Annotated in this window: 59 protein-coding genes (2 of these 59 cut by a window edge); 28 read left to right on the top strand and 31 right to left on the bottom strand. The window is 73.4% G+C overall.

Going from position 1 to position 55,279, the window contains the following annotated elements; translation table 11 throughout:
• Positions 1–977: the 5' portion of a protoporphyrinogen oxidase gene (hemG, locus tag ABD091_RS13850; RefSeq protein ID WP_343919400.1), read on the bottom strand. The gene continues 397 nt to the left of window position 1, outside the view; only the first 977 of its 1,374 coding nucleotides appear in the window; it begins with the start codon at positions 975–977; the stop codon falls past the left edge of the window.
• Between the two features lie 47 nt (positions 978–1,024).
• On the opposite strand from hemG, the gene ABD091_RS13845 reads away from it, so the two are divergent.
• Entirely contained in the window at positions 1,025–1,990 is a 966-nt protein-coding gene (locus ABD091_RS13845; protein ID WP_343919398.1) for a DUF4349 domain-containing protein, read from the top strand.
• A gap of 4 nt (positions 1,991–1,994) precedes the next feature.
• On the opposite strand, the gene ABD091_RS13840 is transcribed toward ABD091_RS13845, so the two are convergent.
• Genes ABD091_RS13840 through ABD091_RS13825 form a run of 4 tightly spaced genes read right to left on the bottom strand, consistent with a single transcriptional unit; the run spans position 1,995 to position 5,657 of the window.
• Positions 1,995–3,350: an MFS transporter gene (locus ABD091_RS13840; RefSeq protein WP_343919396.1), complete on the bottom strand. Its 1,356-nt coding sequence runs from the start codon at positions 3,348–3,350 to the stop codon at positions 1,995–1,997.
• A complete protein-coding gene (locus tag ABD091_RS13835; protein ID WP_343919394.1) occupies positions 3,347–3,973 on the bottom strand; it encodes a flavin reductase family protein in 627 nt (208 codons plus the stop codon). The genes ABD091_RS13840 and ABD091_RS13835 overlap by 4 nt, the downstream gene beginning before the upstream one ends.
• Positions 3,970–4,494 (bottom strand): NAD(P)H-dependent oxidoreductase, encoded by a 525-nt coding sequence (locus ABD091_RS13830; protein WP_343919392.1) that lies wholly within the window; start codon positions 4,492–4,494, stop codon positions 3,970–3,972. Before ABD091_RS13830 ends, ABD091_RS13835 begins: the two co-directional genes overlap by 4 nt.
• Complete coding sequence (locus ABD091_RS13825) at positions 4,491–5,657, bottom strand: LLM class flavin-dependent oxidoreductase (protein WP_343919390.1); 1,167 nt, start codon at positions 5,655–5,657, stop codon at positions 4,491–4,493. Before ABD091_RS13825 ends, ABD091_RS13830 begins: the two co-directional genes overlap by 4 nt.
• A gap of 117 nt (positions 5,658–5,774) precedes the next feature.
• On the opposite strand from ABD091_RS13825, the gene ABD091_RS13820 reads away from it, so the two are divergent.
• Positions 5,775–6,548: an NYN domain-containing protein gene (locus ABD091_RS13820; RefSeq protein WP_343919388.1), complete on the top strand. Its 774-nt coding sequence runs from the start codon at positions 5,775–5,777 to the stop codon at positions 6,546–6,548.
• 9 nt (positions 6,549–6,557) lie between these two features.
• On the opposite strand, the gene hemE is transcribed toward ABD091_RS13820, so the two are convergent.
• A complete protein-coding gene (gene hemE, locus ABD091_RS13815; RefSeq protein WP_343919386.1) occupies positions 6,558–7,604 on the bottom strand; it encodes a uroporphyrinogen decarboxylase in 1,047 nt (348 codons plus the stop codon).
• A 69-nt stretch (positions 7,605–7,673) separates the two neighbouring features.
• On the opposite strand from hemE, the gene ABD091_RS13810 reads away from it, so the two are divergent.
• Together ABD091_RS13810 and ABD091_RS13805 are read left to right on the top strand one after the other, a co-directional pair.
• Complete coding sequence (locus ABD091_RS13810; protein ID WP_343919384.1) at positions 7,674–8,291, top strand: DUF3000 domain-containing protein; 618 nt, start codon at positions 7,674–7,676, stop codon at positions 8,289–8,291.
• Between the two features lie 6 nt (positions 8,292–8,297).
• Complete coding sequence (locus ABD091_RS13805) at positions 8,298–9,584, top strand: HRDC domain-containing protein (protein ID WP_343919382.1); 1,287 nt, start codon at positions 8,298–8,300, stop codon at positions 9,582–9,584.
• Between the two features lie 24 nt (positions 9,585–9,608).
• Here ABD091_RS13805 and ABD091_RS13800 read toward each other — a convergent pair whose 3' ends face one another.
• Complete coding sequence (locus ABD091_RS13800) at positions 9,609–10,994, bottom strand: extracellular solute-binding protein (protein ID WP_343919380.1); 1,386 nt, start codon at positions 10,992–10,994, stop codon at positions 9,609–9,611.
• Positions 10,995–11,112: 118 nt separating this feature from the next.
• Between ABD091_RS13800 and ABD091_RS13795 the strand changes: the two genes are divergently transcribed.
• Both ABD091_RS13795 and ABD091_RS13790 read left to right on the top strand, forming a co-directional pair.
• A complete protein-coding gene (locus ABD091_RS13795; RefSeq protein WP_343919378.1) occupies positions 11,113–11,787 on the top strand; it encodes a hypothetical protein in 675 nt (224 codons plus the stop codon).
• Positions 11,788–11,812: 25 nt separating this feature from the next.
• Positions 11,813–12,415: a hypothetical protein gene (locus tag ABD091_RS13790; RefSeq protein ID WP_343919376.1), complete on the top strand. Its 603-nt coding sequence runs from the start codon at positions 11,813–11,815 to the stop codon at positions 12,413–12,415.
• A 211-nt stretch (positions 12,416–12,626) separates the two neighbouring features.
• Here ABD091_RS13790 and hrpA read toward each other — a convergent pair whose 3' ends face one another.
• From hrpA to ABD091_RS13765, 5 genes are all read right to left on the bottom strand, one after another.
• Positions 12,627–16,361: an ATP-dependent RNA helicase HrpA gene (gene hrpA / locus ABD091_RS13785; RefSeq protein ID WP_343919374.1), complete on the bottom strand. Its 3,735-nt coding sequence runs from the start codon at positions 16,359–16,361 to the stop codon at positions 12,627–12,629.
• Positions 16,362–16,399: 38 nt separating this feature from the next.
• Positions 16,400–17,350: a peptidoglycan-binding domain-containing protein gene (locus ABD091_RS13780; protein ID WP_343919372.1), complete on the bottom strand. Its 951-nt coding sequence runs from the start codon at positions 17,348–17,350 to the stop codon at positions 16,400–16,402.
• Between the two features lie 63 nt (positions 17,351–17,413).
• Positions 17,414–18,589 carry a hypothetical protein gene (locus ABD091_RS13775; RefSeq protein ID WP_343919370.1) on the bottom strand — a complete coding sequence of 392 codons (1,176 nt, stop codon included), beginning with the start codon at positions 18,587–18,589 and terminating at the stop codon, positions 17,414–17,416.
• The gene (locus ABD091_RS13770) at positions 18,586–19,089 is read right to left on the bottom strand and encodes a SigE family RNA polymerase sigma factor (protein WP_343919367.1); all 504 of its coding nucleotides are present in this window, start codon (positions 19,087–19,089) and stop codon (positions 18,586–18,588) included. Before ABD091_RS13770 ends, ABD091_RS13775 begins: the two co-directional genes overlap by 4 nt.
• A gap of 84 nt (positions 19,090–19,173) precedes the next feature.
• Complete coding sequence (locus ABD091_RS13765; RefSeq protein WP_343919365.1) at positions 19,174–19,590, bottom strand: hypothetical protein; 417 nt, start codon at positions 19,588–19,590, stop codon at positions 19,174–19,176.
• A gap of 110 nt (positions 19,591–19,700) precedes the next feature.
• Here ABD091_RS13765 and ABD091_RS13760 point away from each other — a divergent pair, with 110 nt between their 5' ends.
• Both ABD091_RS13760 and ABD091_RS13755 read left to right on the top strand, forming a co-directional pair.
• Entirely contained in the window at positions 19,701–20,423 is a 723-nt protein-coding gene (locus ABD091_RS13760; RefSeq protein WP_343919363.1) for a response regulator transcription factor, read from the top strand.
• On the top strand, positions 20,420–21,865 hold the full coding sequence (locus tag ABD091_RS13755) for a sensor histidine kinase (protein WP_343919361.1): 1,446 nt from the start codon (positions 20,420–20,422) through the stop codon (positions 21,863–21,865). The genes ABD091_RS13760 and ABD091_RS13755 overlap by 4 nt, the downstream gene beginning before the upstream one ends.
• Here ABD091_RS13755 and ABD091_RS13750 read toward each other — a convergent pair.
• A complete protein-coding gene (locus ABD091_RS13750; RefSeq protein ID WP_343919359.1) occupies positions 21,852–22,448 on the bottom strand; it encodes a TetR/AcrR family transcriptional regulator in 597 nt (198 codons plus the stop codon). The genes ABD091_RS13755 and ABD091_RS13750 overlap by 14 nt on opposite strands.
• A 49-nt stretch (positions 22,449–22,497) precedes the next feature.
• Here ABD091_RS13750 and ABD091_RS13745 point away from each other — a divergent pair, with 49 nt between their 5' ends.
• Both ABD091_RS13745 and ABD091_RS13740 read left to right on the top strand, forming a co-directional pair.
• The gene (locus ABD091_RS13745; RefSeq protein WP_343919356.1) at positions 22,498–23,991 is read left to right on the top strand and encodes a flavin-containing monooxygenase; all 1,494 of its coding nucleotides are present in this window, start codon (positions 22,498–22,500) and stop codon (positions 23,989–23,991) included.
• A complete protein-coding gene (locus ABD091_RS13740) occupies positions 23,988–24,824 on the top strand; it encodes an SDR family NAD(P)-dependent oxidoreductase (RefSeq protein WP_343919354.1) in 837 nt (278 codons plus the stop codon). The genes ABD091_RS13745 and ABD091_RS13740 overlap by 4 nt, the downstream gene beginning before the upstream one ends.
• A 3-nt stretch (positions 24,825–24,827) precedes the next feature.
• Here ABD091_RS13740 and ABD091_RS13735 read toward each other — a convergent pair whose 3' ends face one another.
• Entirely contained in the window at positions 24,828–25,934 is a 1,107-nt protein-coding gene (locus ABD091_RS13735; protein WP_343919352.1) for an FUSC family protein, read from the bottom strand.
• Between the two features lie 14 nt (positions 25,935–25,948).
• Here ABD091_RS13735 and ABD091_RS13730 point away from each other — a divergent pair, with 14 nt between their 5' ends.
• Positions 25,949–26,479, top strand: coding sequence for a DUF402 domain-containing protein (locus ABD091_RS13730; RefSeq protein WP_343919350.1), 531 nt, complete (start codon positions 25,949–25,951; stop codon positions 26,477–26,479).
• 4 nt (positions 26,480–26,483) lie between these two features.
• A complete protein-coding gene (locus ABD091_RS13725; RefSeq protein WP_343919348.1) occupies positions 26,484–27,623 on the top strand; it encodes a glutamate--cysteine ligase in 1,140 nt (379 codons plus the stop codon).
• On the opposite strand, the gene ABD091_RS13720 is transcribed toward ABD091_RS13725, so the two are convergent.
• The 5 genes from ABD091_RS13720 to ABD091_RS13700 form a co-directional block, all read right to left on the bottom strand.
• Positions 27,611–28,705: a DNA polymerase IV gene (locus ABD091_RS13720; RefSeq protein WP_343919346.1), complete on the bottom strand. Its 1,095-nt coding sequence runs from the start codon at positions 28,703–28,705 to the stop codon at positions 27,611–27,613. The two genes, ABD091_RS13725 and ABD091_RS13720, sit on opposite strands and share 13 nt — an antisense overlap.
• A gap of 31 nt (positions 28,706–28,736) precedes the next feature.
• Positions 28,737–29,063, bottom strand: a complete 327-nt coding sequence (locus ABD091_RS13715) for a hypothetical protein (protein WP_343919344.1) — start codon at positions 29,061–29,063, stop codon at positions 28,737–28,739.
• A 165-nt stretch (positions 29,064–29,228) separates the two neighbouring features.
• Entirely contained in the window at positions 29,229–29,576 is a 348-nt protein-coding gene (locus ABD091_RS13710; RefSeq protein ID WP_343919342.1) for an HNH endonuclease family protein, read from the bottom strand.
• 432 nt (positions 29,577–30,008) lie between these two features.
• Complete coding sequence (locus ABD091_RS13705; protein ID WP_343919340.1) at positions 30,009–30,473, bottom strand: hypothetical protein; 465 nt, start codon at positions 30,471–30,473, stop codon at positions 30,009–30,011.
• Positions 30,470–31,648 carry a serine/threonine-protein kinase gene (locus tag ABD091_RS13700; protein WP_343919338.1) on the bottom strand — a complete coding sequence of 393 codons (1,179 nt, stop codon included), beginning with the start codon at positions 31,646–31,648 and terminating at the stop codon, positions 30,470–30,472. The genes ABD091_RS13705 and ABD091_RS13700 overlap by 4 nt, the downstream gene beginning before the upstream one ends.
• Before the next feature lie 193 nt (positions 31,649–31,841).
• Between ABD091_RS13700 and ABD091_RS13695 the strand changes: the two genes are divergently transcribed.
• A complete protein-coding gene (locus tag ABD091_RS13695) occupies positions 31,842–33,248 on the top strand; it encodes a WS/DGAT/MGAT family O-acyltransferase (RefSeq protein WP_343919336.1) in 1,407 nt (468 codons plus the stop codon).
• Positions 33,249–33,287: 39 nt separating this feature from the next.
• Here the strand turns inward: ABD091_RS13695 and ABD091_RS13690 are convergent, their stop codons facing one another.
• Both ABD091_RS13690 and ABD091_RS13685 read right to left on the bottom strand, forming a co-directional pair.
• Complete coding sequence (locus ABD091_RS13690) at positions 33,288–34,181, bottom strand: oxidoreductase (protein WP_343919334.1); 894 nt, start codon at positions 34,179–34,181, stop codon at positions 33,288–33,290.
• Positions 34,178–35,368: a site-specific DNA-methyltransferase gene (locus tag ABD091_RS13685; protein ID WP_343919332.1), complete on the bottom strand. Its 1,191-nt coding sequence runs from the start codon at positions 35,366–35,368 to the stop codon at positions 34,178–34,180. Before ABD091_RS13685 ends, ABD091_RS13690 begins: the two co-directional genes overlap by 4 nt.
• Positions 35,369–35,414: 46 nt before the next feature.
• On the opposite strand from ABD091_RS13685, the gene ABD091_RS13680 reads away from it, so the two are divergent.
• The 4 genes from ABD091_RS13680 to ABD091_RS13665 all read left to right on the top strand — a co-directional run bounded on the left by ABD091_RS13680 (position 35,415) and on the right by ABD091_RS13665 (position 40,065).
• Positions 35,415–36,974, top strand: a complete 1,560-nt coding sequence (locus ABD091_RS13680) for an alpha/beta hydrolase family protein (RefSeq protein ID WP_343919330.1) — start codon at positions 35,415–35,417, stop codon at positions 36,972–36,974.
• Between the two features lie 253 nt (positions 36,975–37,227).
• Positions 37,228–38,484 (top strand): phosphodiester glycosidase family protein, encoded by a 1,257-nt coding sequence (locus tag ABD091_RS13675; protein WP_343919328.1) that lies wholly within the window; start codon positions 37,228–37,230, stop codon positions 38,482–38,484.
• Entirely contained in the window at positions 38,484–39,071 is a 588-nt protein-coding gene (locus ABD091_RS13670; RefSeq protein WP_343919326.1) for a mismatch-specific DNA-glycosylase, read from the top strand. Before ABD091_RS13675 ends, ABD091_RS13670 begins: the two co-directional genes overlap by 1 nt.
• 184 nt (positions 39,072–39,255) lie before the next feature.
• Complete coding sequence (locus ABD091_RS13665) at positions 39,256–40,065, top strand: helix-turn-helix domain-containing protein (protein ID WP_343919324.1); 810 nt, start codon at positions 39,256–39,258, stop codon at positions 40,063–40,065.
• Here the strand turns inward: ABD091_RS13665 and glgC are convergent.
• Entirely contained in the window at positions 40,047–41,294 is a 1,248-nt protein-coding gene (glgC, locus tag ABD091_RS13660; protein WP_343919322.1) for a glucose-1-phosphate adenylyltransferase, read from the bottom strand. The genes ABD091_RS13665 and glgC overlap by 19 nt on opposite strands.
• Before the next feature lie 41 nt (positions 41,295–41,335).
• Between glgC and glgA the strand changes: the two genes are divergently transcribed.
• The gene (glgA, locus tag ABD091_RS13655; protein WP_343919320.1) at positions 41,336–42,535 is read left to right on the top strand and encodes a glycogen synthase; all 1,200 of its coding nucleotides are present in this window, start codon (positions 41,336–41,338) and stop codon (positions 42,533–42,535) included.
• A 2-nt stretch (positions 42,536–42,537) separates the two neighbouring features.
• Positions 42,538–42,927 carry a DUF2237 family protein gene (locus tag ABD091_RS13650; protein ID WP_379189761.1) on the top strand — a complete coding sequence of 130 codons (390 nt, stop codon included), beginning with the start codon at positions 42,538–42,540 and terminating at the stop codon, positions 42,925–42,927.
• Between the two features lies 1 nt (position 42,928).
• Here the strand turns inward: ABD091_RS13650 and ABD091_RS13645 are convergent, their stop codons facing one another.
• The 5 genes from ABD091_RS13645 to ABD091_RS13625 form a co-directional block, all read right to left on the bottom strand.
• Positions 42,929–43,279, bottom strand: a complete 351-nt coding sequence (locus ABD091_RS13645; protein ID WP_343919316.1) for a hypothetical protein — start codon at positions 43,277–43,279, stop codon at positions 42,929–42,931.
• 76 nt (positions 43,280–43,355) lie between these two features.
• On the bottom strand, positions 43,356–44,585 hold the full coding sequence (locus ABD091_RS13640) for an RNA polymerase sigma factor (RefSeq protein WP_343919314.1): 1,230 nt from the start codon (positions 44,583–44,585) through the stop codon (positions 43,356–43,358).
• Complete coding sequence (locus tag ABD091_RS13635; protein WP_343919312.1) at positions 44,582–44,941, bottom strand: YciI family protein; 360 nt, start codon at positions 44,939–44,941, stop codon at positions 44,582–44,584. Before ABD091_RS13635 ends, ABD091_RS13640 begins: the two co-directional genes overlap by 4 nt.
• A 7-nt stretch (positions 44,942–44,948) precedes the next feature.
• A complete protein-coding gene (locus ABD091_RS13630; RefSeq protein WP_343919310.1) occupies positions 44,949–45,311 on the bottom strand; it encodes a YciI family protein in 363 nt (120 codons plus the stop codon).
• Between the two features lie 12 nt (positions 45,312–45,323).
• Complete coding sequence (locus tag ABD091_RS13625; protein WP_343919308.1) at positions 45,324–45,674, bottom strand: YciI family protein; 351 nt, start codon at positions 45,672–45,674, stop codon at positions 45,324–45,326.
• A 153-nt stretch (positions 45,675–45,827) separates the two neighbouring features.
• On the opposite strand from ABD091_RS13625, the gene ABD091_RS13620 reads away from it, so the two are divergent.
• Genes ABD091_RS13620 through ABD091_RS13595 form a run of 6 tightly spaced genes read left to right on the top strand, consistent with a single transcriptional unit; the run spans position 45,828 to position 49,611 of the window.
• Positions 45,828–46,136: a WXG100 family type VII secretion target gene (locus ABD091_RS13620; RefSeq protein WP_343919306.1), complete on the top strand. Its 309-nt coding sequence runs from the start codon at positions 45,828–45,830 to the stop codon at positions 46,134–46,136.
• A complete protein-coding gene (locus ABD091_RS13615) occupies positions 46,133–46,426 on the top strand; it encodes a WXG100 family type VII secretion target (RefSeq protein ID WP_343919304.1) in 294 nt (97 codons plus the stop codon). The genes ABD091_RS13620 and ABD091_RS13615 overlap by 4 nt, the downstream gene beginning before the upstream one ends.
• On the top strand, positions 46,423–47,805 hold the full coding sequence (locus ABD091_RS13610) for an RNase A-like domain-containing protein (protein ID WP_343919302.1): 1,383 nt from the start codon (positions 46,423–46,425) through the stop codon (positions 47,803–47,805). The genes ABD091_RS13615 and ABD091_RS13610 overlap by 4 nt, the downstream gene beginning before the upstream one ends.
• A gap of 12 nt (positions 47,806–47,817) precedes the next feature.
• Positions 47,818–48,120 (top strand): contact-dependent growth inhibition system immunity protein, encoded by a 303-nt coding sequence (locus ABD091_RS13605; RefSeq protein WP_343919300.1) that lies wholly within the window; start codon positions 47,818–47,820, stop codon positions 48,118–48,120.
• A 59-nt stretch (positions 48,121–48,179) separates the two neighbouring features.
• On the top strand, positions 48,180–48,923 hold the full coding sequence (locus ABD091_RS13600) for a matrixin family metalloprotease (RefSeq protein WP_343919298.1): 744 nt from the start codon (positions 48,180–48,182) through the stop codon (positions 48,921–48,923).
• 28 nt (positions 48,924–48,951) lie between these two features.
• On the top strand, positions 48,952–49,611 hold the full coding sequence (locus ABD091_RS13595; RefSeq protein ID WP_343919296.1) for a nitroreductase family protein: 660 nt from the start codon (positions 48,952–48,954) through the stop codon (positions 49,609–49,611).
• An 88-nt stretch (positions 49,612–49,699) separates the two neighbouring features.
• Here ABD091_RS13595 and ABD091_RS13590 read toward each other — a convergent pair whose 3' ends face one another.
• Together ABD091_RS13590 and ABD091_RS13585 are read right to left on the bottom strand one after the other, a co-directional pair.
• Positions 49,700–51,202, bottom strand: coding sequence for a cryptochrome/photolyase family protein (locus ABD091_RS13590; protein WP_343919294.1), 1,503 nt, complete (start codon positions 51,200–51,202; stop codon positions 49,700–49,702).
• Positions 51,202–51,633 (bottom strand): SRPBCC family protein, encoded by a 432-nt coding sequence (locus ABD091_RS13585; protein WP_343919292.1) that lies wholly within the window; start codon positions 51,631–51,633, stop codon positions 51,202–51,204. The genes ABD091_RS13590 and ABD091_RS13585 overlap by 1 nt, the downstream gene beginning before the upstream one ends.
• 38 nt (positions 51,634–51,671) lie before the next feature.
• On the opposite strand from ABD091_RS13585, the gene ABD091_RS13580 reads away from it, so the two are divergent.
• Together ABD091_RS13580 and ABD091_RS13575 are read left to right on the top strand one after the other, a co-directional pair.
• Positions 51,672–52,151 carry a TspO/MBR family protein gene (locus ABD091_RS13580; protein WP_343919290.1) on the top strand — a complete coding sequence of 160 codons (480 nt, stop codon included), beginning with the start codon at positions 51,672–51,674 and terminating at the stop codon, positions 52,149–52,151.
• Positions 52,151–52,528 (top strand): SRPBCC family protein, encoded by a 378-nt coding sequence (locus ABD091_RS13575; protein WP_343919288.1) that lies wholly within the window; start codon positions 52,151–52,153, stop codon positions 52,526–52,528. The genes ABD091_RS13580 and ABD091_RS13575 overlap by 1 nt, the downstream gene beginning before the upstream one ends.
• Before the next feature lie 157 nt (positions 52,529–52,685).
• Here ABD091_RS13575 and ABD091_RS13570 read toward each other — a convergent pair whose 3' ends face one another.
• Both ABD091_RS13570 and ABD091_RS13565 read right to left on the bottom strand, forming a co-directional pair.
• Entirely contained in the window at positions 52,686–53,924 is a 1,239-nt protein-coding gene (locus tag ABD091_RS13570; protein ID WP_343919286.1) for an FAD-dependent oxidoreductase, read from the bottom strand.
• A 52-nt stretch (positions 53,925–53,976) separates the two neighbouring features.
• Positions 53,977–54,333: a winged helix-turn-helix transcriptional regulator gene (locus ABD091_RS13565; RefSeq protein ID WP_343919284.1), complete on the bottom strand. Its 357-nt coding sequence runs from the start codon at positions 54,331–54,333 to the stop codon at positions 53,977–53,979.
• 121 nt (positions 54,334–54,454) lie between these two features.
• On the opposite strand from ABD091_RS13565, the gene ABD091_RS13560 reads away from it, so the two are divergent.
• On the top strand, positions 54,455–55,279 hold the 5' portion of the coding sequence (locus tag ABD091_RS13560; protein ID WP_343919282.1) for an SDR family oxidoreductase. It continues 24 nt past the right edge of the window; 825 of the gene's 849 nt are visible here — the first part of the coding sequence; its start codon is at positions 54,455–54,457; its stop codon lies off the right edge, out of view.

The raw sequence follows: 55,279 nt of genomic DNA, 5'->3' as shown, positions 1-55,279 counted from the left end.
TCGACCGGCGGCACCAGGAAACCGGAGCTCCCCCCGGCGTCGGCGGCGCCCGCGTCCTCGGCGCGGAACGCGTGGGTGACCACGGCCATCGACGCGCTCTCGACGGCGGCGAGCTCGGTCGCGGCGTCCGGAGCGAGGTCGGCGAGGAGTCGGGCCGTCGGCGCCGCCGGGCAGGCGAGCACGACGGCGCCGGCGAGCAGCCGTTGCGGGTCGTGGGTGGAGCCGACGGTGAGGGCGAGCCCGTGGTCGGTGCGCTCGAGGCCGCGGACCGGCCGGTCGACGCGCACCTCGAAGCCGCCCGCGGCGACCAGGGCCGCCGGCAGTCCGCCCATGCCGCCGGGGAGGCCGGCGAAGACCGGTGCGTCGCTGCGCGGCAGCCGGGCGGCGGCGTCGAGCAGCGAGCCCTGCCGGGCCAACGCGACCAGCTGCGGGGTCGTCGCCTGCGCCGAGAGCAGGCCGGCGTGGCCGGCGTAGACCCCGCCCAGGAGCGGCTCGACGAGCTGGTCGACGACCTCGGGCCCGAACCGCTCGGCCACCAGCCCGGCGACGCTGCGGTCGACGGTGAGGTCGGAGTCGGGCAGCGTCGGCTCGAGCCGGACCCGCGCGAGCGCGCTCTCGCCCAGGACCCCGGAGTCGGCGAGCTCGTCGACGTCGAGCGGGACGCCCATCAGCGTGCGCGGCAGCGGTCGGACCGACCCGTGGGTCCACAGCCCCGACCGCGTCGTCGCGGGATGGACGACCGTCAGTCCCAGCTCGGCCGCCAGGTCGATGCCCTCGGGTCGGCGCGCCAGCATCGCCTCGGCTCCGACGTCGACCCGCACCCCGCCAACCTCGCGGGTGCGGAGCTTGCCGCCGACCTCCGGCGACCCCTCGAGCACGAGCACCTCGTCGAAGCCGCCGCTCCGCGCCAGGTCGTACGCCGCCACGAGGCCGGCCACGCCGGCGCCGACGACCACCACCCGACCCGTGCTGCTCACCCTCCCAGCGTAGGGAACCGGTGGTGCCACCACGACGTCAGAGGCCCATGACCCGACGCACCCGCATCGCCGCCCTGCTCCTCACCGTGGGCCTGGCCCTGATGGCCTGCTCGTCCGGCGCGGAGGAGTCCGCGACCGGCGAGCCCGCCGCCGACGCACCCGCCGGGGCGGCCGGCGGCCGCGACGCCGTCGAGACCGAGGTCGAGGCGGCCGACGAGATGGCCTACGACGCCGACGGCGCGAACCTGTCAGTCGCGAGGGTCGCGGGCAAGGCCGTGCCCGCGGAGGACGTCGGCATGGCTCCCGCCGTCATCCAGATCGGGACGATGACTGTCCGCAGCGACGACGTCGCCGGTGCGCGGGTCGGGGTCGAGAAGGTCGTCGACGCCTACGGCGGGTCGATCGCCGACGAGAAGACGATGGCCAGCACCGAGGGCGAGGTCCGGACCTCCAAGGTGGTGCTCCGCATCCCGGCTGCCGACTTCGACGCCGCGATGCTCGACCTCGCGAAGCTGGGCGAGGTCACCGGGTCGACCCGCAAGGCCGAGGACGTCACCGGCGATGTCATCGACACCCGCGCCCGGATCCGCGCCCAGGAGCAGAGCCTCGAGCGGGTCGAGGTCCTGTTCGCGCGGGCCCAGAACATCCGCGACATCGTCGCGATCGAGGCCCAGCTCAGCCGGCGCCAGGCCGAGCTCGACTCGCTGAAGGGCCAGCTGGCCTGGCTGGAGGACCAGACGTCGATGTCGACGATCACGGTCTACCTCGAGAAGGCACCCGAGCCCGCACCCGTCCCGAAGCAGACGGACGACGACAACGCGTTCGTCGGCGGAGTGAAGGCCGGGTGGGACGCGTTGAGCGAGGTCGGCGCCGGGCTCGCCACCGTCACCGGCGCGGTGCTGCCCTTCGCCCTCGTCGCCCTGCTCCTCGGCCTCCCGGCCGCGCTGGTGCTGCGGCGCTGGCTCGCCGCCCACCCGCTGCGGCGGCCGGCCGCCGAGGTCGACGTGTCCTGACCGGTCAGGCCGGAACCTCCTCCCGGTCGGGGACGGCCGCGTCGGACCGGCCCACGGTGTCGAGGTCGATGCCCCGGGTCTCGGGCAGGAACCGCGCCGAGAGCAGCGAGATCGCGGCGACCGCGACGTTGTAGCCCGCGACCCACCACAGCGTGCCGTCGCCGAGGGTCACCAGCCAGGCCGCGATCAGCGGCGTGAGGCCGGAGGCGACCACCCCGGAGACCTGGTAGAGCGTGCTGAGGGCGGTGTAGCGGTAGCGGGTCTCGAAGAGCTCGGACCAGAAGGCCGCGAGCGGGCCGTAGACGAGGCCGTAGACGAGACCGAGGCCGAGAACGAGCGCGGCGGAGATCAGCGCCCGGCTCTCGCTCTGCGCCATGGCGGCGACCGGGAAGGCCAGCAGCAGGCCGAGCCACGCGCCGGCGCGATAGACGGGCTTGCGCCCCACCCGGTCGGACAGGGCTCCCGACAGGGGGACCAGCACCGTGCCGACCGTGGCGCCGACCATGATCCCCGTGAGCGCCCAGCTGCGCGGCAGCTCGAGGTTGGTGACGACGTAGGCGAGCAGGTAGACGGAGAACAGGTTGAAGGTGAAGCCCTCGATGAAGCGGGTGCCCATGCCGAGCAGCAGCGGCTTCGGCTGGCGACGGACGAGGTCCTTCAGCGGCAGTCGCGAGACCTCGCGCTGCTCCTGCACCTTCGCGAACGCCGGGGTCTCCATCACCGACAGCCGGATGTAGGCGCCGATGCCGAGGAGCACGATGCTGACCAGGAAGCAGGCGCGCCAGCCCCAGGCGAGGAAGGCCTCGTCGGGCAGCAGGCCGGCGACCGAGAAGGCGATCGCGGCCAGCAGCAGCCCGCCGGGGACGCCGATGTGGGCGAAGCTGCCGAGGAAGCCCCGCTGCTTCGCCGGTGCGTACTCGACGGCGAGCAGCACGGCGCCGCCGTACTCGCCACCGACGCCGATGCCCTGCAGCACCCGCAGCACCACCAGCGCGATCGGCGCCCAGACCCCGATCTGGTCGTAGGTCGGCAGCAGCCCGATCAGCGCGGTGCCGATGCCCATGATGAGCAGGGTGAGCAGCAGCATCTGCTTGCGCCCGATCCGGTCGCCGAAGTGGCCGAAGATGATGCCACCGACGGGCCGGGCGAAGAACCCGACCGCGAACGTCACGAAGGCGGCGAACTGGGCGGCCGGTCCGTCGAGGCCGTTGAAGTAGAGCTTGTCGAAGACGACGGCCGCGGCGGTGCCGTAGAGGAAGAAGTCGTACCACTCGATGGTGGCTCCGACCGACGCCGCGACCGCGACCCGGCGCGGGGAGGGCGGCGCGTCGTCGGCGGACTTCACGCGGTGGCGGCTCACGCGGCGTCCACCTCGCGGCCCTCACGGTCCTCGCGGCTGTCGGCGCCGCTCCCGTCGTCGTCGGAGGAGGGGACCGGCTCGCCGTTGATCCGGCCGCCGAGGCGGGTGGGGTCGAGGTCGTCGCGGTGGAGCCGCTGGAAGCCGCTGCGGTGGAAGACCAGCGGTTGCCGGTGGCCCTCGACGTGGAGGTCCTCGATCGCGAGCAGCACGACTAGGTGGTCGCCGGCCTCGATCTCGTCGTGGACGGTGCAGGTGAACTGGGCGACCGCCTCGTCGAGCAGCACCGCACCGCCGCAGGTGGTGTGGACCGCGAGGTCGTCGAACCGCTCGTCGGCCGGCCCCGCGAGCTGACGGCACAGCGCGTCGTGGTGGTCGGCCAGGACGCTGACGCCGATCTGGCCGGCCTCGCGGAGCGCGGGCCAGGTGTTGCTGCTCGTCGCGACCGAGACCGACAGCAGCGGCGGGTCGATCGAGACGGAGGTGAACGAGCTGGCGGCGATGCCGACCAGCCGGCCCTGCACGCGGCCGGCGACGGCGACCACCCCGCTGGGGTAGGTGCCGAATGCGTCGCGCAGGGCGCGGGCGTCCAGGTCGTGGGGACGGTCGTGGGTCGGGGTGGTCATGCGGGGACTCCTGTCGGTCGGGGGAGGTGGTCGAGGAGGGTGCGGACGACGGGCACGGCCTCGTCGAGCCACGCGTCGTACGCCGCCGGGTCGTCGTGCTGGCGGTCGAGGACGTAGAGCCCCCGGACCGGGACCAGCGCGCGCAGCTCGGCGAGCACGGGCCGCAGCGCGAGCTCGGGCGCCAGCGCGTGGCCGGGGCCGCCGCCGAGCATCAGCGGGACGACGACGCCGGTGAGGTCGCCCGGGGCGAACCGGTCGAGGAACAGCTTGAGCAGGCCGGTGATGCTGCCCTTGTAGGTCGGGCTCGCGACCACGACCAGGTCGGCCGCGGCCACCTCCTCGACCACGCGGCCCACCTCGGGGTCGGACCAGTCGAGCAGCCCGGCCCCGAGCGTCGCGAGGTCGACGACGAGCGCGTCGACGTCACCGGTCAGCCGCCGCGCGACGTAGGACGCCGCCTCGAGCGTGCGGCTCGCCGGCTTCGGGTTGCCGACGACGACCGCGGTCCGGAGGGCACTCACGAGGCCGCCGTGCCGACGGCGCCGAAGGGCACCGCGCTGGTCGTGCGCCGCTCGGGGCGCGGGTCCTTCCAGAGGCCGCGGTCGGCCAGGATCGGCAGCACGCCCTCGCCGAAGGTGTAGGCGCCCTCGAGGTGCGGGTAGGCGGAGAGCACGAACTCCTCGATCCCGACGGCGGCGTACTGCTCGACGAGGTCGGCGACCTCCTCGTGGCTGCCGACCATCGCGGTGCCGGCGCCGCCCCGGACCAGGCCGACACCGGCCCACAGGTGGGGGTGGATCACGAGGGAGTCCTTCGAGCCGCCGTTGAGGTCGAGCATCCGGCGCTGGCCCTCCGACTCGCTCTTGCGCAGGCCCGCCTGGACCTGGGCGATCGTCTCCTCGTCGACGCCGGCGAGCAGCCGGTCGGCCTCGGCCCACGCCTCCTCGGCGGTGTCGCGGGTGATGGTGTGGAGCCGGATGCCGAAGCGCATCGGCCGGCCGTCGCGGGTGGGCTCCTCGGCGACGAGGCCGCGGATCCACTCGACCTTCTCGGCGACCGCGGCCGGCGGCTCGCCCCAGGTCAGGTAGACGTCGGCGTGCTTCGCCGCGACGGCGCCCGCGGCGGGCGAGGAGCCGCCGAAGTAGAGGTCGGGGACCGGGTCGGGGACCTGGTCGAGCCGGGCCGCCTCGACCTGCAGGTGCTCGCCCTCGAAGTCGACGGTCTCGCCCGACCAGAGCCGGCGCACGATGGTCAGGAACTCGTCGCAGCGGGCGTAGCGGGCCTCCTTGTCGAGGAAGTCGCCGAACATCCGCTGCTCGTGCGACTCGCCGCCGGTGACGACGTTGAGCAGCAGCCGGCCGCCGCTGAGGTTCTGGAAGGTGCCGGCCATCTGGGCGGCGAGGTAGGGCGAGACCAGCCCGGGCCGGAAGGCGACGAGGAACTTCAGCCGGTCGCTGACCTGGCTGAGCATCGCGGTCGTCAGCCAGGCGTCCTCGCACCAGGCGCCGGCCGGCGTCAGCGCGGCCTCGAACCCGGACTGCGCGGCGGCGCGCGCGACCTGTCCGAGGTAGGGAACGTCGGCGGGGCGCGACGAGGCGCCGGGGTTGACGCCGTGGCCGCCGCCGACGACGTGGCGGCCGTCGCCGCCGTTGCTCGGCAGGAACCAGTGGAAGGTGAGGGTCATGGCGGTGCTCCTGGGGGTGGTCGGGTCAGGGGCTCGGTCCATTCGACATTAACTCAACTTGTTTACTACAGATTAGTCGGGGTCGGGTCCGGCGCGTCGTCTCCTAGGGTGGGCGCCGTGGAGACCGATTCCAGTGCCGTCCGGATCGCCGTGCTCATCGACGCCGACAACACCAGCCCGAAGTACGCCGAGGCGATCCTCGACGAGCTGGCGAAGTACGGCACGCCCACGATCAAGCGGGCATACGGTGACTTCTCGTCGTCACGACTCGGCGGCTGGACCCGCGAGCTCAACGCCCGGGCGATCCGGGCGATGCACCAGAACGCCTACACCACCGGCAAGAACTCGACGGACTCCGCGCTCATCATCGACGCGATGGACCTGCTCTACGCCGGCAACGTCGAGGCCTTCGCGATCGTCAGCAGCGACAGCGACTTCACCAGCCTGGCCCTCCGCCTGCGCGAGTCCGGGAAGGTCGTCTACGGCCTGGGCCGGCAGAAGACGCCAGTGTCGCTGCAGAACGCCTGCGACCGCTTCATCCAGCTCGAGGTCCTCGGCACCGACGCCAGCCGCGAGGAGGAGCCGGAGGCGGAGGACGAGTCGGAGGCCACCGAGTCCGCGCCGCAGCTCAACCTGCAGAGCGTGCTGACCAAGGCCGTCAACGCGACGGCGGAGGACGACGGCTGGGCCGCCCTCTCGGCGATCGGCAGCCACCTCGCACGCAGCCACCCCTCCTTCGACCCGCGGACCTTCGGCCACGGCAAGCTCAGCTCGCTCGTCTCCGACCAGCCCTGGCTCGAGACCCGTACCGTCGGCACCCACCTCGAGGTCGGCCTCAAGGGCGCCGCGAAGAAGGCTCCCGCCAAGAAGGCGGCCCGCAAGAAGGGCTGAGCCGGCGGCTCAGCCTCGACCGGAGTGCTCGTGGACGAAGTCGGTGAGGCGGGCGAGCTGGTCGGGGTCGGTGGCGGGGATGACGCCGTGGCCGAGGTTGAAGACGTGGCCCTTCGCGGCGCGGCCGGCGTCGAGCACCTCGGCGGCGCGGGCGAGCATCACGTCGGTGGGGGCGAAGACCAGCGTCGGGTCGAGGTTGCCCTGGACGACGCGGTCGCCGACCAGCGGCAGCGCGTCGGCCAGCGGCGTACGCCAGTCGACGCCGACGACGTCGGCGCCGGCCTCGCCCATCATCGCCAGCAGGTTGGTGGTGCCGACCCCGAAGTGGATGCGGGGCACGCCGAGCCCGCCGGCGCGCGCCAGCACCCGCGCGGAGTGGGGCATGACCAGGTCGCGGTAGTCGGCCGGCGTCAGCGCGCCGGCCCAGGAGTCGAACAGCTGCACGGCCGAGGCGCCGGCGGCGACCTGCACCTCGAGATAGGCGGCAGAGATGTCGGCGATCTTGCGCATCAGCGCGTCCCACACGTCGGGAGCGCCGAACATCATCGCCTTGGTCAGCGCGTGGTCCTTCGACGGCCCGCCCTCGACGAGGTAGGACGCCACCGTGAACGGCGCCCCCGCGAAGCCGATCAGCGGGGTCGCCCCGAGCTCGGAGACCAGGGAGCCGACCGCCTCGGTGATGAACGGGACGTGGCCCGGCTCGAGGTCGGGGATCGCCGCGACGTCCTCGAGGGTCCTCACCGGCTGCGCGACGACCGGCCCGACGCCGGGCTTGATGTCGAGGTCGACCCCGACGGCCTTCAGCGGCAGCACGATGTCGGAGAAGAAGATCGCGGCGTCGACGCCGTAGCGCCGGACCGGCTGGAGGGTGATCTCGGTGACCAGCGCGGGGTCCATGCAGGCGTCGAGCATCGCGACGCCCTCGCGGATCGCGCGGTACTCCGGCAGCGAACGGCCTGCCTGGCGCATGAACCAGACCGGGGTGTGGGGCACGGGCTCGCCGCGCGCCGCCAGCAGGAACGGGCTCTCGGACAGCCCGGGCGCAGGGTGGTGCATGGTCCAAGCCTCGCAGGTCACCCGGCGTGTTCCCACATCGTCACCGGGGAGGCGACCTACGCTGGCCCCATGGTCGTCCGGCAGGAGGCGCACCCGGGATCAGGTGCGGGCGGAGCGCCGCCCGAGTTCGGCGCGGCGGTCACCGCCATGCGCGCCGCGCCCCTGCGCCCCGAGGTCTTCTGCGAGGAGATGCCGGCGCCCCAGCGGATCGCCCCCCACTCCTTCGCGCTCAGTGCCGACGTCACGGTCGACGGCACCGACGTGGCGACCGGTCGGCTGATCCTGCTCCACGACCCGGCTGGCAACGACGCCTGGGACGGCACCTTCCGCTGCGTCGCCTACGCCCGGGCGGAGATCGAGCTCGACATGATCACCGACCCGATGCTCGCCGAGGTCGGTTGGTCGTGGCTGCTCGAGGCCCTCGGCACCCACGGCGCCGACCACGCCGCCGCCTCCGGCACGGTGACCCGGGTCGCCACCGACAGCTTCGGCGGGATGGCCGAGGACGACGGCACCGCCCAGATCGAGGTGCGGGCCTCCTGGACCCCCACGGGCGAGCCCGCCGACCTGGGACGCCACGTCGAGGCGTGGGGCGAGCTGATGTGCACCGCCGCCGGTCTTCCTCCCGTTCCCGCCGGCGTGACGGCCATGCCGAGTCGGCGCGGCCAACGGGGTCAGGGACACTGACCCTCGATGACCGACCCGAACACCCCTGACCCCGACACCCCCGAGGGCACCGAGCCCACCGAACCGCCACCGCCGCCCGCTCCGCTGCTGCGGTTGAGCGAGCCGCTGCCCGCCGTCGTCGACTCCGACGCCGCGCTCGCCGAGACCTGCGCGGCGATCGCCGCCGGCACCGGGCCCGTCGCGATCGACGCCGAGCGCGCCTCCGGCTATCGCTACTCCTCGCGGGCCTACCTGATCCAGCTGCGCCGCGAGGGCTCCGGCACCCACCTCGTCGACCCGATCGCGTTCGCGTCGATGGACCCGCTCCAGGAGGCGATCGGCGACGCGGAGTGGCTCCTCCACGCCGCCACCCAGGACCTGCCCTGCCTCCGCGAGGTCGGGCTCTCCCCCACCGCCCTCTTCGACACCGAGCTCGCGGGCCGGCTGCTCGGCCACCCCCGGGTCGGCCTCGCCGCCCTCGTCGAGTCGCAGCTCGGCCAGCGGATGGCCAAGGAGCACTCCGCCGTCGACTGGTCGACCCGTCCGCTGCCCACCCCCTGGCTGGAGTACGCCGCGCTCGACGTCGAGCCGCTGGTCGAGCTCCGCACCCTGCTCGGCGAGCAGCTCGAGGAGAGCGGCAAGGCGGGCTGGGCGGACGAGGAGTTCGACGCGCTGCGCAGCTTCGAGCCCACCCCGCGGATCGACGCGTGGCGGCGTACGTCGGGCGTCCACCGGGTGCGCGGCCGTCGGGGCCTCGGCGCCGTGCGAGCCCTCTGGGAGACCCGTGACGCGATCGCGCAGGAGCGCGACGTGACCCCGGGCCGGATCCTGCCCGACTCCGCCATCGTCGCGGCCGCCTCGGCGATGCCGACGACTCGACGCGACCTGCTCTCGACCGCCGGGTTCCACGGCCGCGGCGCGGAGCGCTACGCCTCCCGCTGGGTGGCCGCCCTCACCGAGGTGGCCGAGATGGCCGAGGAGGAGCTGCCGACACGGGCCCCCCGGGGCGACGGTCCCCCGCTGCCGCGCACGTGGGCCGACCGCGACCCGGTCGCCGCCCGCCGGCTGGAGATCGCCAAGCCGGCGCTGTCCGCGCTGGCGGAGCAGCACACCCTCCCGACCGAGAACCTGCTGACGCCCGACTACGCCCGCCGGATCCTCTGGGCACCACCGGCGACGCGCGACCCGCAGGCGCTCGAGGTCGGCATCGACGAGCGGCTCGCCGAGCTCGGCGCCCGCTCGTGGCAGCGCCGGCTCACCGTGCCGGTGCTGGTCGAGGCGGTCGTGTCCGCGGAGGCCGAGGCCCGCGACTGACCCGGGACGGGCCGCTCGGGCCCGTCAGGGACTCTCGGTCCCCGTCGGCGACTCGCTCTGCTCCTCGGCCAGCCCCTCGGGGTCCAAGATGGTGCGCGACTCCTCGTCGATCTCGGTCGCCAGCGCCTCGAGGTCGGTCAGGACCGGCGCGAGGAGCAGCTCCTCGAGCTCGTCGGCGACGGTCAGCTCGAGCTCGGGCTCGTCGTCGAGCAACGGCGGGAGCACGATCGTGCGGATCGCGTTGGTGAAGACCTGGCCGTGGTCGGGAGCCCGGCCCGGCTGGATGAAGTCGGAGGAGTAGGCGACCTCGAGGTTGGCCGGGACCAGGTAGCCCTCGCTGGCGACCCGGCGCACGGACACCGCGGAGGCCATGTGGACCAGGAAGTCGGCGGCGGCTGCCGTGTTGCGGGTCTCCGCCGAGACGCACATGCCGGTCAGCTCCCCGACCGTGGCGTTGCGCTCGACCGACGGCATCTGGATCACGTCGAACTGGAGGCCGGGCACGTCGCGCAACCGGGGCACCAGCGAGCGGTAGCCCGGCATCATCGCGAGCTTTCCGCGCTCGAACCACTCGACGGCGCTGCGACGCTCGAGCTGGGCCGGGGTCAGGGTCAGGCGCGGGTCGCGCAGCACCGGCAGCACCGTCTCGAGGGCCGCCAGGGTGCTGTCGTCGGAGAAGGTCAGCCGGGTCGGCTCGGTGGAGCTGTCGAAGAGCTGGCCGTCGGCTGAGTAGATCCACGGCGCCAGACCCTCGAGCGAGGGGTCGACGTAGAGCCCCTTGGTGTTGCGCCCGGGACGGCTCGCGAACTCGGCCGCCGCGGAGAACTGGGCGAAGTTCCACGACAGCCCCTCCTCCGCCGGCGCCGAGAGCCCGCGGCGCACCATCGCGTCGAAGTCGACGAGCTCGGTGTTGTAGAACATCACCATCGGCGAGATCCCGACCGGCATGCACTGCAGCCGGCTCTCGGAGCTGAAGGCGAGCACCGAGTCTCGGGAGTAGAGGTCGCCGAAGTCGACGCCGCGCTCGAGCAGCAGCTGGTCGACCGGCTGGAGCACCTGCCGGTCCTCGAGCCACTTCAGGTCGCGCCCGGAGGCGAGGAAGACGTCGGGGACCTCACCGCTCTCCCGCATCGTGCCCATGAACTCCTGGCGCGAGGAGTAGGACACGACCTCCATCTCGGCGTCGTCGTAGAGCGAGTTGTAGACCGACACCAGCGACCGGTAGGCGTCGACCTCGGGTGCCGGGCCGAAGGCGGCAAAGGTCAGCGTGCGGTCGACCGCCGTCCGGGGTGGCTCGTCGCGGGGCGGGACCGCGCCCTCGTCGGCCTCGCAGCCGGCGACCAGGCTCGCAGCGAGCACCAGGGCGAGCACCCCGGCACCCGTCGAGCCGAACCTGTGACGTGCGCGCACGCTCTCGTTTCCCTCCACCCGTGTGACGACCGACCCAGAGGATACCGATCGGTACCCACCGGCCGACGCGCCGTTTCGCCACCACGGCAGCGAACGTGATCCTCCCTACGCTGGTCGCATGACCCCCCGGACGCTGCGCCGCGCCGTCAGCCTCGTGCTGGCGGGCGCCCTCGCCCTGACCGTGACCGCGTGCGGCAGCGGTGACGACGGTGCCCCGGCCTCGGCCCGCGACCGAGGTGGCGACGTACGCCGCTCGCCGGACGCCTCGCCGAGCCCGACCCCCCGACCGGAGGAGCCCGGGGAGCTCGGGGCCCCGGCGAAGCAGCGCCCCTCCGGCGACCGCACCAAGGTCGCGCAGGCCCCCGTGCGGCCGCGCGGCAACGCCCTGACGGTCCGGGCGACCGGTGCCGACGCCCACCTCGTGACTCCCTCCGCCCTCGGCCGCCGTTGGCGGGAGCGCTCGACCGCCGACGAGGGCAGCCGGGTGATGAGCCCCTGCCACGCGGCCACGTTCCACGACGTCGGTGCCGACCGGGTCCGGTTGCGCGACTTCGGCGGACCGGGCGAGGCGGTCCAGGCCGCCGCCCGCTTCGTCGACCACCGCTCGGCGCTGCGGATCGAGCGCGTCGTCCGGGCGTGGGAGCGCGGTTGCGCCGCCGACCTCGACGACCGCGACGCCGCTCTCGGCGTCGTGCGCCACGGACGCTGGCTGGCCGTCGTGGAGGTCGCCGACGTCGCGCGCCCCGATCGTCAGGTGCGGCGCGCCCTCGACGCCGCGGCTGCGACGTTCTGACCCGCCCGCGCGTAGCCTCGGGCGGGTGAGCGAAGGCAACCGGCGTCACCACCGCCCGATGCTCCCGGGCGACCGCACCATCGAGGCGGCCAGCGGCAGCGTCGACCCCGCGGAGCTCGCCGAGGCGGCCGACCGGGCAGCGACCCTGTTGGTGCGCGGGGCTCGCGACAGCCACGACGGCGCAATCGCCGACCGGCTGCTCCACCTCGCCGACACCGAGGGCATCGAGACCATCGCCGAGGTCTGGTCGAGCGCGCCGGGCGACTCGCTGGCCGGCTGCCTGTGGCGGCTCTACCTGCTCCGCTCGTGGGTCTACGCCGACCCGTCGGGGGTGGCCCGCCAGTTCGAGGCCGGCCGCGCGCAGGCTCCGGTGGCGCGGGTCGTCGCCGGGGTGGCCGACCCGCCGGGACCGGAGGAGCTCAAGGCGATGATCGACCAGGTGCTGCGCGGCATCGCCGAGGGCGAGTTCGCCGACGTGCTGCTGCGGGCCGCCGCCTTCGCCCGGGTCGTCGCGACCGGCCGCGCCGCGGACCCGGCCGTCGGACAGGACCAGGTCACCCGGATGCTCACCCTGGCCGAGCAGCTCGAGACCTCCGGACACGCCGAACTCCGCCACGGACTGGCTTGATCGGGTCCTACAATGGTCGTCGTGTGCCGGGCCGCGGCAGCCCCGGGTCCCAACATCAGCCGCTACGAGCGGCCACGCGCCGTGAGGCGCTCCCGGTCCGGCACACACCTACTCCGGCCCCTGGGCTCGTCGTACCCGACCTGAGCGTCGAGGATCCGCCGATCGACGACGCTCAGGTCGGGTACGACGCCCATCCGGGGCTGCACGAGCCTCACGACGAGGCGGCGGCGAGGGCCTTCCGGATCCGCTGGTCGCTGACCGGCCGCGGGGTGCCGAGCTGCTGGGCCCAGAGCGAGACCCGATACTCCTCCAGCAGCCACCGCACCTCCCGCAGCGCCGCCGACGGCGGCCGTCCGGCGGGCAGCGCCTCGACGGCGTGGAGGTAGCCGGCCTGGAGCTCGGCGATCCGGGCCAGCTGCTCGCGGTCGCGGCCGGGCTGCTCGTCGAGGCGGGCGCGACGCTGGGAGATCGCGGAGAGCCACGTCGGATAGCGCTGCAGCTGGGCCGCACCGGCCTCGGAGACGAAGCCGCGGTGGACCAGACGCGCGAGCTGGTCGCGCATGTCGGTCATCGACGGCAGCGTCGCGAGCTCGGCCCGCCCGGAGAGGGTCCGGTCGACCTCGCGCCAGCGACCCAGCACGGTCGTGACCCGGGCCAGCAGGTCGCGCATCCGGGGCTCGAGGTCACGGCGCAGGTCGACCAGGAGCGCGTCGTACGCCGCTTCGTCGCGGGCGGGCTTCGCGGCGTCGACGGCGTCGAGGACGACGGCCCGGCGGCAGTCCTCGACCAGCTCGGCGACGGTCGGGTAGGGCGAGCCGGCGAGCGCGAGCTTGCCGGCGTTGTCGAGACCGGCGAGCAGGTCGGGCTCCGGCAGGGCGATGAGCAGCAGCCGGGCGACCCCCAGCCGGTGGCGGGCGTCCGCCTCGGCCGCCGAGCCGCAGACGGTCAGGCCCACCGAGGAGCCCTCGTCGTCGAGCGCCGGGAACCCGCGGACGTCATGACCGGCCCGGGTCCAGGTCTGCTCGACCGGCAGCTCGCCGAAGGTCCACGACGTCTGCCCGGTCGTCGTGGTGTCGGCCGCGACCTCGGCGACCGCGGCCGCGAACTGCGGGCGCAGCGGCTCCTTGAGCGCCTCGAGGTCCTTGCCCCGCGCCTGCTCACCGCCGTCCTCGCCGACGACGCGGAAGGTCGGGCGGAGGTGGTCGGCGACCTTCGACCAGTCCCACGCATCGCGCGGGACGTGGACGCCGGTCGTCGCCCGGAGGTAGCGCTCCAGCGCCTCGAGCAGCGGCTCCTCCCCCGGCGGGACGGCGGCCAGGAACTCGCGCGCCGTGTTCGGCGCCGGGACGAAGGAGACCCGCAGGTTCTTGGGCAGGCTGCGGATCAGCGAGGCCACCAGCTCCTCGCGCAGCCCCGGGACGTGCCAGGAGAAGTCGTCGGCGGTGACCCGGTTGAGGGTGGCGACCGGGACGTCGACGGTCACTCCGTCGTCGGCCGCGCCCGGCTCGAAGTGATAGCTCAGGTTGAACGAGAGCCCCGCGTCCCCCGACTCGGCGAGCCACTGCTGCGGGTAGTCCGACGCCACGACCTCGTCGGCGGTGTCGTGGGTCAGCATCGCGGGATCGAAGGTGAGGAGGTCGGGCCGCCGCCGTCGCTCGGTCTTCCACCACTGGTCGAAGTGGGCGCCGCTGACGACGTCCTCGGGGATCCGGGCGTCGTAGAAGTCGAAGAGCGTGTGCTCGTCGACGACGAGGTCGCGCCGGCGCGCGCGGTGCTCGAGCTCCTCGGCCTCCTCGAGCAGCCGCCGGTTCTCGGCCATGAAGCGCTGACGGGTGTGCCACTCGCCGTAGACGAGCGCATGCCGGATGAAGAGCTCGCGGGAGAGCGCCGGGTCGATCCGGCCGTACTGCACGGTGCGGTCGGCGACCAGCGGCACGCCGTAGAGCGTGACCCGTTCCTGCGCCATGACGGCGGCCCGCTTCTTCGACCAGTGGGGCTCGGAGTGGGTGCGCTTCACGAGGTGGGCGCCGATCCGCTCGGCCCACTCCGGCCGGATCGCCGCGTTCTGGCGGGCCCAGAGCCGACCGGTCTCGACGAGCTCGCCGGCAACGAGGAACTGGGGGTTCTTCCCCTTCAGCCCGCTGCCGGGGAAGATCGCGAACCGCGTGCCCCGGGCCCCGAGGTACTCCCGCGGCCCTCTTTCCTTCCGGTCGCGCTCCTCGAGCAGGCCGACGTGGGACAGCAGGCCGGAGAGCAGCGCCTGGTGGATCGCATCAGAGTCGGGAGTGTCCGCGGGGTGGCCGACCTCGATCCGCATCTCCTTGCAGACGCGCCGCAGCTGGGACTCGAAGTCCTGCCACTCGCGCACCCGCAGGTAGTTGAGGAACTCGCGCTTGCACATCCGCCGGAAGGCCGACCCGGACAGCTCGCGCTGCTGCTGGCGGAGGTGACGCCAGAGGTTGAGCCAGGTCAGGAAGTCCGACGACTCGTCCCTGAAGCGCGCGTGGAGCTGGTCGGCCTGCGCCCGCTGCTCGACCGGTCGCTCCCGCGGGTCCTGCAGCGACAGCGCCGCCGCGATCACCAGCACCTCGCGCAGGCAGCCGAGCCGCTCGGCCTCGAGGATCATCCGGCCCAGCCGGGGGTCGATCGGGAGCCGGGCGAGCCGCCGGCCGACCTTGGTCAGCCGGTCCTGGCCATCCCCGGGTCGCAGCGCGTTGAGCTCCTCCAGCAGCTGGGTGCCGGCTGTGACGTTGCGGCGGTCCGGCGGCTCGACGAACGGGAAGCGAGCGATGTCGCCCAGGCCGAGCGAGGTCATCTGGAGGATGACGCTGGCGAGGTTGGTCCGCAGGATCTCCGGGTCGGTGAACTCCGGCCGCTTGTCGAAGTCCTCCTCGCTGTAGAGCCGGATCGCGATGCCGGCCTCGACGCGGCCGCAGCGGCCGGAGCGCTGGTTGGCCGAGGCCTGGCTGATCGCCTCGATCGGGAGCCGCTGGACCTTGGTGCGCGAGGAGTAGCGGCTGATCCGGGCGACACCGGTGTCGACGACGTAGCGGATGCCGGGCACGGTCAGCGAGGTCTCGGCGACGTTGGTGGCGAGCACGACGCGGCGTACGGACTGGGGGTGGGAGCTGAAGACCCGGTGCTGCTCCGCGGCCGAGAGCCTCGAGTAGAGCGGCACGATCTCGGTGCGCGGCAGGTCGGCGAGCTCGTCGGCGGTGTCGCGGATCTCGCGCTCGCCGGGGAGGAAGACGAGGACGTCGCCGGGGCCTTCGGCGGCGAGCTCCCTGACCGCGTCCTTGATCGCCTCGGTCTGGTCGCGCTGGATCGCCTCGCCCTCCTCGTCGTCCTCGGGGAGCTCCAGCAGCGGCCGGTAGCGCACCTCGACGGGGTAGGTGCGGCCCGAGACCTCGACGACCGGGGCGTCGAAGTGGGCGGCGAAGCGGTCGACGTCGATGGTCGCCGAGGTGATGACGACCTTGAGGTCGGGCCGGCGCGGCAGCAGCCGCTTGAGGTAGCCGAGCAGGAAGTCGATGTTGAGGCTGCGCTCGTGGGCCTCGTCGATGATGATCGTGTCGTACTTCCGCAGCTGGCGGTCGCGCTGGAGCTCGGCGAGCAGGATGCCGTCGGTCATCAGCTTGACCCGGCCGGCCCGTGAGGTCTGGTCGGTGAAGCGGACCTGGTAGCCCACCAGCTCGCCGAGCTCGGTCCTCAGCTCGCTGGCGATCCGCTCGGCGACGGAGCGCGCCGCGATCCGGCGCGGCTGGGTGTGGCCGATCAGCTTGCCGTCACTGCCCCGGCCGAGCTCGAGGCAGATCTTCGGCAGCTGGGTCGTCTTCCCCGAACCGGTCTCGCCGGCGACGATGACGACCTGGTGGTCACGGATCGCCGCGGCGATGTCGTCGCGACGCTGGCTGACCGGGAGCTCGGGCGGGTAGGTGATGTCCACAACGCGCCCGATTCTCCCCCACGGGGGGAAGCGGTTTTCTAGCCCCCGTAGGTGTTCACCAGGGACGTCGCCATCGGCTCCCACTGGGCGTAGGCGTTGGGGCAGCACGAGCGCTGGACCCGGTCGGCGGCCAGCGTCTTCTCCATCGACTCCCAGCCGCTGATGTCGAAGAGGCCCGGGTTGCTGGTCGCGCTCGAGACGCCGAGGAAGCCCTGGGTCGACTGCGTCGGGTTGACGCAGGCGACGGAGCCGGGGCACCAGCCCTGGCTGGGGCGCTGCTGGAAGAGGCCGAGCGAGTCGCGGTCGCCGAACTGGATGTTGCAGTACTTCGACTCCTGCATCGCGGTCATCAGCGCGATGATCTGGACGTTGCGGTTGCCGCCGGCGGCCTGGGTCGCGTCGGTGATCGTGTTCACGTTGGCGAGCTGGGCCGTGGTCAGGCTCGAGGTCGAGCTGCCGCCGGTGGAGTAGCACAGCGACTGGTCGTAGGTCTGGCTCCAGCCGAGCAGCTCCTGCCAGGTCGCGAGGTCGACGGTGCCGGTCTGGGACAGGCCCCGGTTGGCCTGGAAGGAGACGACGGAGGCGCGGGTGCCCGAGCCGAAGATGCCGTCGACGACGAGGTTGGCGCCGTACTTGTTGAGCTGGGTCTGCGCCGCCTTCACTGCGTTGGTGTTGGCGGAGCCCTGGCTGACCTGGACGACCAGCCGCGGCCACGTGCCCGACCCGGCGATGCCGTCGGCGGTGAGCCCCTGGGAGGACTGGAAGGCCTGGAGGTTCGACTTCGTGCCGGCGCCGAAGACGCCGTCAGCAGTCGTCGACCAGCCGCGTGCGGTCAGCAGGTGTTGCAGCGACATCGCGTTGTTGTTGCGCGGCTGGCCCGACTGCGTGACCGGCCACGCGCTGGCCGCCTGGGCCGGGGCGGTGGTCACCGCGGGGACGAGCAGGGCGAGGACGAGGCCCGCGATCGCGAGCAGGACGGTACGACGCATGCGGTGTGACTCCCGAGAGACAGCGCCCCGCTCCCGAGATGACCGGGGCTACCGCACGCGAGGCTACGTCTGCCAGCGCGGGTCTGTCACCAGCGCGACCAGCTCGTCGAGATCGGGGTCGGCGCCCCCGTCGCCCGAGCGCATCCACTGGACGCGCACCACGTTCTCCGTGCCGGCGAAGACGACCTCGGTGCCGGGGAAGTAGGGCTGGCGGTCCCGGGCGACGAAGACCTGGACGCCGTCGACCTCGCGCCGCCCGCACGAGCGGTAGACCTTCTCCGGGCAGGCCGACGGCAAGCCGTATCCGGCGCTGACGGGGAAGGCGTCCGCGTTCACCGAGGCCACCTGACGGCGCTTCTCGAAGACACCGCCCTCGAACAGGGAGGCCCCGCCGGCCGGGAAGCCCATCAGCTCCCGACCTCCTCCCGCGACGGTGGCCAGGGCGTCCTGGAACTCGGCCGGGTCGATCGAGCTGACCGGCGGTGGCTCCGGCAGGTCGAGGCGCTCGTCGGCGGCCGCCTCCAGCAGCTGCTCGACGGTGATGTCGGTCCCGGAGATCGGCACCAGCGAGTTGTTGCCGAAGAGCAGGTCGAGCGTGAGGGTCACGACGTCGCCGTCGGCCTGCTCGACCTCGACCGTCGTCACCGAGTCGGAGGTCCCGACCCGTGCCGGCTCACCGTCCGGCCCGCGCGCGTCGCGGCACGTGACGTCGTACGCCCCGGTCTTGCAGGGCGAGTCCCACGCTGCTCGGTGGCTCCGGGCGACCCCGACCACCAGCATCCCCATCCCGTCCTCACCGGGGTTGGTCCACGTGAACCTCGAGCCGAGATAACCGTCGCCCGTCTGGGAGTTGGCGGTGCCTCGCGTGTAGGGCTGGAGGTGCTCGCGACGCGGGTCGAGGTGCTCGGCGAGCAGGTCGTTCCAGCGTGAGAGGGGTGTGGCGTTGTCGTTGCGCGGGTCGAGGTCCGGGAGCGCCCGTACCGGGTCGGTGGCCGCGGTGGTCCGATCGGGGTCAGGCGTCCGGTCGACCGGCTGCGGGTCGGACCGCGGGGTGCCCTGGCCGAGCAGGGTCGCGCTCGCCAGCACGGCGGCGGTGGCGGCCGCCGCACCGACGACCGTCGCCCGGGTGCGCAGCAGCCGGCGCCGGCCGCGCGCGAGGTCGGCGGAGACGGGGACGACCGGCGGGTCGAAGGTGTCGGCCAGGCGGGCGAGCTCGCGCTCGAGGTCGGTGGCGGTCATCGCGGCTCTCCTCCGTTGTCGACCAGCGTCAGCGTCGACCGCAGCCGGGCGAGCGCGTCACTGGTCTGGCTCTTCACGGTGCCGGTGCTGATCCCGAGGTCGGCGGCGGTCTCCTCGACGGACAGGCCCCAGTAGTGACGGAGCACGACGACCCGTCGTTGCCCGGCCGGGAGGGCCCGCAACGCGGTCCAGAGGGCGTCGGTCTCCTCCACCCCCAGGCCGGCGGGTGCCCGGCGGTCGAGGTCGCCGGTCGCGAACGACCGCTCGCGCCGCCAGGGTCGCCGGGTCTCGTCGAGGTGGGTGTTGACGACCGCCCGCCGCGCGTAGGCGTCCACCGAGTCGGCGCGCCGTACGCGCGGCCAGGCGGCGTAGAGCTTGGCGAGCGCGGTCTGCACGACGTCCTCGGCCCGGTGGGCGTCACCGCACAGCAGCACCGCCGTCCGGTAGAGCTGCGGCCGCCGCTGTGCGACGTAGGCGCTGAACTCCTCGTCCCGGTCCACCCCGTGTCCCCTCGTCTCGCCACTGTTCTACCCCCCTGACGGGGCGGGCGCGGGATCGGTTGGGTCCAGGGTCGATCGGCGGGGTCAGCTGTTGGACAGGTCGCTCTCCTCCTCGGGCGCCGTCGTCGGCGGCAGCTGGCCGGGAGCACCGTCGGGGCGGAAGCCGTGGTCGTCGCCGTCGCCGTCGTGGTCGAAGGGGCGCCCCATCATCTCCGGGCCCCGGTCGCCGGGACCGTGGTGGTCGGTCGTCGGGGCGCCCACTGCGAAGCCACCGGCGCCGCCGACGATCACGCCGGCGAGGACGGCGGCGACCATGCCGCCCCGGACGGCGCCGGCCCGCTCACGCAGGCCGGCGAAGCGGCCGCGACCGGTGGCAGGTTCGGCACGCTCCGCGGCGTCCTCCGGCACGGGCGGGGGCTGCGGCTGGTCGGACTGGTCGGGCTGACCGGACTGCGGGTCGTGGGGCGTGCCCTTCACGGGCTGGGTCTCGTCGGTGCTCATGGGGCGATGGTGCGGACGGTTCCTGTGCCTGCCCTGTGCCCCGCCTCGGCGTACGACCTGAACAGCGCGTTCACAGCAAACCCACAGCGACGAGCGGCAGAGTGGCCACCATGGAACCGAGCCCCGACCTGACGCGCCCCGACGGCTCCCCGTTGCGCGTGCTGGTCGTCGACGACGAGGTCAACCTGGCCGAGCTGGTCTCGATGGCGCTGCGCTACGAGGGCTGGGAGGTGACCGCCGCCCACACCGGGGCCTGCGCGGTGGCGGCGGCCCGCGAGGTCTCACCCGACGCGATCGTGCTCGACGTGATGCTGCCCGACTTCGACGGCCACGAGGTGCTGCGGCGGGTGCGGAGCGTCGACCCCCACGTGCCGGTGCTGTTCCTCACCGCCCGCGACGCCGTGGAGGACCGGGTCGCGGGCCTCACGGCCGGCGGCGACGACTACGTCACCAAGCCCTTCTCGCTCGAGGAGGTCGTCGCCCGCGTGCGCGGCCTGATGCGCCGGACCGGCGCCCGCCGCGCCACCGAGCACTCCGTCCTGACCGTCGGCGACCTCACCCTCGACGAGGACAGCCACGAGGTGTTCCGCGACGGGGACGAGATCGCGCTGACCGCCACCGAGTTCGAGCTGCTGCGGTTCCTGATGCGCAACCCGCGCCGGGTCATGAGCAAGGCCCAGATCCTCGACCGGGTCTGGCACTACGACTTCGGCGGCCAGGCCAACGTGGTCGAGCTCTACATCTCCTACCTCCGCAAGAAGGTCGACGCCGGCCGCGAGCCGATGATCCACACCATGCGAGGTGCCGGCTACGTCCTGAAGCCGGCGTCATGAGGCTGTTGCCCCGCACCCTCAGCGGTCGGCTCGTGCTCACGACGGTGGTGCTGGTGGCCGTGGTGGCCCTGCTGGTCTCGACGGTCGCCACGCTGGCCATGAGCCGCTACCTCGGCGACCGGCTCGATCGCGACGTACGCGCCTCGCTGGGCCGCGCCTACGGCCCCCAGGCCGGGTTCGGCCCCGGCACCCCGCCGGACGCCGACGACCGGCCCGGCGGTCACGACCGCGACGGCGACGGCCAGGGCATCGGGACGCTCACCGCCTACCTCGACGGCGGCCTGCGCAGCGGCGAGGTCCTCACCACCGGCTCCGACGGCTACGGCGACCGCACCGCGCTCGGCGACGACGTGCTCGCCGAGCTGGCCGACGTCCCCACCGACGGCGAGAGCCACGACGTCCACCTGGCCGGCCTGGGTGAATACCGCGTGCTCGCCGTCAGCCGCGACGGCGCCGTCCTCGTGGGTGGACTCCCCACCGACGACGTGGAGGCGATCCTCGGCCGGCTGCTCACGGCCGAGCTCCTGCTCAGCCTGCTCGGCGTGGCCGCCGCAGCCGTGGGCGGAACGCTGCTCGTACGTCGCCAGCTGCGCCCGCTGCGCGACGTGGCCGGCACCGCCCACCGCGTCTCGGAGCTGCCGCTGGCCACCGGCGACGTCGCGGTCCACGAGCGTGTCCCCGAGCGGCTGACCGACGAGCACACCGAGGTCGGCCAGGTGGGGGCTGCCCTCAACACCCTGCTCGACCACGTCGAGACCTCGCTCGAGGCGCGCCACCGCTCGGAGCAGCAGGTGCGGCAGTTCGTCGCCGACGCCTCCCACGAGCTCCGCACGCCGCTGGCCACGATCCAGGGCTATGCCGAGCTGGCCGAGCGCCGTCCCGACGACGTCGCCGCCGTCCGGCAGGCGGTGTCGAAGGTCGGGGTCGAGGCGGTGCGGATGAGCGCCCTGGTCGAGGACCTGCTCCTGCTCGCGCGGCTCGACGCAGGCCGTCCGCTCGAGCACGAGCCGGTCGACCTCACGATGCTGCTCCTCGAGGCCGTCACCGACGCGCGGGTGGTGGCGCCCGACCACCACTGGCGGATCGAGCTCCCCGACGAGCCGATCGAGACCACCGGCGACGGGCAGCGGCTGCACCAGGTCGTGACGAACCTGCTGACCAACGCCCGCAAGTACACCCCGCCCGGCACGACGGTGACGGTCTCCGGCGACGCCCGGGGCTTCTCGGTGCGCGACGACGGTCCGGGGTTTCCGCCGGAGCTGGTGGAGCACGCCTTCGAGCGGTTCACCCGCGGCGACGCGGCCCGCACCCGGGAGGCCGGCAGCAGCGCCGGGCTCGGCCTCGCCCTCGTGCAGGCGATCGTCACCGCCCACGGCGGCCGGGTCTCGCTGGCCTCGCGGCCGGGCGACACCGTCGTCCGGGTCGACCTCAGCCGAGGCTGACCACGGCGGGCAGCGACCCGGTGACGGTGGCGAGGAGCTGGTCGCGGGTCATGGTGGTGGGGTCCTCGACCCAGCCGAGCACGAGCTGCTCGACCATCGCCGCCCACGCCCGCACCACCATCCGGGCCGCGGGGGTGTCGGCGATCAGCTCACCCTGTGCGTCCTCGGTGAAGATCCGGTCGGTGAGCGAGGCGAGCGCCTCGTCGTAGAGCCCGCGCAACGCCTCGTTGCCGCCCTGGGCGGCCTTGAGGATCGAGGTGTAGCCCTCGTGGTTGGCCGCGACGTAGTCGACGTAGGCCGACATCGAGGCGAGCAGCCGGTCGAGCGGCTCACCGCCGGCGGGCGGCGCCGTCTGCTCGACGAGGTCGTCGACCGCGCGGCGTACGACGGCCTCGTGGAAGGCGTGCTTGTTGCCGAAGTAGTGGTAGAGCAGGCCGCGGGAGATGCCCGCCTCCTCGGCGAGCAGGTCGATGGTGAGCTCGTCGAGCGACCGGGTCGCGAGCAGGCCGACGCCGAGGTCGAGCAGCTGGGCGCGCCGCTGGTCGGGCCGCAGCCGGGTGCGGGGGCTCGTGGGCTGGCTCACCCGGACACCTTATTGACGTTCGTTCAATAACGCCAGTACGGTCGCAGGCATGACCCGACAGCAGGTGGACCACCTCGTCATCGGTGCCGGCTTCGCCGGCCTGTGTGCCGCGATCAAGCTCCGGGAGGCCGGCGAGGGCGACTACGTCGTGCTCGAGCGGGGCGACGACGTCGGCGGGACCTGGCGTGACAACACCTACCCGGGCGCCGCCTGCGACGTGCCGAGCCAGCTCTACTCCTTCTCCTTCGCGCTCAACCCCGACTGGTCCATGTCGTTCTCCCCGCAGCCGGAGATCCAGGCCTACCTCGGCCGGGTCGCCCGCGAGCGCGGGGTCCTCGACCGGTTCCGCTTCGGCACCACCGTCGAGGAGGCCCGTTGGGACGAGGAGTCGCAGCGCTGGCTCGTCGACACCGACCGCGGGTCGTGGGCCGCGCGCACGCTGATCAGCGGCGCCGGCGCGCTCGTCGAGCCGCGGCTCCCCGACATCGCCGGCATCGAGGGCTTCCAGGGCGAGGTCTTCCACTCCGCCCGCTGGAACCACGACGTCGACCTGACCGGGAAGCGGGTCGCCGTGATCGGCACCGGTGCCTCCGCGATCCAGATCGTCCCCGAGATCGCCAAGGTGGTCGGCCGGCTCGACCTCTACCAGCGGACCGCTCCCTACGTCCTCCCCCGCAACGACCGCCGCTACTCGCGCGCCGAGCGGCTCGCCTTCCGCCACGTGCCCGGCCTCCAACGGTTGATGCGCGAGTCGATCTACTGGGCCCGCGAGGCCTACGTCCCCGGCTTCACCTGGCAGCCGAAGCTGGCGCTCCCCGCCAAGAAGCTGGCGCTGCGCAACCTCGAGAAGGCCGTGACCGACCCCGGGCTGCGGGCGCGGCTGACCCCCGACTTCGAGATCGGCTGCAAGCGGATCCTGATCTCCAACACCTACTACCCCGCGCTCACCCAGGACCACGTCGAGCTGGTGACCGACCCGATCCAGAAGGTCACCGGCCACTCCGTCATCACCGCCGACGGGGTCGAGCGCGAGGTCGACGTCCTGGTCGTGGCCACCGGCTTCCACACGACCGACCAGCCGATCGCCCACCACGTCGTCGGGCGCGACGGCCGCTCGCTCGCCGAGACCTGGGCCGACACCGGCATGCAGGCCTACAAGGGCACGACCGTCCACGGCTTCCCCAACTACTTCCAGGTCGTCGGGCCCAACACCGGCCTCGGCCACTCGAGCATGGTGCTGATGATCGAGGCCCAGGTCGGCTACGTCGTCGACGCGCTGCGGACCATGGACCTCCACGGCTACGCCACGGTCGAGCCGCGGCAGGACGAGCAGGACGCCTGGAACGACGACCTCCACCGGCGGATGCAGCGCACGGTCTGGAGCACCGGCGGCTGCGCCAGCTGGTATCTCGACGACCGCGGCCGCAACACGACGCTCTGGCCGCGCAGCACCTGGACCTTCCGCCAGCTGCTCGCCCGGTTCGACCCGGCCGCCTACGACGTGACGGCCACCCGCCCCGCTCCTGAAGGGATCTCCGCATGAAGACGTTCGACGACAAGGTCGTGGTGATCACCGGCGCCGGCTCGGGCATCGGCCGCGCGCTCGCCCTCGACTGCGCCGCCCGCGGCTCCCTGCTCGCGCTCTCCGACGTCGACGAGACCGGGCTGGCCGAGACGGTCGACCTGGCCAAGAACGTCGGAGCCCGCGAGATCCACGCGTCCCGGCTCGACGTCAGCGACCGCGCCGCGTTCACGGCGTACGCCGCCGAGGTGGTCGACCACTTCGGCCGCGTCAACGTCGTCGTCAACAACGCCGGCGTCGCGCTCACCGGTGACGTCGAGGAGCTCACCTACGACGACATGGACTGGATCGTCGACATCAACTTCTGGGGCGTCGTCCACGGCACCAAGGAGTTCCTGCCCCACCTGGTCGCCTCCGGTGACGGCCACGTCGTCAACATCTCGTCCCTCTTCGGGCTGATCTCGGTCCCCGGCCAGAGCATGTACAACGCGACGAAGTACGCCGTCCGCGGCTTCTCTGAGGCGCTGCGCGAGGAGATGCTGGTGACCGGCCATCCCGTCGGGGTCACCGTGGTCCACCCGGGAGGCATCAAGACCGCGATCGCCCGCAACGCCCGGGCCTCGGACTCGGTCGACCAGGGCGCGACGGCCGCGCTCTTCGACAAGAAGCTCGCCAGGATGACGCCCGAGCGGGCCGCGCAGGTGATCGTCCGGGCCGTGCTGAAGGACCAGGCCCGCTGCCTGGTCGGGCTCGACGCCCACGCGCTCCACCACCTCGCCAAGCTCACCGGCTCGCGCTACCAGGACGTCGTCGCGAGGGCCACGGGCCGGATGCTGCCCGCCCGCCCCCTCTGAGGCTCAGCCGGGCGGGGGCGGGAGCGCGTCCGAGGCCTCGAGCGGGTCCATCCCGGTGAGCAGCAGCAGGTCGGCGACGATGCCGCGGAGCTGGGCCAGCACCACCTCTGCCGACAGCACGTCCGAGCGCTCCACCTGCCCGGTCGCGTGACCGACGGCGAGCAGGGCCGGCTGGGCGGCGACGGCCATCCGGTTCTCCCGCAGCTCGGCGGCGACCTCGTCGACCGCGGTCGCGAGGTCGGTCGCGATCCCTGAGTAGGCCGTGGGGATCGGTCGCCGGTGGTAGGCCGCGACGGCCACGTGGCGCACCATGACCCGCGTCGAGCGCAGCGCCCGGTCGAGCGGGTCGACGAGCTCGGCCATGCGGCGTACGCCGGGCCGGTGCCGCACGCGGAACGGGGAGCTGGCGACGACCGCGAGCCCCTCGTCTGCCGCGAGCTGCAGCTCCCGGATCAGGGTGTCGGTGGCCCGGGCGTCGGCGAGCAGGTCGAGGGCCGGCTCGACCTCGCCGTCGACCATCACCTCCCCGGCCGCGCGGAGCAGCGCCGCCACCTTGTCGAGGACCAGCGCGGCCTGCTCGCGTGGTCGACGCAGCGGCGCCGCGGGGACCACCGTGGCGGCGACGAGCGCCACCGCTCCCCCGACCAGGGCGTCGGTCCAGCGCACCAGGCCCTGGTCGGGGTCGGGGAGCAGGGTGGAGACGACGATCGACTGGACGGCGGCCTGGGTGACGAACAGCTGTCCGCCGTCGAGCAGGAAGGCCGCCGTCATGGCCAGGGCGATGATCAGCATCAGCTGCCACCAGCCGGTCCCGATCCCCATCGTCAGCAGGTCGGCGACGAGGACGCCGGTGGCGACCCCGAGCGTGACCTCGGCGACCCGCCGCAGGCGCTGGCCGTAGGAGGTGCCGAGGCTGACCACGGCCGCGATCGGGGCGAAGAACGGGGTCGGGTGGCCGAGCAGCTGCGAGGCGATGAAGTAGGCGACGCCGCCGGCGATCGCGCACTGCGCGATCTGCCACGACTTCGACCGGGTCCGGGCGACCCGTGCCCGCACCGACACGCTGCCGCGCGACCACAGCCGGTCGAGCGGCTGGGAGGCCCTGGACATGGTCTGATCCTGTCATGAGGTTCGAGCCGGGGACGCCGGTGCGCTGCGTGGGGACCAAGTGGCGCGACCGGCCCCACTGGGAGTTCGACGCGACCTACCTCGGCGCGGACGACCACGGCGACTGGATCGGCTGCCGGCCCGGCACCCGGTTCGCCCGACCGGGTGCCGACTTCGTCGCGCCCTACGCCCAGGTGACACTCGTCCCCGCCGAGGACCTCGCCGAGCGCGGCTGGCTGGCGACGTTCCACGCACCGGACGGGCAGGTCCGCACCTACGTCGACATCACCAGCCCGCCGCGGTGGCGCTTCACGACGCTGCAGTACGTCGACCTCGACCTCGACGTGGTGCAGGGCCTCACGGGTCGGGTGTGGGTCGACGACGAGGACGAGTTCGCCGAGCACCGTGAGCAGTGGTCCTACCCGGAGATCGTCACGGTCTCGGCCGTCGGCTCGTGCGAGGCCGTGGAGCGGGCGGTCCGGAGGGGTGAGGCGCCGTTCGACGGTGAGACCCACCTTCCGTGGCTGACCCGGCTCACCGCAGACTGAGCGCGTGCACATCGAGTTCCGCGGGTCGCCGCGGCCGACCCTGGGCGTGGAGTGGGAGTTCGCCCTGGTCGACCGTGACACCCGCGACCTCGCCAACTGCGCCGACGCGCTCTTCGACGCCACCGCCGGCCGGGTCCGCGACGGCATGCTCCACCGCGAGCTGCTGCGCAACACCGTCGAGGTCGTCACCGGCGTCTGCGACACCGTCGGCGAGGCCGTCGACGACCTGCGCGAGACCCTCGGCGTGGTGCTGCCGGCGGCTGCCGACCTCGGTGTCGACCTCTTCGGCGCCGGCGCCCATCCGTTTGCCGCGTGGTCGGAGCAGCACGTCACGCCGGGCCACCGCTACGAGGAGCTGATCAACCGCACCCAGTGGTGGGGGCGACAGATGCTGATCTGGGGCGTCCACGTCCACGTCGGGATGCCGGCCGTCGACCGGGTGATGCCGGTGCTGTCCTCGCTGCTCAACACCTTCCCCCACCTGCAGGCGCTGTCGGCCTCGTCGCCGGTGTGGGCGGGCACCGACACCGGCTACGCCTCCAACCGGGCACTGATGTTCCAGCAGCTGCCGACGGCCGGGCTGCCGTTCCAGTTCGGCACGTGGGCGGAGTACGAGTCGTTCTGCGACGACTCCACCGTCACCGGGGTCGTCGAGGGCCAGTCCGACATCCGGTGGGACATCCGGCCCTCGGCCCACCTCGGCACCATCGAGAACCGGGTGTGCGACGGCGTCTCCGACGTCGGCGAGCTCGCGGCGCTCGTGGCGCTGGTGCACTGCCTCGTCGTCGACCTCGACGACCGTCTCGCGGCGGGCGAGACGCTGGCGACGCTGCCGCCCTGGCACGTCCAGGAGAACAAGTGGCGCGCCGCCCGCTACGGCCTCGAGGCGGAGATCATCGTCGCCGCCGACAACCGCGAGCGGCTCGTGACCGACGACCTCGACGACCTCCTCACCCACCTCGAGCCGGTCGCGAAGCGACTCGGCTGCTCCGCCGAGCTGCGAGATGTGGCGGAGATCCCGCGACGTGGCGCGTCCTACGAGCGCCAGCGCCGCGTGGCCGCGGAGAGCGGCGGTGACCTCGTCGCCGTCGTCGCGTCGGTGGTCGACGAGCTGACGGGCTCGCTGGCGGACTACCGCTCATAGCCGCCCTCGGGCGGCACCATCTCGAGCCGTACGCCGAGCAGCCGGACCGGCTTGTCCTGCTCCACCCGCTCGAGCAGCGCCACGGCCGCCTCCTCCAGCACGACCAGGTCGCGGCTCGGCCCGGGCAGCTTGCGCGACCGGGTGAGGGTGAAGAAGTTGCGGTAGCGGACCTTGAGGTGGACCCGCATCGCCGGCCGCCCCTCGGCGTCGATGCTCGCCAGCGCCCGGGCGGTGAGCCGGCGCACGGCGTCGGGCACCTCGGACCACTCGAGGTCGCGCTGGAAGGTCTCCTCGTGGCCGTGGGCCCGCGCCACCCACGGCGTCGCATCGACCGGGCTGGAGTCGACCCCGCGCCCGAGGCGGTGGAACCACGGTCCCATCGTCGGCCCGAACTCCCCCGCGACGACCTCGGTCGGCGAGGCCGCCAGCTCGCGCACCGTCGTGATGCCGAGCGCGCCGAGCCGACCGGCGATCTTCGCCCCGACGCCCCACAGCGCCCGGACCGGCCGGTCGCCCATCTCGTCGTACCACCGGTCGTCGGTGATCGCGTAGACCCCGCGCGGCTTGCCGAAGTCGGTGGCGATCTTGGCCTGGAGCTTGTTGTTGCCGACGCCGACCGAGCAGTGGAGCCGGGTCGCCGCGAGCACCGCCGCCCGCACGTGGTCGGCGAAGCCCCGCACCGCCGCCTCGTCACCGAGGTCACCGTGACCGTCGCCCGCGCCGAGGAAGGCCTCGTCCCAGCCGAGGACCTCGAGGACCACCGGCACCCCGCCCCACTCCAGCGACCGCAGCGCGGCCATCACCCGGGTCGAGGCCTCCTCGTAGACCGGGAAGTCGACGGGGAGGAAGACCGCGTCCGGGCACTTCTTGTGGGCGGTGCGCAACGGCATGCCCGAGCGGATGCCGAGCTCCCGCGCCTCGTAGGAGGCGGTGGAGACCACGGCGCGCTCGGTCACGACGCCGCGGCCACCCACGACCACCGGCAGGCCGGCCAGCTCGGGCCGGCGCAGGACCTCCACGGCCGCCAGGAACATGTCGAGGTCGACGTGGAGCACCCAGCGCCGGACCTGCTCGTCGCTCACGCCCCGATCATGGCACCGGCCCCGGACCGCGCTACTGGGCGAGCGCCCAGCGCAAGGTGCGCTTGAGCTCCTTCAGGTCGGCGTACCACTGGCGGATCCCGGTGCGGCAGCGGACGCGGCCGCGCACGGTGTCGTACTCGTCGCACTCCGCCCGGGCCTCGGAGTCGGTCGGGACGTATCTCGCCGACCCGTCGTAGTAGTGGATGCCGAACCCGTCGGCGGCGTTGCCCTCGACCTCGACGATGACGTCGTCGCCGTAGGTCGGCGGCGCGGCCGGCGCCCCGGTGGCGGCGCCCGCCCCCACCAGCCCCAGCACCAGCGCCATCGCCGCCAGCACTCCTGCGACCAGCTTCCTCATGTGTCTCCCCTTGTCTCTGCTGCTGTCTCTGCCGCGCCGGCGGTTCCGACGCGGAACAGGACGCTAGGGAGACGGAGGGACGACGACGACCGCCCGCGACGACTGTTGTGGACAACGCTGCGGGCGGCGGCGCTGGGGACGGTCGGTGGCTCGTGGGAGCCGCGGTCAGCGGGCCAGGGTGACCGTGATGGTCGTGTTGGTGCAGGTCGAGCCGAGGCTGTTCATCGCCTGCTTCTCCGCGGAGTCGACGGTCAGACCCCACCGGTGCTTCACCGCGACGAACTCACGCAGGTAGCGGCACCGGTCGTACTGCGGCAGCCACTCGGCGACGTCCTGGTCACCCTTGGACTGGTTGACGTTGTCGGTCACCCCGACGAGCGTCCGGTGGTCGCCGAGGTCGTTGGCGTAGGCCTGGCGGGTCGCCGTCGACCACGTACGGGCACCCGAGTCCCACGCCTCGGCCAGCGGCACCATGTGGTCGATGTCGACGTCGGAGGTCTGCGTCCACGACACCCGGTCGTAGTAGGAGAACCAGCGACCGCCCGAGAGCGAGCAGCCGGACCCCGACGGTGACCGGGTCGTCGGCCTCCGCGATCAGCACCTCGTTCCGCGTGTGGCAGCCGTCGCCGTCCGCGTCGACCCAGTGGGGGAAGAGGTCGCGGTCGTAGCCCGTCCGCACCTCGCTCGCGACCGGCAGGTCGGCGATGGCGGTCATCAGCGGGGCGGAGTAGGACGCCGCGTGGGCGACGGTGGGCACGGCCACCAGGACCGTGGCGAGGGCGAGAGGGGCGAGCAGCCGCGTCAGGGCGCGGCGGCAGGACGTATGGATCACTGGATCTCCCGAGACAGAGGTGTGAGTGACGGACAGGGGGCTACGCCGGACGGCGCGCGGCCAGCCTGCCGTGGATCCACCCGCCACGGAAGGTCCTGGTCCTCGTCCTGGTCCTAGCCCTTGTCCTTCTTCGGACCCTTCCCCGGCTTCGGTCCCTTCGGTCCCTTCGGCTCCTTCGGGGGCTTGGCGTCCTCCGGTTCGTCGGACGACTCGTCCGGCTCGGGCTCGGAGGTCTCCTCGGTCGCCTCCTCCGTGGGCTCCTCGGTGGCCTCCTCGGTCGGCTCCGTCTCGCCCGCGGAGCCGCCGAGCTCGGCGAGGAGGGTCTCGGCGGCAGCCACGACCGCGTCGCCGTCCGCCTCCGAGAGCGTCCCGTCGGCGACCGCCTGCTCGGTGTCGTCCACGAGCGCGGCGAGCGCCTCGCGTGCGGCCGGGCGGTCGCCAGCGGCCACGGCCTCGTCCACGGCCGCCACCCCGTCGGCCAGGGCCGGCGCAGCCTCGCCGGGGGTCTCGGACCCGCAGCCCGCGAGCAGCAGCACCGTCGCGACGGCCACCGTCGCCCGGCGGACGGCCCGGGTCACGGGGTCCGCCCGTCGACGGCGTCGTGCAGCTCCTGCAGCGGCTGCTGGAGCCGGCGCGGCGTGTCGGCCGGGATGTCGCCGGTGCCGCCCGAGCCGCCCCCCGCGGCGATGGCCGCCACGACCAGGAGCAGCAGCAGGACCAGGCCGACGCCGGCCAGCGCGCGCTGGTGCTCGGTGGTTCGTCGCGCCCGTTCGCCGACGGCCCCGAGCGCCTGCCGCAGCCGGTCGGCCTGCGGCGCGGTCCTCGGCGTGGTCGTCGGCGTGGTCGTCGACGCCGGGCCGGCGGCCGGCGCGGCCGTGGGGACGACGGCCGTCAGCGGACGGGTGGTGCCGGCGTCGTCGAGGGTCCGCAGCCGTTCGGCCACCTCGGCCGCCGTGGGCCGCGGCGCGACGTCGCCGGAGAGCATCGACACGAGCAGCGGTTGCCAGCCCGCGGGCAGGTCGTCCGGCACGACCGGGTCCCGGTGGAGCCGGGCCACGGCCGCCTCCATCGCGGCGCCGGCGTACTCGCGCTCGCCGGTCAGCGCCTCGAGGAGGACCAACCCCAGGGACCAGACGTCCGTCGCCCCGCTGACCTGCTCACCCCGCACCTGCTCGGGAGCCAGGTAGGCCGCCGAGCCGATCGTCGCGCCCGTCCGGGTGTGACCGGCGGTGTCGCCGAGCAGCTTGGCGATGCCGAAGTCGGCGAGCTTGACCCGGCCGGCGCCGTCGAGCAGCACGTTGCCGGGCTTCACGTCGCGGTGGACCACCCCGTGGTCGTGGGCGTAGGCCAGTGCAGCTGCGAGCCGCTGGCCCACCTCGCGGACCTTCGCCGCCGCGACGGGACCGCGCGCGATCTCGTCGGCCAGCGTCGAGCCCTCGACCAGCTCCATCACCAGGTAGGGCTGCTCGGCCGAGGCGCCGGCCAGGCCGGCGTCCAGCACCGTGACCAGGCCCGGGTGGGAGAGCCCGGCCAGGGTGCGCGCCTCGCCGGTGAAGCGGGCGCGCGCCGTGTCGTCGCCGGCGAGGTCGCGCATCACCTTCACGGCGACCTCGCGGTGGAGCAGCCGGTCGGTGCCGCGGTGGACGTCGGCCATCCCGCCACGGCCGAGGACGTCGCCCAGCTCGTAGCGGTCACCGAGCACCCGGGCCTCGTCGTGGTCGGGACGCCCGGCGTCGGACGGCGCGGTCGGCACGGATCAGGCTCCTGGGAGGTGGGGGGTGGGACCCGACGAGCGTACGACCCCGGCTCCCTGCGGACGAGGCGAGCGCCGGTGCGGCGGAGGGTCGTAAGGTCCGTCACACAGATCCCTCACGGCGTAGCCACCCCCAGGGGTGGGGCGTTGGGCCACGACGGCCCGCGCGGGATCGGGCCGGAAGGGGGCACGCGTGGTCACACCCATCGATCCGACGTCGGCGGCGTTCCTGCTCGCGGAGAACCGGAGCATGCCGATGCACGTCGGCGGCCTCCAGCTCTTCAAGAAGCCGGAGGGCGCCGGGCGCGACTACGTCCGGCAGATGTTCGAGGAGATGCGCGACGTCGACGAGATCGCGCCGCTGTTCCTCAAGCACCCCCACCGCTCGGCACGGACGGCCGGCCAGCTGGTCTGGCGGCCGGACGAGCAGTTCGACATCGAGCACCACGTCCGCCACAGCGCACTGCCCAAGCCCGGGCGCGTGCGCGAGCTCCTCGAGCTCTGCTCACGGCTCCACTCGACCCGGCTCGCGTGGGAGCGCCCGCTCTGGGAGGCCCACGTCATCGAGGGCATGCGCGACGGCCGGGTCGCGATGTACACCAAGACCCACCACGCGCTGGTCGACGGCGTGAGCGCCATGCGGCTGCTCGCGAGCGTCCTGACCACCGACCCGGACAAGCGCGGGATGCCCGCGCCCTGGGGCGCCACCCCCGAGCGTTCCCGGTCGGGGAAGGAGCGGGCGAAGGTCGAGACACCGCTGGCGGAGGTGCCGACGCAGGCGCTGCGTACGGCGCTCGGCATCACCGCCGAGGCCGCCGGCCTGCCGGGCGCGTTCATCAAGACGCTCACCAAGAGCGTGCGCAACGAGACCTCGGCGCTGTCGCTCCACGCCCCGCGCACGATCCTCAACCAGAACATCACCGGCTCCCGCCGGTTCGCCGCCCAGGACTGGCCGATCGAGAGGCTGCGCGGCGTCGGCAAGGCCACCGGCACCACGATCAACGACGTCGTGATCGCGATGGTGTCCGGCGCGATGCGCACCTACCTCAGCGAGCTCGACGCGCTGCCGGACCAGAGCCTGGTGGCGATGGTGCCGGTCGGGCTCAACGCCAAGCAGTCCCAGGTCGCCTCGGCCGACGGCGGCAACGCGGTCGGCTCGATCATGGTGCAGATGGGCACCGAGCTCGGCGACCCGGGTGACCGGCTCGCTGCCGTCCACCGGTCGATGCAGGACGGCAAGGAGGCGTTGTCGTCGATGACGCCGGTGCAGATCCTCGCGATGAGCGCCCTCGGGCAGGCGCCGGCGATCCTGACGCCGATGCTGCGCATGCAGGGGATCGTGCGGCCGCCCTACAACGTCATCATCAGCAACGTCCCCGGTCCCCGGACGACGCAGTACTGGAACGGCGCGCAGCTGCTCGGCACCTACCCGCTCTCGATCCCGATCAACGGCATGGCGCTCAACATCACCTGCACGTCCTACGACGGCGACATGTGCTTCGGCCTCACCGGCTGCCGGCGTACGGTCCCCCACCTCCAGCGGCTGCTGACCCACCTCGACGACGAGCTCACGGCGCTGGAGAAGGTCGCGGGCATCTGAGCTCGGTTTCCCCGGCCGACCGGGGACACCGTCACGACCTCAGCGGCGCCGGCGCGAGCGCCCGCGCATGCCGAAGGTGCCCTTGACGACGTAGTCGAAGGCGGCGTCGGGGAGCACCTTGCGGGCTCGGACGACGGTCCCGGCGCCACGGCCGACGGGATAGCGGGCGCGCGGGGTGTTGGCGAGGACGGCGGAGACGATCTTCTTCGCGACCGCGTCGGGCCTGCTGCTCATCCCCGGCCGGTCGGCGCGCTCCATCACCTTGCGGACCTTCTCGGCCTGGCCCTCGTAGGCCCCGCCCCGGCTGGTCTCGGTCAGGCTCTCGCGGGAGATCGCGCTCCACTCGGTGCGGATCGGCCCCGGCTCGATGATCACGACGTCGATGCCGAACGGTGCGAGCTCGATGCGGAGGCTGTCGCTGAAGCCCTCCACCGCGAACTTCGTCGCGTGGTACCAGGCACCCAGCGGCTCGTAGAACTTGCCGCCGATGCTGGAGATGTTCACGATCCGGCAGCGCCGTGCGAGCGGCTCGTCGGCCAGGGCCCGCATGTGGGGCGTGACCAGCTGGGTCAGTCGTGCCAGCCCGAAGACGTTGACCTCGAACTGGCGGCGCGCCTCGTCGATCGGGACGTCCTCGACCGCGCCGTAGGAGCCGTAGCCGGCGTTGTTGACGAGCACGTCGATCCGGCCCTGCTCCTCGATGATCCGGGCCACGCCCGAGGTCATCGACTCGTCGTCGGTGACGTCCATCGCGACGACGTGGATCCCGGCATCGGCCAGCCCCTTCATCCGCTCGACGCGGCGCGCCACGGCGTAGACGGTGAATCCGGCCTCCTGGAGCCGGAGCGCCGTGCGCTCCCCGATCCCGCTGGAAGCACCGGTGACGAGGGCGACGCGACGGCTGGACGACGAGGGAGCCGGACTCTCGGTCATGCCTCCATCCTTCCGTACGCCGCCAGCCCCTCGACGGGAACGTCGGCGTAGCCCCCGCCGACCGTGGCGGCGACCGCGCGGAGCCGCGCGCGGGTGACGTCGGCGACCGTGAGCAGCCCGGCGCCGTGGGCGTTCGACCCGGGTCGCGTCGGCTCGGCGTGGTTGACCGAGAGGCAGGTGCGCCGGCCGCCGTCCTCGGCGTTGGCCAGCGCGACCGCGTGGCCGGTCGTGCCGCTGCCGGCGAAGAAGTCGAGGACGACGGCGTCGTCCGGCATCGTGTGGAGCAGCCGGCGCACCAGCCCGGTCGGCTTGGGCGACTCGAAGACGTGGCCGACGAGCGCCTTGAGCTCGGCGACGGCGGTGTCGGTCGAGCCGACCTCCTCGGCGAGCCAGACGGTGCGGAGCTTCTTGCGGCGCACGCCGGCAGCGCTGGTGTCGAGCCAGTCCCTCTGGAAGACGTCGACCCGCTTCCCCAGCCGGCCCGAGACGGTGCGGCAGACGAGGTCGCCGGGCCGCTGGTCGACCAGCGGTGCCGACCAGCGCCAGACCGCGGGCGTGCCGTCACCGAAGACGGGGAGCACCTCGACGGCGCCGTCGAACGGCGCGGTCGAGACCTCGCCCGACCCCGGGTCGCCCCAGAGCGGGAAGTGCATCGTCCGGGCGGTGGCCGGGTTGAACTTCTTGTTGGTGTTGCGCAGCGGCAGGTGGCGGTAGCGGCGGCCGTCGTCGGTGGCGAGCGGGAAGTCGCGCGGGTCGACGGTCTCGCTGCTGCTGGCGTCGAGGACGCACCGCTCCGAGTCGCGGGCGTAGACCAGCAGGTACTCGTGGCTGGTCGCGAAGCCGCCCCCGAGCTGGCGGCCCTTGGGGTTGAGGTTGACCACGACTTGGGCGAGGAAGGCGGGCTCGCCGAAGACCTCGTCGAGCAGCAGCCGCAGGTGGGCGACCTCGTGGTCGTCGATGCTGACCGCGATCGCGCCGGTCTCGCGCAGCACGACCCGGGCGGCCTCCAGCCGCGGCCGCATCATCGCGACCCAGGCGGCGTGGTCGCCCCACCGGTCGCGGTAGGCGAAGTCGTTGCCGGTGTTGTAGGGCGGGTCGATGTAGACCAGGTCGACCGATCCCGGCGCCAGCCACCCCAGGACGTCGAGGTTGTCGCCCTCGACGAACACGTTCCAGGGGGTGGACACGCTGGGCACACTAGTGCCCGTGCTGCCCAGGTCCGTGAGTCGACTCGTGTCCGCGTCCGCCCTCGCCGTCCTCGTGACGAGCGGGCTCACCGGGTCCCCCGGTCCCGCCGCGGCCGGCGCCGCCGGCGCTGACCGGGCCGCCCCGCTCGCGCGGGTCAGCAACGCCTGCCTCAGGAGCGTGCCCGAGCGCGGCAGCTCGAAGCCGGTGAAGATCTGCTACACCCTCTTCAAGCCCCGGAGCGCCGACCGCCACCACCGCGTGCCGCTGCTCATGCACAGCCACGGCTGGGCCGGCCAGCGCACCCGCGACCCCGAGGCGTTCCGGTCGTGGCTGCGGGCCGGCTACGGCGTGCTCTCCTTCGACCAGCGCGGCTTCGGGGAGTCCGGGGGCTACGCCCACGTCGAGCGGCCCCGCTTCGAGGGACGCGACAACCTCAAGCTGATCCGCCTGGTCTCCCGGCTGCGCTGGGTCACGCAGGACGGGCCCGGCGACCCGCGGCTCGGCGCGCTCGGCGGCTCCTACGGCGGCGGCTACCAGTTCCTCGGCGCGTTCCTGGAGCTCCAGCGCACGGGGAAGCCCGTCTACGACGCCCTCGCCCCCCAGATCACCTGGCACGACCTGAGCGGGAGCCTGGGTCCCCAGGGGGTGCCGCGGGTCCAGTGGGCGCTGCTGCTCGGAGGCGCCGCCCAGAACAGCGACGCGCTGGAGCCCAAGATCGACGAGGCCCTCGTCGAGGGCGCCGCCACCGGCGAGTGGCCCGACGGCAGCGGCCCGAGCGGCGTCGACATGTATCGCTACTTCAAGAAGAACGGCCCGGCCTGGCACGTCTCCCAGGGTCGACGCCTCGGCATCCCGGTGCTGCTCGGCCAGGGCACGACCGACACCCTCTTCGACCTGCGGCAAGGGCTGCAGAACTGGCACCGGGCGCTCACGCCACGGGCCCGGCGCCGCAGCATCTTCGTCGGCTACAACGGCGGTCACGTCCTCCCCACCGCGCAGACCGCCGTGCCGCCGGCGAACAGCCCGCAGGGCGACCCCTGCAGCCGCGAGCTCGCAGGCGGTGACTTCACGGCGCTGACCCGCGCCTTCTTCGACGAGAAGCTCCGCGGCCGCGACCGTGGCCTCACCGGCTACGGCCAGGTCCACCTCGCGACACCGGGCGGCACGTGCACGACCGTCTCGTCGGTCGAGCCGACGGCGTCGTACGACGTGGGGCAGGTCGCCACGCCATCGGGCGCATCGACCTGGCTGGCCTACCCCGTCGCGGAGGGCCCGATCTCGATCGCCGGCTCCCCCACGATGACGGGATCGCTGACCACCGTCGGCGTGGACCTCAACCGGGCCTTCTACGGGCTGGCCGTCGGTCCCAACCCGGCCGAGGCCCGCCTCGTGCAGGGCAACGTGCTGCCGCTCGGCACCACGGGCGTCGTCACCGGCGAGCCCTGGGAGCAGCAGCTCCCCGCGGTGGCCGTCGACGTCCCGGAGGGCCAGACCCTCTACGTCATGGCCTCGGCCGTCAGCGACGTCTTCGGCGGTCCCGGCGCGCGGACGCCGGGGGCCGTGGTGCTCGACGACGCGGTCGTGCACCTGCCCGTCGTGGAGTGACCCGCGCCGCGGTGACCCGCGCCGCAGCAACCAGGGCCGAGATGGACGGCGCGGCGGCCGGTGTGGGGCGCCTGTGGGCTGGCGCGTCCGTCAGGACCCCTCCGGGGGATCACGCGGACAACCGACCGCCGCGTCGTGACAAAACGGTAGGTCCGCCCGGGGCCGGACGCATCACCCGTATCGGGTAGACCGATCGCGCAACACGGCCGCCGCCTCCCACCGGCCCGGCACGCGGCTTCCTAGGCTGGAGCCCATGCGTCTCCGGGTCGGACTCGTCGCGGCCGCCCTCGTGGCCACGGCCTTCGTGGTCGACGTGTGGCCCGACGCCCCCCGCTCCGGACCCGAGGAGCGGGCGGCGCTGACCGCCGCCGAGGCCGACCAGCCGCGGCAGACCTCCGACGGGCTCGCCGGTGAGATCGCCGACGCGATCCCGCCGTCGATGCGCGCGACCGCGCCGCGGATCGACAACCGTCGCTCCTGGCGGATGGCGCCCGGGGTGCAGTTCCGCCGCTGGGACCAGACCGACAGCCGCGGCCAGGTGCGCGCCTACCTCGTGTCGGTCGACTGGGACGCCCCCGGGGTCTCGCTCGACTACGGCTCCCCGGGTCGCCACGTCCCGGACCGCGGCACCGTGAGCCGGATCCTCGGCCGCGAGGGCGAGGAGGCGGTCGCCGGCACCAACGGCGGCTTCTTCGACATCTACGACACCGGCGCCCCGCTGGGCATCGGCGAGGACCGCCAGCGCGGCTTCCTCCACGGCGGTCGCTACACCTGGCGCAACGCCTTCTGGATCGACGGCGACGGCGCGCCGCAGATCGGCCGGCCGCCGCTCAACGCGTCGATCGCCGAATACCCGCAGATGGAGATCACCAACGCCAACTCCCCGCGGGCCCGCGAGGGCGGCATCGGGCTGTGGAACCCGAAGTGGGGCGACACCTCCGGCTACTCGATCACCGACGGCCAGCAGCGCGGCGTCCGGATGGTCGTCGTCGAGGGCGGCCGCGTCGTCGCCAACACGACCGACCTGTCGCGCGGCCGGGCGATCCGCGGCCAGGTGCTCGTCGGCCGCGGGGCGGGTGCCGACCAGCTCGCCCAGCTCCGGGTCGGGGCCCGCGCGACCATCCACGCCGGGCTCGCCGGCGACCCCGCGTTCGCGATCGGCGGCGAGAGCGTGCTGCTCTCCCGGGGTCGGGTCCGGGTCCACGACGACCGGGTCCTCCACCCGCGCACCGCGATCGGCATCGACCGCGACCGCGGTCGGGTGCTGCTGCTCGTGGCCGACGGCCGCCAGCGCCACAGTCGCGGTCTCACCATGGTCGAGCTGGCGCGGACGATGAAGCGGCTCGGCGCCGACGTCGCGCTCAACCTCGACGGCGGCGGCTCCTCCGAGATGGTCGGCCGCGACCAGCAGGGCCGGCGGCGCCTGCTCAACCAGCCCTCCGACGGCCAGCAGCGCGAGGTCGCCGACGGCGTCGTCGTGCGGTTTGCCGCCGGCCGGTCCCGCGGCTGATGGCGGACCGGCCACGCAGCTTCACCCGCGCCGAGCTCGAGTCCTTCCGGGGGACCGAGGTCCCCGACCTGGTCGGACCGGATGTGCGGCTGCTCTTCGTCGGCATCAACCCCGGCCTGTGGACCGCCGCGGTGCAGACCCACTTCGCGCATCCCGGCAACCGCTTCTATCCCGCTCTGCTGCGGGCCGGGATCCTCGAGCACCCCGTCGACCCGGCGGCCGGCATGACCGACGACGACCGGCGCCGCGTGCTCGCCCGCGGGGTCGGGATCACCAACCTCGTGCGCCGCGCGACCGCCCGCGCCGACGAGCTGGGGGCGACCGAGCTCCGCGAGGGCGGCGAGCGCCTGCTCGCGACCGTCGAGCGGGTCCGGCCCCGAGTCGTCGCCGTCGCCGGCATCACCGCCTACCGCACCGCCTTCGGCGACCGGAAGGCGCAGGGCGGACGGCAGCCCGAGCCGCTGGCGGGCGCGGAGCTGTGGGTGGTGCCGAACCCGTCGGGGCTCAACGCCCACGAGACGGTCGAGACGCTCGCCGCGGCGTACGCGGAACCGGCCCGGGCGGCCGGCCTCCTGCCACCCGGCTGAGAACAGCCACGGAGCGGCCTCCGGTGAAGGCGACGTCCCCCGACGCGGCGCCTCGCGGGCAGACCGCTCCGCGGCCGACAGGATGCCGCGACCTGGTCCGAACCACCACCCGGACTGCAACATCCTGCAAGACTGTCCTTGACCACCCACCCGTTCCGCCCGACCCCCCGAGGTGACACGACCCGTGCGCGGCAGCCTGGTGAGACCCCACGTGCAGGTCGAGGTCGGCGACGCCTCGCTCCCGCTCCTGCTGCTGCGCCGGCAGGCGATCGAGCGGTTCCGCCGCGACCGCCGTCCCCAGGACGACGGCTACCGCCTGGTCACGCTCCGCATGGACGAGATCCGGGAGACGGTGCTCGGCATGTGCCGGCGTGCGCGGCGGCTCCAGACGGTGACCACCTGGGTCGAGGACACGGCCTCGCTGGCGGCCGGTGACGCCCAGAACCGGGCCCTGGTCGCGTCGACCTCCCTCGACATGACGAGCTACTGGGACGCCGGAACGCTGACGCCCGAGATGATCCGGCTGCTGGCCGACTCGACGTCGCTGAACTACCACGTCGGCTACGGCCCGACGCAGATGAAGCTCTTCGACCAGCACGAGGTGCTGGTGCCCGGCATCGAGGAGGGCGAGGCGTGCCACCTGCTCGTCCTCCGCGGCGCCCCGGCCGTGCGGGCGGCGATGGGCTACCTCGCGGCCGTACGCCGCTCGTCGGTCCCGGCGGCCGCCCTCACCGACCCCGGCGAGGTCAGCCTGACCCCGCGCCAGCACGACGTCGCCCGGCTGCTCGCCGACGGCCTGCGCGACATCGACGCCGCGGCCAGCCTCGGCGTCTCGGTCCGGACCTTCCGCACCGAGGTCGCGCGCCTGCTCGACCGGCTCGGCTGCGAGACGCGGTTCGCCGCCGGTGTCCGCTACTCCCTCTTCGTCGACCCGCCCTCGACGGTCACCCGGAGGGCCGGGGCCGTCGCGGTGGATCAGGTCGGGAAGACCTGACCCTTCCCGAGGACGGTCAGGCCGTCGTCGACGATGAACCCCCGGGCCTCGTCGGCCTCGGGGTCGACACCGATCTGCGCCCCGGCGGGCACGACGACGTTCTTGTCGATGATCGCGTTGCGCACGACCGCCCCGGCGCCGATCCGCACGCCGTTCATGATGACCGAGTCGGCGACGTCGGCGCCGTTGTCGACCCGGACCTCCGGTGAGAGCACGGAGCGGCGTACGGAGCCTCCGCTGACGACGACCCCGGGCGACAGCACGGCGTCCCCGATCTCCGACTCGCGGCCGCCCTCACCCTTGACGACCTTCACCGGGGGCTGCGGGCCGTAGGAGGTGAAGATCGGCCAGTCGAAGTTGTAGAGGTTGAAGATCGGCAGCGGGCTGACGACGTCCATGTGGGCGGCGTAGTAGGAACCCATCGTCCCGACGTCGCGCCAGTAGCCGCGGTCACGGCTGGTCGCGCCCGGGACCTCGTTGTCCTTGAAGTCGTAGACCGCCGCCTGGTCGCGACGGACGAACGACGGCACGATGTCGCCGCCCATGTCGTGGGCGGAGCTGTCGACGTCGGCGTCGCGGGTGACGGCCTCGACGAGCGCGTCGGCGTCGAAGACGTAGTTGCCCATCGACGCCAGCACCTCGTTGGGGCTGTCGGGCAGGCCGACCGGGTCCTTCGGCTTCTCGAGGAAGTCGCGGATCTTGCGCGGGTCGTCGGGCTCGACGTCGATGACGCCGAACTGGTCGGCGAGGCCGATCGGCTGCCGGATCGCCGCGACCGTGCAGGGGGCACCGGACTCGACGTGCTGGTCGACCATCTGGCTGAAGTCCATCCGGTAGACGTGGTCGGCGCCGACCACGACGATGATGTCGGGCTTCTCGTCGGTGATCAGGTTGAGGCTCTGGAAGATCGCGTCGGCGCTGCCGAGGTACCACCGCTTGCCGACGCGCTGCTGGGCCGGGACCGGCGCGACGTAGTTGCCGAGCATGGTCGACATCCGCCAGGTCTGGGTGACGTGGCGGTCGAGGCTGTGGGACTTGTACTGCGTCAGCACGACGACCTTGAGGTAGCCGGAGTTGACGACGTTGGACAGCGCGAAGTCGATCAGGCGATAGATCCCGGCGAACGGCACGGCCGGCTTGGCGCGGTCGGCGGTCAGCGGCATCAGCCGCTTTCCCTCCCCACCCGCGAGGACGATGGCCAGCACGTTCTTCCGGGAGTCACGGCTCATGGGCCTCACGCTAGCCACCCGGGGGCGATAGCGTCAGCCCCATGCGCGTCGACGTGCTCAGCAGGGAGTACCCACCCGAGGTCTACGGCGGGGCGGGGGTGCACGTGGCCGAGCTGGTGCGGGCGCTGCGGCGGCTGCCCGACGTCGAGGCGAGGGTCCACGCGTTCGGCGCTCCGCGCGAGGAGGAGCTGACGGCGTCGTACGGCGACCTGGCGGAGCTCGCCGGCGCCAACCCGGCGCTGCGCACGCTCGGGGTCGACCTCGCGATCGCCGACGCCTGCGGCGGGACCGACCTGGTCCACTCCCACACCTGGTACGCCAACATGGCCGGTCACCTGGCCGGCCTGCTCCACGGCGTGCCCCACGTCGTCTCCGCCCACTCGCTCGAACCGATGCGCCCGTGGAAGGCCGAGCAGCTCGGCGGCGGCTACGCGATCTCGTCCTGGGCCGAGCGGACGGCCTACGAGGGCGCGGCGGCGGTGATCGCGGTGTCGGCGGCGATGCGCGACGACGTGCTGCGCTGCTATCCCGCCCTCGACCCCGACCGGGTGCACGTCGTCCACAACGGCATCGACACCGCCGACTGGGCGCCGGTCGTCGACCCCGACCGGGTGCGCGAGCTGGGCGTCGACCCCGACCGCCCGTCGGTGGTGTTCGTCGGGCGGATCACCCGTCAGAAGGGGCTCCCGCTCTTCCTGCGGGCCTGCGCCGAGCTGCCACCGGAGGTGCAGGTGGTGCTCTGCGCCGGGGCGCCCGACACCCCGGAGATCGAGGCCGAGGTCTCCGAGCTCGCGGCGTCGCTCGCCGAGACCCGGACCGGGGTCGTCTGGATCCGCGAGATGCTGCCGCGCCGCGACGTCGTCACGCTGCTGACGGCCGCGACGGCATTCGCGTGCCCGTCGATCTACGAGCCGCTCGGCATCGTCAACCTGGAGGCGATGGCCTGCGAGACCGCCGTCGTCGCCACGGCCACCGGCGGCATCCCCGAGGTGGTGGTCCACGACGAGACCGGCCTCCTGGTCCCGATCGAGCAGGCCACCGACGGGACGGGCACACCCCTCGACCCCGACGCCTACGTCGCCGCCTTCGCCGAGGCGCTGACCGCCGTGTGCAGCGACCCCGACCGGGCCGCGGCGATGGGCCGGGCCGGCCGGGAGCGTGCGATCTCGGCCTTCAGCTGGGACGCGATCGCCACCCGCACCCTCGAGGTCTACGACACCGCGATCTCGGGCGGTCGATGACCATGAGCCAGCGCAACGTCCTCGGGGGCGAGCTGGAGTCGTGCAGCAACGACCCCCTGACCGGCTTCTACCGCGACGGCAGCTGCACGATCGGGCCGATGGATCCCGGCCTCCACGCGGTGTGCGTGGTGGTCACCTCGGAGTTCCTCGACCACCAGCGTTCGGTCGGCAACGACCTGAGCACGCCGCGCCCCGAGTGGCGCTTCCCCGGCCTCACCCCCGGTGATCGCTGGTGCGTCGTCGCCGGCCGCTGGCTCCAGTCCCACGAGGCCGGCGCCGCCGCTCCTGTCGTCCTCGCGGCGACCAACTACCGCGCGCTCGAGGTGATCCCGATCGAGGTGCTGAGCGAGAACGCCGTCGACGTCCCCGACGACGTCAGCGGCCTCGACTGACTCACGCCCCGTCGAGCGCCAGCTCGGCGGCCCGGATCACCCGCGCGTCGTCGGAGAGCCCCCCGGCGGTGTCGTCGCTCCAGGCGTCGTCGATCTCGAGGAAGTAGAGGACGGCCGCGCACAGCACGGCGCACTGCCCCCGCTCCTCCCACTCCGGCTTCCGGTCGAGCAGCGCGTGGAGCCGGTCGGCGAGCAGCATCGCCTCCCCCGCGTAGGGCGTGTCGGCGAGGTGCTGGTCGAGCATCACCCGCGCCTCGGCGGCCGTCATCGTCACGCCGCGCTCGACGTACGGCCTCACGAACGGCCACAGCTCCCGCAGGTGCCCCCGGAACGCGTCGTGCGCGTCGGCCATCGCTCCCCCCTTTTCCCGGGCTCAGAGTCCTCCCGCCGGGGGGCCGGGTCAAGCACCCCGCCCCCGTCAGCCCTCGTCAGCCGAGGGCGGCGCGGCGTACGACCAGGTGGTCCCGCTCGACGTCGTTCGCGCAGGCCGCGATCGCCCGGTCGTAGGCCGCGCGCGCGGCGTCGACGTCACCGGCGCGGTGGTGGAGCTCGGCGCGGACGGCGTCCGCGCGGTGGCTGCCGGTCGCGGGGAGGTCCTCCAGCGCGGCGAGGCCGGCCCGGGGCCCGTCCAGCTCGGCCACGGCGACCGCCCGGGCCACCCGGACGCTCGGCGACGGCACGACCTGGAGCAGCAGGTCGTAGGAGGCCACGATCCGGTCCCAGGCCGTGTCGTCGGAGGTCGCGGCCGTCGCGTGCTCCGCCGCGATCCTCGCCTGGAGGACGTACGACGCCGCGCGGGTCGTCAGCGGCCCCGACAGCAGCGGGTGGGACAGCAGGGCGAGCGCCTCGTCGACGTCCTCGCGGTGCCAGCGCGTGCGGTCCTGGTCGGGCAGCAGCACCAGCCGGCCGGCGTCGTCGACCCGGGCGTCGCGGCGGGAGTGCTGGAGCAGCATCAGCGACAGCAGGGCGACGAGGGCTGCCTCGTCGGGCTTCTGGGCGAGCACGACCCGCACCAGCCGGATCGCCTCGCCCGCCAGGTCGGCCCGGATCAGGTCGGGTCCGCTGCCGGGGGCGTAGCCCGCGGTGAAGGCGAGGTAGGCGGTCTGGGCGACGGTGTCGATCCGCTCCGGCAGCTCGTCGGCGCCGGGCACGGCGAAGGGGATGCCGGCCGCGGTGATCTTCTTCTTCGCCCGGGTCAGCCGGGCCGCCATCGTCGCCTCGGGGACGAGGAAGAGCCGGGCGATGTCGTGGGTGCTGACGCCGAGGACCAGCCGGAGCGCGAGCGCACTGGCGGCCTCCGGCGCCAGCGCAGGGTGGGTGCACATCAGGACCAGCCGCAGCCGGTCGTCCTCGACGAGCCCGCCGGGATCCACCATCACCCCTCCTCCCTCCTGCCTCCGCTCGGCCTCGGTGACCAGCAGCGGCGCCTTGCGCTGCGCCATCGACTCGGCCCGGAGCCGGTCGAGGATCCGGCGGCGGGCGGTGGTGTGGAGCCACGCGGCCGGGTTGTCCGGCGTACCGTCCGACGGCCAGCGGCGGGTCGCCTCCTCCACCGCGTCGGCCAGCGCGTCCTCGACGAGGTCGAGCCGGCGGAACTGGCCGAGGAGCAGGGACGTCAGCCGCCCCCACTCCTCGCGCACGACCTGCTCGAGCGTCACACGCCCTCGTAGCCCTCGATGGTCACGGTCGGCCGGATCTCGACGGCGTAGGACGGCGGCAGCAGCGCGGCCGCCGCGATCGCGGTGTCGAGGTCGGGCAGGTCGACGTCGTAGTAGCCACCGACGATCTCGGTCGTCTCGACGAAGGGACCGTCGGAGACCACGGTGCGGCCTCCCTCGTGCCGCACCGTCGTCGCGACGTCGGTGTCGGCCAGCGCGGCACTGCCGAGGTGCTTGCCGTGCTCGGTCACGTAGGCCTCGAAGGCGTGGTGGGCGTCGAAGTAGGCCTGCTGGCCGGCCTCGTCGGCCTGCTCCCAGCCGCCCGGCTCGTAGGCGAGGAGCAGGAGATACCTCATCCGGTCCTCACTCCGGCCGCTCGGAGGCGTCGACGCAGCGGCGGACCTCGATCACGTCGCCGGTCTTCGCGAGGATCTGGCAGACCTCGAGCAGGTCGTCGAGGTCGTCGCTCTCGACCTGGTAGAAGCCGCCCACCTGCTCGACGGTCTCGGCGTACGGGCCCTCGGTGACGGCGCCGCCTCCGGCCGGGATCGTCCGGGTCTCGCTGCTCCGGTGGAGCTCCGCGCCGCCGGTGATCTTGTGGCCGCGCTTCTCCAGCTCCTCGCTGAACCGGCCGTGCTCGGCGTAGGCCGCCTTGGCCTGCTCCGGGCTCATCTGCTCCCACCAGCGCCGCTCGTCGCCGCTGATCAGCACCACGTACTCGGTCATGACGTTCTCCTCTTACTCGGCCAGCTTGCGGAACTCGACGTGCTCACCGCGGGCGGCCCAGCGTTCGCACGCCGCCTTCAGGTCGCCCTCGTCGTCGCTCTCGACGAGGTAGAAGCCGACCACCTGCTCGACGGCCTCGGTGAAGGGGCCGTCGGTGACGACTGCTCCCCCGCGCCCGTCGGGCTTCATCGACGTGGCGTTCGCCGACGGCTCCAGGGGGTTGGCGACCAGCAGCGTGTGGCCGCCGGTGCGCAGGTCCTCGTGGAAGGTCTGGTGGGACCTCATGCCCTTCTCGTGCTCCTCCGGCGGCAGCGCGGCCCACTCGGCCTCGGGCGCCGGCAGCAGGATCAGGTAACGGCTCATCGGGTGTTCCTCCCTGGCAGTTCGCGGGCCGCGGGTGCGACCTCACCACCCTGACGCGTGGACAGCCCGCGGATCGACACTTCGCGGCCAACAATTTCAGGCCTGTGGAGAGAGGTCAGCAGAACCCGTGGATCTCGACCATGCTCGGGAGGCATGGAGATCGTGCTCGGGTACGACGAGCTCCGGGCCGCGGCGGCCGAGGCCGAGGCGGTGCTGGGGGAGCTCACGCAGGCGTGCGACCGCGGTGAGGCCGAGGTCGCGCGACTGCTCGACGGCGGGTGGACGGGGGCGGCCGCCACGGCCTTCGCCGATGCGTGGGGCGACTGGCTCGCCGGTGCCGCGTCGGTGAGGGCCGGGCTGGCCGGGCTCGCCGCGGGCGTCGACACGTCCGCCCACGTCGCCGGGGCGGCGGACGCCACGGTGACCACGGGGCTTGCACGGCTCGAGGAGCGGCTCTCGTGAGCTCCCACCGGGCCGACCTCGCCGAGATGGGCTCGGTCGTCTCCTCGCTCGTCGCCCGGTCCCGTGACCTGGAGGCGCTGGCCGATCGGCTGGCCCGCCAGCTCGACACGTTGTCGCCGTGGTCCGGGCTGGCGGCGACGGCGCACGACGATGCGAGGGTGCCGTGGGACGCCGGCTTCGCGACGATGCGGGCCGCCCTCGCCGACATGCGCGAGGTCGTCGCCCACGCCCGCGAGCAGTACGCCGCCGCGGCCGACCACAACGTCGGGTTGTGGGAGGAGCTGTCGTGATCCTGGCGGTCGACGAGGTCGGCTACGCCGATGCGGTCGAGGCGTTCCGCTCGGCGAACCACGCCGCCGCGTCCCTCACCTCACGGCTGGCCGCCGACCTCGCCGCCACCGGAGCCATGGCCGGGACCGACTCCGGGGCCGAGGAGTTCGCGGCGGCGTACGACGGGGCGGCGGGTGAGACCGTCGCCGGTCTGGGCGACGCGGCCCGCGCTCTGGACACCGTCGGCCGCACCACCGCCGCCTGCGACACCCGCCACCGCGACTCCGAGCGCGCCGCCATCATCCCCGGCGCCGTCGTCGACCCCGGCTGCGCGCCACCGCCGGCGGACTCGTGGCTCACTCCGCTGCCGTCGACGCCGCCCTCGTCGCTCGGCGGCGACTCCCCCGCGCTGTCCGACCAGGAGAACTGGATCCTCGACCAGGTCGGCGGGATCCTCTGGCCCGACGGCAGTCCCGAACGCCTGCGCGCCGCGGCGGCCGCCTGGCGCCGTACCGCCGAGGCCCTGCCGGGCCTGGCCTCGACGTGCACCGTCGCCGGGGACGCCCTCGCCACCCAGCGCTCCCCCGAGATCCCGCTCGCCCTGGCCGCCACCGACGAGCTCCGGGCCGGGCTCCTCTCACTCGCGGACCAGTGCGGGTCGCTCGCGACCCAGTGCGACGCCTACGCCACCGCGATCGAGACCGCCCACGCCGCCCTCCGCGCGCTCCTCACCGAGATCCTCATGATGGTCGTCGAGGGCATGGTCGTCTCCGCCGTCCTCGGCGCGGTCTCCCTCGGCGCCGGAGCCGCCGCCGGCACCGCCGCGATCGCGGTCCGCATCGCCGCCAAGGCCCCGCGCTTCCACCAGATCCTCAGCGTGCTCCGGGCTGCCCGCACCGGCTACACCACCGCCATCCGCACCACCCACACCGCCGCGGCCGCAGCCCGCGCCCGCCTGGCCCGCTTCCTCCGGGTCCCCGCCCGCGGCGAGCGCGGCGCCTTCCAGGTCGTGCCGGGGAGATTCCGCCGACGCACGGGGTGGCTCGACGAGCAGGAGCGGGCTGGTGGGCATGTCATCAAGGAGCACGTCGGCCGATCAGCGGATGATCTGGCCGCTCGGGCCGCGACCTCGCGAGGTGGCCGGGCCTCGACGTTCGCCAACCAGGAAGCTGCCGAACGCTTCATCGGCCGCGCGTTGGACCGGAGCCCGAGAGAGATCGAGGAGTGGCTCGGTTCCACTCGCTTCAAGAAGGTGATCGACGTCGAGTTCGGACGGCCCACGGGGGTGACGGTCGTCAGGGATGGGAGCAGCGAGTCCGCCACGGGCGTCCGTCTCGTCCTCTACCGCGACGCATCGATGCCAGACGGCTACCGCGTGCACACCGCATTCCCCAACTGAGAGGGTCACCCCATGGATCGACCGGCACTGCACCACCTGATGGGCGCCTACTACCACCAGGACTGGGACCTCGACTATGACAACGACCGGCAGACCATCGAGGCGTTCGCGGTCGAGACCCCGGACATCGCGCACCTGCTCCCGGGTGAGATCTCTGACGTGCTGCTCGCCTTCCCAGTCGAGAACGACGTCAAGACACTCCTGGTCTCCTACGGCTGCCAAGTCGATCCCTCGCCCACCGCCGATGGCAGCTATCGCGCCTGGCTCACCGAGCTTGCCGAGTTGGCCACCGAAGCACTCGGGGATCGCCCCTGACTCGCAGGAACTCCGCCGAACCGGCACCGCATGCCCGAATGCCGGTGGATGATCCCTCCATGGCGGAGGGGAGGCGCCGGGAGGTCCCGGCAACAGTGGCCGGCCTCGTCATCACCGCACTGCTGCTCGGCGGGGTCGTCCTCCTCAGCCCCGGTGACGAGTTCGCGACGACCCGACGGCTGCTGGGGGTCGGTGGGGAGCGCCACGCCGAGCCTCCTGACTTCACGCCGGGCCAGGGCAGCTTCCGGTTCCTCCGCACCCAGCGTGGATCACAGCAGCCCGTGGCCTGGGACCCTTGCGAACCGATCCGGTACGTCGTGAACCCGCAGGGCGCGCCGGACGGGTGGCCGGCGCTGATCGACGAGGCGGTGGCGGACGTCGAGTGGGCCACGGGACTCGATCTCGTCGACCTCGGCACCTCCGACGCGCGGCCGTTCGCGCCGACGTACGGCGCGGTCGCCCGGCCCGTCGTCATCGGGTTCGCGGACGAGACCGAGATCGCCGACCTGGCGGGTGACACCGCCGGGGTCGGCGGCAGCATCGCCCAGACCGGCGTCCTCGACCGCGACTACTACGTCTCGGGCTCGGTCGCCCTGGACACGGCGGTCTTCGACGACGCGAGGGTCGAGTCGCAGTTCGAGTCGATGCGGGCGATCGTGCAGCACGAGCTCGGCCACGTGCTGGGGCTCGACCACGTCGACGACCCGGGTGAGCTGATGTTCGGCTCCAACCTGGGGCGCACCGGCTGGGGGCGGGGCGACCTCGAGGGGCTTGCGCGCCTCGGGTCCGTGCCCTGCCGGTGAGGACGCGCCCATCGGCGATGATCGGGCCGTGGCCCGCGACTACCCGACCGAACCCGCACCGCAGCGCCCTCGCCTGACCGACGCCGAGGCCGTGTCGACCACGGCGGCGTTCGCCGACGCGATGGAGCAGCGACGGACCATCCGCGACTTCACCACCGACCCGGTCCCCCTCGACGTGGTCCGGCACGCCGTGCGGGCCGCAGCCACCGCGCCGAGCGGCGCGAACGTCCAGCCGTGGCGGTTCGTGGTGGTGACCGATTCCGAGCGCAAGCGGCTGCTGCGGCAGGGCGCCGAGGAGGAGGAACAGCGGTTCTACGAGGACCGGGCGTCCCAGGAGTGGCTCGACGCGCTGGCCCCGATCGGCACCGACTGGCGCAAGCCCTTCCTCGAGGACGCACCCGTCGTCATCGCGGTCTTCGAGGTCCACAAGGGCGACGACGAGCCGCGCCCGTACTACGTCAAGGAGTCGGTCGGGATCGCGGTCGGCATCCTCCTCACCGCCCTCCACCGGGCCGGCCTCGCGACACTCACCCATACGCCGTCGCCGATGAAGTGGATCAACGAGGTGCTCGAGCGACCGGCCCACGAACGGCCCTACGTCCTCATCCCCGTCGGGTACGCCGCCGCGGACGCGCGGGTCCCGGCGATCCGCCGCAAGCCCCTGGCCGAGGTGCTGGTCGAGCTCTGAGGGTCTCGGATCGACCGCTCGGCAGGGCCGATGGGCCTGCAAGTGCCCGCTCGGCGCAACGGAAGGGCCACCAAGTGCCCGGTCGGCGTCAGGGGGCGCGATTGCCGCGGGCGTCCTCCTGGGCGACGAGCTCGCCGAGGTCCTTGAGCCGGTCGAGGCCCTGCACGGCCCGCGCCATCCGGTGGTTGCCGGCGAAGTCGGACCGGTGGCGGTCGAGGAACCACCAGTAGCCGGCCGTGAACGGGCACGCGTCCTCCCCGACCCGCACCTTGGGGTCGAAGCGGCACGACCCGCAGTGGTCGGTCATCTTCTGGAGGTAGGCGCCGCCCGAGGTGTAGGGCTTGGTCGCCATCGCCCCGCCGTCGGCGTGCTGCGACATCCCGACGACGTTCGGCACCATCACCCAGTCGTAGCCGTCGACGAACGCACGGTGGAACCAGTCGGTGACCTGCTGCGGCGACCAGCCTCGCTGCATCGCGTAGGAGCCCAGCACCATCAGCCGGGGGATGTGGTGCACCCAGCCGCGCTCGGCGACCTGCTCGAGCGTGTGGGACAGGCAGCGCGCGTCGGTCGCGGAACCGTCCAGCGTCGAGAACCACTGGGGCATCCGCTCCGTCGCACCCAACGCGTTCTCGCGGCGGTAGGAGTCGCCGAAGTGCCAGTAGAGGTGCCAGACGTAGTCGCGCCAGCCGATGACCTGCCGGCAGAAGCCCTCGACCGAGGCGATCGGCGCGTCGCCCGCACGGTAGGCAGCCTCCGCGCGCTCGACGACCTCGAGCGGGTCGAGCAGACCGAGGTTGAGCGGGACGGAGACCAGCGAGTGGGCCATCCACGGGTCGCCCTCGAGCACCGCGTCTTCGTGGGCGCCGAAGTGGGGCAGCCGGTGCTCGACGAAGTGGTCGAGCGCCGCGAGGGCCTGGCGTCGCGTGACGGGGAACCGCCGCGGCGCGTCCTGCCCGATGAACGAGACGTGCCCGTCGCGCTCCCAGCGATCGAGGTCGGCGCGGACCTCCTCGTCGACCTCGTCCTCGTCGGGCCACCACGGCTCCGGCACCCCGAGCGAGGCGGCACCCCGCGGCGGCGGCTCCCGGTTCTCGTGGTCGAAGTTCCATTTCCCGCCGGCGGGCTCCGCCCCGTCCATGAGTACGCCGTGCGCCTGGCGGGCCCGGCGATAGAAGTCCTCCATCAGCAGCCGCTTGCCGCCGCGTCCCTCGGCCCACCGCTCGAAGTCCTCGCGCGGCGTCGCGAAGCCCCGCGGGTCGAGGACGGTCAGGTCGACCGAGGCACCCAGCCGCTCGACAAGCCCGAGCGCGGCGTACGACGTGGGGTGGACGACCTCGACCGGCCCGTCACCGACGTGCGAGCGCACGACGTCGGCGTAGCCGCCGTCCGTCCTCACGTAGGTGAGCCGGTCCCCCAGCTCGCGCGCCCGGTGGCGCATCGCCGAGAGCACCAGGTGGGCCTTGGCCCGGTGGAACTGCCGCCGCGCCAAGACCGCGCGCGACTCGACGAGCAGCAGCGGCCCCCGGTGGTCGCGGGTGAAGTGCGGACCGAGCTGGTCGCCGAAGAGCCAGCGGGTCGTCTCGGCCATCAGAGCTTGGCGAGCGCCTCGCGGAGGCCTTCCTCGGCCTCGTCGCCGAGCTTCTTGAACGCCTTGCCGAGGAACGGCTCGGCGAGCTTGAGCGCGCCCTTGAAGCGGATGTCGGCGGTGTAGTCGACCCTCGTGCCGCCGTTGCCGGTCGGCGAGAGCTCCATCAGGTCGTCGGCGTGGACGGCCTTGCCCTCGCCCTTGAGCGCGATCTTCCGCTCGGGGACGAGCTCGACGGTCTCGTAGGTGAGCTCGGACTTGTTGCCGTTGAACTCCGAGACGTTCTTGTAGACCGTGCCGACGCCGCCGTCGCCCGAGACCCGCGTGGTCTCGATCGTGCCGGGGTCCCACTCGGTGGTGTTGCTGAAGTCGCTGAGGTAGGCGAAGACCGCGGCCGGGGCGGCGGTCGTCTCGACGGTGCGGGAGATCTTCACGCTCGCCACAGTAACCACGCCCCCGACAGACTGGGCGTGTGTCGACAGCAGTGAGTGCCCGCACCCCGGCCTGGCTCGGCCTGCTGCCCTTCCTCGTCGCGGTCGCCGTCGTCGCGGCGGTCGGTGGGCTGGCCGCCGGCTCCGCCGGTCAGACGTACGCCGCGCTGGAGCTGCCGCCCTTCGCGCCGCCGAGCTGGCTGTTCGGCCCGGTGTGGACCGTCCTCTACGTGATGATCGCGGTCGCCGGCTGGCTCACCTGGCGCGCGAGCGGCTGGAGCCTGGCGCTGACCCTGTGGTCGGCGCAGCTCGTGCTCAACCTCCTGTGGACGCCGCTCTTCTTCGCCGCCGACCTCTACGTGTGGGCGCTGCTGGACATCGTGGTGCTGCTGGCGCTCGTGGCGTGGACCGCGTCGCTGTTCCGGCGTACCTCACCGGTGGCCGCGGCGCTGATGGTCCCCTACCTGCTCTGGGTCGGCTTCGCCACGGCCCTCAACGCCGCGATCGTGGTGCTGAACTGATGCGGGTCGAGGCCGCGGGCGACGCCTCCGCCGACGTCGTCTGGGAGCGGTACACCAGCCCGTCCCAGTGGCCCGGCTGGGCACCCCAGATCAGCAGGGTCGACGCCGACGACGACCCGATCGTCGCGGGCACGCGTGGCACGGTCCACGGACCGCTGTTCACCTTCGCGCCGTTTCGGATCCGCTACGTCGACGACCGTGCGAGGACCTGGTCGTGGTGGGTCGGGTTCGGCCCGGCCGGGGTCGGGATGGACCACGGCGTCGACGAGACCGGCTCCGGGAGCGTCGCGTGGGTGCGGATCCACGCCCACCGGTGGCTGGCGGCGCCGTACGCCCCGATCGCGAGGCTCGCCCTCAAGCGACTCGTCAGGTCCTGAAACACACTCGGCACGAGCCGGTCGTGACCGACTCGTGCCGCGGGGGGAACGTGGGCGTCTGCGTGACGTCGGGACGACCCTAGGTCGGTCCCACCCTCCCGCGCGGGCGAACGAGCGTTGTCGGTCCGAAGTGAGGAGTCGGCATGGCCCGAACGGGTCAGCCCGTCGGGGCGAGCCGCCCGGCCACCGCATCGGCCGCGCGGCGTCCCGAGACGAGCGCGCCCTGGATCGACGGGGTGTCGCGGTGGTCACCGCACACGTAGAGCCCGTCACCGAGGTCGACCTCCTGGGCCAGCGGCTGGCCGGCCGGGTGGGCGGGCAGCGCGTGCTCGATGACGTCGGTGCGCAGCCACTGCCACCGGCGCGAGTCGGCGCCGTAGAGGAGGCCGGCGTGGCGTCGCGCCTCCTCCTGCTGGTCGCCGACCGCCCCGACGGCCGTGGCCCCGACCAGGGCGCGGCCGTCGGTCGAGTAGGAGTCGGCGGCGTTCGTCATCACGACGGTGTTGGCCAGCGGCCCGCGCCGCTCGGCGTCGACGTGGAGCAACGCCTTCGGCGTCGGCGGCTCGTCGGCGGCATACCACCAGGTCGTGAGCGGACGCGTCCGCGCGCCGGGTACGCCGAGATCGAGCGCGGCCTCGCCGCCGACCGCGACCACGACCGCCGGCGCGGCGATCGTGCCGTCGGCGGTGTCGACGTGGCCGGAGCGCACCTGGCTCACGCAGCAGCCGAGGTGGATGGTGCCGGGGGCCAGACGGGACGCGAGCTGGTCCGGCATCGCCTGCATGCCGAGCGCCGGCACCGACGGGGTGCCCCGGGCGAAGGAGCGCAGCAGCATCGACACCATCCGCTGCGACGACGAGAGCTCCTCCTCGGCGAGCACGCCGGACAGGAAGGGCCGCAGCACCTTGTCGAGCAGCCCGTCGCCCATGCCGCGAGCGCGCAGCTCCTCGACCAGCGGCCGGTCGTCGGCGTCGCGGATGTGGTCGGCCGACCCGACCCCGAGCCCGGCGACCCAGGTGCCGAAGGCGACCTTCTCCTTCATCGACCCGACCGGGGCGGTGAGCGTGTTGGGGATCGACGACGGCAGCCGCAGCGGGTCGCCGAGGGAGTAGCGCTTCACCCCGACGCTCACGACGAGGCCTGCCTCGAATGGCTGGAGGTCGAGCGCGTCGAGGTCGAGCAGCTGCTTCGCCTCCGGGTAGGCCGGGTTGAGCAGCTGGAAGCCGCGGTCGAGCCGGAAGCCGTCGACGACGTCGGTCCGCACCCGGCCGCCGACCCCGTCGGACTGCTCGAGGACGACGACCTCGAGACCCGCCTCCTGCAGCCGGACCGCCGCCGCGAGGCCCGCGAGCCCGGCCCCGATCACCACCACGTCCGCAGTCGCCGGAAGAGCCATGTCGGCCAACCTAGCCGAGCGTCCTGTCAGTCCGGCCCGTCAGTCCGGCCCGTCAGCGCCGCCCGTCGTAGGACGCCCGGGCCTCCACGACGTCGTCGATGTGGACGGTCGCCCAGTCGGTCAGCGCACCGACCGCGCCGAGCAGGCTGCGGCCCAGCCGCGTGAGCTCGTAGTCCACCCGCGGCGGCACCTCGGCGTGGACGGTCCGGGTGACCAGCCCGTCGCGCTCGAGGCCCCGCAGGGTCTGGGTCAGCATCTTCTGGCTGACCCCCTCGATCGCCGAGGCGACCTCGCCGTAGCGCTTCCGGCCGTCGGCGAGCGTCAGGATCACGAGGACGCTCCAGCGGTCGCCGATCCGGTCGAGGACCTGGCGGCTGGGGCACTGGGCGGAGAACGGGTCGGCCTGCACCCCACCACTATCTCTCAGGGGTGTACGGCACTTCAAGGTGCCTACTCTCCAACGGGAAGCATTGGACCGGACAGGCGGTTCCGACGACATCACCAACACCACCAGCAGAAGGAGCAGCACCATGAAGTACGCCGTCACCGGGGCCACCGGTCACCTCGGACGACTCGCCGTCGAGGCTCTCCTGGAGCGGGGCGTCGCCCCCGCCGACGTCGTCGCGCTCGGCCGCGACACCGCGAAGCTCGACGACCTCGCCGACCGTGGCGTGCAGGTCCGCCGCGCCGACTACGACGACCGCGCCTCCCTCGACGCCGCCCTGGCGGGCGTCGACCGGGTGCTGCTGGTCTCCGGGACCGAGTTCGGTCGCCGCGTCGAGCAGCACACGGCCGTGATCGAGGCCGCCCGCGCCGCCGGGGTCGCCCTGCTCGTCTACACGAGCTCGCCGAACGCCGACACGGCGTCCTACACGATCGCGCAGGAGCACCGCGGCACCGAGCAGGCGCTCGCGGCGTCGGGCCTCCCCCACGTCGTGCTCCGCAACGGCTGGTACCTCGAGAACTACACCGCCCAGCTGCCCGTCTACCTCGAGCACGGCATCGTCGGTGCCGCGGGCGACGGCCGCATCGCCGCCGCCGCGCGCCCCGAGCTCGCGGAGGCCGCGACCGTCGTCCTCATCGGGGAGGGGTACGCCGGCCAGGTTCTCGACCTCGGCGGACCGGCCTTCACCCTCACCGAGCTCGCCGCCGAGGTCTCGGCCGCGAGCGGTCGCGACGTGACCTACACCGACCTGCCCGAGGCCCAGCTGGTCGAGGTCCTGCTCGGGGCCGGTGTGCCGGAGCCGATGGCGAAGGCCCTCGGCGACTCCGACGCCGATGCGGCCCGCGGTGCGCTCTACCTCGAGCCGACCGACCTCGAGAAGGTGCTGGGCCGCCCGGCAACGACGATGCCG

It is taken from the genome of Nocardioides aestuarii (assembly GCF_039527245.1).
Lineage (GTDB): Bacteria > Actinomycetota > Actinomycetes > Propionibacteriales > Nocardioidaceae > Nocardioides > Nocardioides aestuarii.
This window is presented reverse-complemented; position numbering and strand designations above follow the sequence as displayed.

Excerpts from the sequence above, each read along its gene's own strand:
- ABD091_RS13845 (WP_343919398.1), top strand. The coding sequence starts at position 1,025 with ATGACCCGACGCACCCGCATCGCCGCCCTGCTCCTCACCGTGGGCCTG.
- ABD091_RS13835 (WP_343919394.1), bottom strand. The coding sequence starts at position 3,973 with ATGACCACCCCGACCCACGACCGTCCCCACGACCTGGACGCCCGCGCC.
- ABD091_RS13825 (WP_343919390.1), bottom strand. The coding sequence starts at position 5,657 with ATGACCCTCACCTTCCACTGGTTCCTGCCGAGCAACGGCGGCGACGGC.
- hemE (WP_343919386.1), bottom strand. The coding sequence starts at position 7,604 with ATGCACCACCCTGCGCCCGGGCTGTCCGAGAGCCCGTTCCTGCTGGCG.
- ABD091_RS13810 (WP_343919384.1), top strand. The coding sequence starts at position 7,674 with ATGGTCGTCCGGCAGGAGGCGCACCCGGGATCAGGTGCGGGCGGAGCG.
- ABD091_RS13805 (WP_343919382.1), top strand. The coding sequence starts at position 8,298 with ATGACCGACCCGAACACCCCTGACCCCGACACCCCCGAGGGCACCGAG.
- ABD091_RS13795 (WP_343919378.1), top strand. The coding sequence starts at position 11,113 with ATGACCCCCCGGACGCTGCGCCGCGCCGTCAGCCTCGTGCTGGCGGGC.
- ABD091_RS13780 (WP_343919372.1), bottom strand. The coding sequence starts at position 17,350 with ATGCGTCGTACCGTCCTGCTCGCGATCGCGGGCCTCGTCCTCGCCCTG.
- ABD091_RS13775 (WP_343919370.1), bottom strand. The coding sequence starts at position 18,589 with ATGACCGCCACCGACCTCGAGCGCGAGCTCGCCCGCCTGGCCGACACC.
- ABD091_RS13765 (WP_343919365.1), bottom strand. The coding sequence starts at position 19,590 with ATGAGCACCGACGAGACCCAGCCCGTGAAGGGCACGCCCCACGACCCG.
- ABD091_RS13760 (WP_343919363.1), top strand. The coding sequence starts at position 19,701 with ATGGAACCGAGCCCCGACCTGACGCGCCCCGACGGCTCCCCGTTGCGC.
- ABD091_RS13755 (WP_343919361.1), top strand. The coding sequence starts at position 20,420 with ATGAGGCTGTTGCCCCGCACCCTCAGCGGTCGGCTCGTGCTCACGACG.
- ABD091_RS13745 (WP_343919356.1), top strand. The coding sequence starts at position 22,498 with ATGACCCGACAGCAGGTGGACCACCTCGTCATCGGTGCCGGCTTCGCC.
- ABD091_RS13740 (WP_343919354.1), top strand. The coding sequence starts at position 23,988 with ATGAAGACGTTCGACGACAAGGTCGTGGTGATCACCGGCGCCGGCTCG.
- ABD091_RS13735 (WP_343919352.1), bottom strand. The coding sequence starts at position 25,934 with ATGTCCAGGGCCTCCCAGCCGCTCGACCGGCTGTGGTCGCGCGGCAGC.
- ABD091_RS13730 (WP_343919350.1), top strand. The coding sequence starts at position 25,949 with ATGAGGTTCGAGCCGGGGACGCCGGTGCGCTGCGTGGGGACCAAGTGG.
- ABD091_RS13715 (WP_343919344.1), bottom strand. The coding sequence starts at position 29,063 with ATGAGGAAGCTGGTCGCAGGAGTGCTGGCGGCGATGGCGCTGGTGCTG.
- ABD091_RS13690 (WP_343919334.1), bottom strand. The coding sequence starts at position 34,181 with ATGACCGAGAGTCCGGCTCCCTCGTCGTCCAGCCGTCGCGTCGCCCTC.
- ABD091_RS13675 (WP_343919328.1), top strand. The coding sequence starts at position 37,228 with ATGCGTCTCCGGGTCGGACTCGTCGCGGCCGCCCTCGTGGCCACGGCC.
- ABD091_RS13670 (WP_343919326.1), top strand. The coding sequence starts at position 38,484 with ATGGCGGACCGGCCACGCAGCTTCACCCGCGCCGAGCTCGAGTCCTTC.
- glgC (WP_343919322.1), bottom strand. The coding sequence starts at position 41,294 with ATGAGCCGTGACTCCCGGAAGAACGTGCTGGCCATCGTCCTCGCGGGT.
- glgA (WP_343919320.1), top strand. The coding sequence starts at position 41,336 with ATGCGCGTCGACGTGCTCAGCAGGGAGTACCCACCCGAGGTCTACGGC.
- ABD091_RS13650 (WP_379189761.1), top strand. The coding sequence starts at position 42,538 with ATGAGCCAGCGCAACGTCCTCGGGGGCGAGCTGGAGTCGTGCAGCAAC.
- ABD091_RS13645 (WP_343919316.1), bottom strand. The coding sequence starts at position 43,279 with ATGGCCGACGCGCACGACGCGTTCCGGGGGCACCTGCGGGAGCTGTGG.
- ABD091_RS13635 (WP_343919312.1), bottom strand. The coding sequence starts at position 44,941 with ATGAGGTATCTCCTGCTCCTCGCCTACGAGCCGGGCGGCTGGGAGCAG.
- ABD091_RS13630 (WP_343919310.1), bottom strand. The coding sequence starts at position 45,311 with ATGACCGAGTACGTGGTGCTGATCAGCGGCGACGAGCGGCGCTGGTGG.
- ABD091_RS13625 (WP_343919308.1), bottom strand. The coding sequence starts at position 45,674 with ATGAGCCGTTACCTGATCCTGCTGCCGGCGCCCGAGGCCGAGTGGGCC.
- ABD091_RS13620 (WP_343919306.1), top strand. The coding sequence starts at position 45,828 with ATGGAGATCGTGCTCGGGTACGACGAGCTCCGGGCCGCGGCGGCCGAG.
- ABD091_RS13605 (WP_343919300.1), top strand. The coding sequence starts at position 47,818 with ATGGATCGACCGGCACTGCACCACCTGATGGGCGCCTACTACCACCAG.
- ABD091_RS13600 (WP_343919298.1), top strand. The coding sequence starts at position 48,180 with ATGGCGGAGGGGAGGCGCCGGGAGGTCCCGGCAACAGTGGCCGGCCTC.
- ABD091_RS13590 (WP_343919294.1), bottom strand. The coding sequence starts at position 51,202 with ATGGCCGAGACGACCCGCTGGCTCTTCGGCGACCAGCTCGGTCCGCAC.
- ABD091_RS13575 (WP_343919288.1), top strand. The coding sequence starts at position 52,151 with ATGCGGGTCGAGGCCGCGGGCGACGCCTCCGCCGACGTCGTCTGGGAG.
- ABD091_RS13570 (WP_343919286.1), bottom strand. The coding sequence starts at position 53,924 with ATGGCTCTTCCGGCGACTGCGGACGTGGTGGTGATCGGGGCCGGGCTC.